57 protein-coding genes (1 of these 57 running past the window's edge) are annotated in these 54899 nt (G+C 72.6%); 21 read left to right on the forward strand and 36 right to left on the reverse strand.

Going from position 1 to position 54899, the window contains the following annotated elements:
* Positions 1–127: 127 nt before the first annotated feature.
* Positions 128–367 (reverse strand): hypothetical protein, encoded by a 240-nt coding sequence (locus AB0K34_RS26280; RefSeq protein ID WP_205719088.1) that lies wholly within the window; start codon positions 365–367, stop codon positions 128–130.
* Positions 368–382: 15 nt separating this feature from the next.
* A complete protein-coding gene (locus tag AB0K34_RS26285; RefSeq protein ID WP_364551436.1) occupies positions 383–2026 on the reverse strand; it encodes an FAD-dependent oxidoreductase in 1644 nt (547 codons plus the stop codon).
* Between the two features lie 77 nt (positions 2027–2103).
* Between AB0K34_RS26285 and AB0K34_RS26290 the strand changes: the two genes are divergently transcribed.
* Positions 2104–2469 (forward strand): metalloregulator ArsR/SmtB family transcription factor, encoded by a 366-nt coding sequence (locus tag AB0K34_RS26290; protein WP_138633904.1) that lies wholly within the window; start codon positions 2104–2106, stop codon positions 2467–2469.
* A gap of 152 nt (positions 2470–2621) precedes the next feature.
* Positions 2622–3839 carry a PP2C family protein-serine/threonine phosphatase gene (locus AB0K34_RS26295; RefSeq protein WP_364551439.1) on the forward strand — a complete coding sequence of 406 codons (1218 nt, stop codon included), beginning with the start codon at positions 2622–2624 and terminating at the stop codon, positions 3837–3839.
* On the opposite strand, the gene AB0K34_RS26300 is transcribed toward AB0K34_RS26295, so the two are convergent.
* The 15 genes from AB0K34_RS26300 to AB0K34_RS26370 form a co-directional block, all read right to left on the reverse strand.
* Entirely contained in the window at positions 3787–4674 is an 888-nt protein-coding gene (locus AB0K34_RS26300) for a cytochrome c oxidase assembly protein (protein ID WP_364551442.1), read from the reverse strand. The genes AB0K34_RS26295 and AB0K34_RS26300 overlap by 53 nt on opposite strands.
* Positions 4674–5228 (reverse strand): DUF2243 domain-containing protein, encoded by a 555-nt coding sequence (locus AB0K34_RS26305; RefSeq protein ID WP_364551444.1) that lies wholly within the window; start codon positions 5226–5228, stop codon positions 4674–4676. The genes AB0K34_RS26300 and AB0K34_RS26305 overlap by 1 nt, the downstream gene beginning before the upstream one ends.
* Before the next feature lie 65 nt (positions 5229–5293).
* Positions 5294–6229 carry a DMT family transporter gene (locus tag AB0K34_RS26310; RefSeq protein WP_364551447.1) on the reverse strand — a complete coding sequence of 312 codons (936 nt, stop codon included), beginning with the start codon at positions 6227–6229 and terminating at the stop codon, positions 5294–5296.
* 6 nt (positions 6230–6235) lie between these two features.
* Positions 6236–7681, reverse strand: coding sequence for an aldehyde dehydrogenase family protein (locus AB0K34_RS26315; protein WP_364551448.1), 1446 nt, complete (start codon positions 7679–7681; stop codon positions 6236–6238).
* A complete protein-coding gene (locus tag AB0K34_RS26320; protein ID WP_138633886.1) occupies positions 7678–8487 on the reverse strand; it encodes an SDR family oxidoreductase in 810 nt (269 codons plus the stop codon). The genes AB0K34_RS26315 and AB0K34_RS26320 overlap by 4 nt, the downstream gene beginning before the upstream one ends.
* A gap of 8 nt (positions 8488–8495) precedes the next feature.
* Positions 8496–10586: an acetate--CoA ligase family protein gene (locus tag AB0K34_RS26325; protein ID WP_301175067.1), complete on the reverse strand. Its 2091-nt coding sequence runs from the start codon at positions 10584–10586 to the stop codon at positions 8496–8498.
* The gene (locus AB0K34_RS26330) at positions 10583–11749 is read right to left on the reverse strand and encodes an acyl-CoA dehydrogenase family protein (protein ID WP_138633880.1); all 1167 of its coding nucleotides are present in this window, start codon (positions 11747–11749) and stop codon (positions 10583–10585) included. Before AB0K34_RS26330 ends, AB0K34_RS26325 begins: the two co-directional genes overlap by 4 nt.
* 162 nt (positions 11750–11911) lie before the next feature.
* Positions 11912–12526, reverse strand: a complete 615-nt coding sequence (locus AB0K34_RS26335) for a TetR family transcriptional regulator C-terminal domain-containing protein (RefSeq protein ID WP_364551452.1) — start codon at positions 12524–12526, stop codon at positions 11912–11914.
* Between the two features lie 51 nt (positions 12527–12577).
* Positions 12578–13567, reverse strand: coding sequence for a C-terminal binding protein (locus AB0K34_RS26340; RefSeq protein ID WP_364551454.1), 990 nt, complete (start codon positions 13565–13567; stop codon positions 12578–12580).
* Positions 13564–15168, reverse strand: coding sequence for a 5-guanidino-2-oxopentanoate decarboxylase (locus AB0K34_RS26345; protein ID WP_364551456.1), 1605 nt, complete (start codon positions 15166–15168; stop codon positions 13564–13566). The genes AB0K34_RS26340 and AB0K34_RS26345 overlap by 4 nt, the downstream gene beginning before the upstream one ends.
* A gap of 19 nt (positions 15169–15187) precedes the next feature.
* On the reverse strand, positions 15188–16288 hold the full coding sequence (locus AB0K34_RS26350; protein ID WP_138633867.1) for an ABC transporter ATP-binding protein: 1101 nt from the start codon (positions 16286–16288) through the stop codon (positions 15188–15190).
* Between the two features lies 1 nt (position 16289).
* The gene (locus AB0K34_RS26355; protein ID WP_138633864.1) at positions 16290–17117 is read right to left on the reverse strand and encodes an ABC transporter permease; all 828 of its coding nucleotides are present in this window, start codon (positions 17115–17117) and stop codon (positions 16290–16292) included.
* Positions 17114–18019, reverse strand: a complete 906-nt coding sequence (locus AB0K34_RS26360) for an ABC transporter permease (RefSeq protein WP_301175073.1) — start codon at positions 18017–18019, stop codon at positions 17114–17116. The genes AB0K34_RS26355 and AB0K34_RS26360 overlap by 4 nt, the downstream gene beginning before the upstream one ends.
* On the reverse strand, positions 18016–19074 hold the full coding sequence (locus tag AB0K34_RS26365; RefSeq protein ID WP_138633858.1) for an ABC transporter substrate-binding protein: 1059 nt from the start codon (positions 19072–19074) through the stop codon (positions 18016–18018). The genes AB0K34_RS26360 and AB0K34_RS26365 overlap by 4 nt, the downstream gene beginning before the upstream one ends.
* Positions 19075–19528: 454 nt before the next feature.
* A complete protein-coding gene (locus AB0K34_RS26370; RefSeq protein ID WP_138633855.1) occupies positions 19529–20890 on the reverse strand; it encodes an MBL fold metallo-hydrolase in 1362 nt (453 codons plus the stop codon).
* Between the two features lie 261 nt (positions 20891–21151).
* Here AB0K34_RS26370 and AB0K34_RS26375 point away from each other — a divergent pair, with 261 nt between their 5' ends.
* On the forward strand, positions 21152–21421 hold the full coding sequence (locus tag AB0K34_RS26375) for a metal-sensitive transcriptional regulator (RefSeq protein ID WP_138633853.1): 270 nt from the start codon (positions 21152–21154) through the stop codon (positions 21419–21421).
* Between the two features lie 45 nt (positions 21422–21466).
* Here AB0K34_RS26375 and AB0K34_RS26380 read toward each other — a convergent pair whose 3' ends face one another.
* On the reverse strand, positions 21467–22573 hold the full coding sequence (locus AB0K34_RS26380; protein ID WP_364551460.1) for an endonuclease/exonuclease/phosphatase family protein: 1107 nt from the start codon (positions 22571–22573) through the stop codon (positions 21467–21469).
* Positions 22574–22676: 103 nt separating this feature from the next.
* On the opposite strand from AB0K34_RS26380, the gene AB0K34_RS26385 reads away from it, so the two are divergent.
* Positions 22677–23372 (forward strand): response regulator transcription factor, encoded by a 696-nt coding sequence (locus AB0K34_RS26385; protein WP_138633850.1) that lies wholly within the window; start codon positions 22677–22679, stop codon positions 23370–23372.
* Positions 23365–24540 (forward strand): HAMP domain-containing sensor histidine kinase, encoded by a 1176-nt coding sequence (locus AB0K34_RS26390; protein WP_364551463.1) that lies wholly within the window; start codon positions 23365–23367, stop codon positions 24538–24540. Before AB0K34_RS26385 ends, AB0K34_RS26390 begins: the two co-directional genes overlap by 8 nt.
* Here the strand turns inward: AB0K34_RS26390 and AB0K34_RS26395 are convergent.
* Together AB0K34_RS26395 and AB0K34_RS26400 are read right to left on the reverse strand one after the other, a co-directional pair.
* The gene (locus tag AB0K34_RS26395; protein WP_364551466.1) at positions 24518–25576 is read right to left on the reverse strand and encodes a hypothetical protein; all 1059 of its coding nucleotides are present in this window, start codon (positions 25574–25576) and stop codon (positions 24518–24520) included. The genes AB0K34_RS26390 and AB0K34_RS26395 overlap by 23 nt on opposite strands.
* A 223-nt stretch (positions 25577–25799) precedes the next feature.
* On the reverse strand, positions 25800–26222 hold the full coding sequence (locus tag AB0K34_RS26400; protein WP_364551469.1) for an STAS domain-containing protein: 423 nt from the start codon (positions 26220–26222) through the stop codon (positions 25800–25802).
* Between the two features lie 263 nt (positions 26223–26485).
* On the opposite strand from AB0K34_RS26400, the gene AB0K34_RS26405 reads away from it, so the two are divergent.
* The 4 genes from AB0K34_RS26405 (at position 26486) to AB0K34_RS26420 (ending at position 31076) form a co-directional block, all read left to right on the forward strand.
* Positions 26486–27493: an ornithine carbamoyltransferase subunit F gene (locus AB0K34_RS26405; protein WP_364551472.1), complete on the forward strand. Its 1008-nt coding sequence runs from the start codon at positions 26486–26488 to the stop codon at positions 27491–27493.
* 147 nt (positions 27494–27640) lie between these two features.
* A complete protein-coding gene (locus tag AB0K34_RS26410; protein ID WP_138633835.1) occupies positions 27641–28192 on the forward strand; it encodes a dihydrofolate reductase family protein in 552 nt (183 codons plus the stop codon).
* 209 nt (positions 28193–28401) lie between these two features.
* Positions 28402–29433, forward strand: coding sequence for an agmatinase (gene speB, locus AB0K34_RS26415; RefSeq protein WP_364551475.1), 1032 nt, complete (start codon positions 28402–28404; stop codon positions 29431–29433).
* Positions 29434–29660: 227 nt separating this feature from the next.
* Complete coding sequence (locus AB0K34_RS26420; protein ID WP_364551478.1) at positions 29661–31076, forward strand: MFS transporter; 1416 nt, start codon at positions 29661–29663, stop codon at positions 31074–31076.
* A 3-nt stretch (positions 31077–31079) separates the two neighbouring features.
* Here AB0K34_RS26420 and AB0K34_RS26425 read toward each other — a convergent pair whose 3' ends face one another.
* Positions 31080–31949 (reverse strand): universal stress protein, encoded by an 870-nt coding sequence (locus AB0K34_RS26425; protein ID WP_138633829.1) that lies wholly within the window; start codon positions 31947–31949, stop codon positions 31080–31082.
* Between the two features lie 117 nt (positions 31950–32066).
* Between AB0K34_RS26425 and AB0K34_RS26430 the strand changes: the two genes are divergently transcribed.
* Positions 32067–33062, forward strand: a complete 996-nt coding sequence (locus tag AB0K34_RS26430) for a DUF72 domain-containing protein (RefSeq protein ID WP_364551481.1) — start codon at positions 32067–32069, stop codon at positions 33060–33062.
* Between the two features lie 21 nt (positions 33063–33083).
* On the opposite strand, the gene AB0K34_RS26435 is transcribed toward AB0K34_RS26430, so the two are convergent.
* Entirely contained in the window at positions 33084–33788 is a 705-nt protein-coding gene (locus tag AB0K34_RS26435) for an FCD domain-containing protein (protein ID WP_138633826.1), read from the reverse strand.
* A 137-nt stretch (positions 33789–33925) separates the two neighbouring features.
* On the opposite strand from AB0K34_RS26435, the gene AB0K34_RS26440 reads away from it, so the two are divergent.
* Positions 33926–35314, forward strand: a complete 1389-nt coding sequence (locus tag AB0K34_RS26440; protein WP_301177280.1) for a gluconate:H+ symporter — start codon at positions 33926–33928, stop codon at positions 35312–35314.
* Between the two features lie 96 nt (positions 35315–35410).
* Positions 35411–36643, forward strand: a complete 1233-nt coding sequence (locus AB0K34_RS26445) for an acetyl-CoA hydrolase/transferase C-terminal domain-containing protein (RefSeq protein ID WP_138633820.1) — start codon at positions 35411–35413, stop codon at positions 36641–36643.
* A gap of 6 nt (positions 36644–36649) precedes the next feature.
* On the opposite strand, the gene AB0K34_RS26450 is transcribed toward AB0K34_RS26445, so the two are convergent.
* The 6 genes from AB0K34_RS26450 to AB0K34_RS26475 all read right to left on the reverse strand — a co-directional run bounded on the left by AB0K34_RS26450 (position 36650) and on the right by AB0K34_RS26475 (position 41788).
* Positions 36650–37243, reverse strand: a complete 594-nt coding sequence (locus AB0K34_RS26450) for an HU family DNA-binding protein (RefSeq protein WP_364551485.1) — start codon at positions 37241–37243, stop codon at positions 36650–36652.
* A gap of 66 nt (positions 37244–37309) precedes the next feature.
* Positions 37310–38281, reverse strand: coding sequence for a glycine betaine ABC transporter substrate-binding protein (locus AB0K34_RS26455; protein ID WP_364551488.1), 972 nt, complete (start codon positions 38279–38281; stop codon positions 37310–37312).
* A 19-nt stretch (positions 38282–38300) separates the two neighbouring features.
* Entirely contained in the window at positions 38301–39068 is a 768-nt protein-coding gene (locus AB0K34_RS26460) for an ABC transporter permease (protein ID WP_364551490.1), read from the reverse strand.
* Positions 39065–40072, reverse strand: a complete 1008-nt coding sequence (locus tag AB0K34_RS26465) for an ABC transporter ATP-binding protein (RefSeq protein WP_364551493.1) — start codon at positions 40070–40072, stop codon at positions 39065–39067. The genes AB0K34_RS26460 and AB0K34_RS26465 overlap by 4 nt, the downstream gene beginning before the upstream one ends.
* Positions 40069–40713, reverse strand: a complete 645-nt coding sequence (locus AB0K34_RS26470) for an ABC transporter permease (protein WP_138633808.1) — start codon at positions 40711–40713, stop codon at positions 40069–40071. Before AB0K34_RS26470 ends, AB0K34_RS26465 begins: the two co-directional genes overlap by 4 nt.
* A gap of 103 nt (positions 40714–40816) precedes the next feature.
* Positions 40817–41788, reverse strand: coding sequence for a helix-turn-helix domain-containing protein (locus AB0K34_RS26475; protein ID WP_364551496.1), 972 nt, complete (start codon positions 41786–41788; stop codon positions 40817–40819).
* 124 nt (positions 41789–41912) lie between these two features.
* Here AB0K34_RS26475 and AB0K34_RS26480 point away from each other — a divergent pair, with 124 nt between their 5' ends.
* Positions 41913–42842: an alpha/beta hydrolase gene (locus AB0K34_RS26480; RefSeq protein WP_138633802.1), complete on the forward strand. Its 930-nt coding sequence runs from the start codon at positions 41913–41915 to the stop codon at positions 42840–42842.
* Here AB0K34_RS26480 and AB0K34_RS26485 read toward each other — a convergent pair.
* Positions 42839–43756, reverse strand: a complete 918-nt coding sequence (locus AB0K34_RS26485) for a PDR/VanB family oxidoreductase (protein WP_364551499.1) — start codon at positions 43754–43756, stop codon at positions 42839–42841. The two genes, AB0K34_RS26480 and AB0K34_RS26485, sit on opposite strands and share 4 nt — an antisense overlap.
* A 183-nt stretch (positions 43757–43939) precedes the next feature.
* Here AB0K34_RS26485 and AB0K34_RS26490 point away from each other — a divergent pair, with 183 nt between their 5' ends.
* Complete coding sequence (locus tag AB0K34_RS26490) at positions 43940–44290, forward strand: MmcQ/YjbR family DNA-binding protein (RefSeq protein ID WP_138642143.1); 351 nt, start codon at positions 43940–43942, stop codon at positions 44288–44290.
* Between the two features lie 107 nt (positions 44291–44397).
* Here the strand turns inward: AB0K34_RS26490 and AB0K34_RS26495 are convergent, their stop codons facing one another.
* Positions 44398–45270, reverse strand: a complete 873-nt coding sequence (locus AB0K34_RS26495; RefSeq protein WP_364551502.1) for a hypothetical protein — start codon at positions 45268–45270, stop codon at positions 44398–44400.
* A gap of 273 nt (positions 45271–45543) precedes the next feature.
* On the opposite strand from AB0K34_RS26495, the gene AB0K34_RS26500 reads away from it, so the two are divergent.
* The 3 genes from AB0K34_RS26500 to AB0K34_RS26510 are packed head-to-tail and all read left to right on the forward strand — an operon-like array spanning position 45544 to position 46714.
* Positions 45544–45990 (forward strand): hypothetical protein, encoded by a 447-nt coding sequence (locus AB0K34_RS26500; RefSeq protein ID WP_138642141.1) that lies wholly within the window; start codon positions 45544–45546, stop codon positions 45988–45990.
* A 22-nt stretch (positions 45991–46012) separates the two neighbouring features.
* Entirely contained in the window at positions 46013–46336 is a 324-nt protein-coding gene (locus AB0K34_RS26505) for a hypothetical protein (protein WP_364551505.1), read from the forward strand.
* Between the two features lie 6 nt (positions 46337–46342).
* Positions 46343–46714 (forward strand): hypothetical protein, encoded by a 372-nt coding sequence (locus AB0K34_RS26510; RefSeq protein ID WP_364551508.1) that lies wholly within the window; start codon positions 46343–46345, stop codon positions 46712–46714.
* Positions 46715–46945: 231 nt separating this feature from the next.
* Here the strand turns inward: AB0K34_RS26510 and AB0K34_RS26515 are convergent, their stop codons facing one another.
* The 3 genes from AB0K34_RS26515 to AB0K34_RS26525 form a co-directional block, all read right to left on the reverse strand.
* Positions 46946–47290 (reverse strand): hypothetical protein, encoded by a 345-nt coding sequence (locus AB0K34_RS26515; RefSeq protein ID WP_364551510.1) that lies wholly within the window; start codon positions 47288–47290, stop codon positions 46946–46948.
* A gap of 374 nt (positions 47291–47664) precedes the next feature.
* Positions 47665–48558 carry a hypothetical protein gene (locus AB0K34_RS26520; protein WP_364551512.1) on the reverse strand — a complete coding sequence of 298 codons (894 nt, stop codon included), beginning with the start codon at positions 48556–48558 and terminating at the stop codon, positions 47665–47667.
* Positions 48559–48618: 60 nt separating this feature from the next.
* Complete coding sequence (locus tag AB0K34_RS26525; RefSeq protein WP_364551515.1) at positions 48619–49965, reverse strand: MFS transporter; 1347 nt, start codon at positions 49963–49965, stop codon at positions 48619–48621.
* Between the two features lie 72 nt (positions 49966–50037).
* On the opposite strand from AB0K34_RS26525, the gene AB0K34_RS26530 reads away from it, so the two are divergent.
* On the forward strand, positions 50038–50703 hold the full coding sequence (locus tag AB0K34_RS26530; protein ID WP_364551517.1) for a TetR/AcrR family transcriptional regulator C-terminal domain-containing protein: 666 nt from the start codon (positions 50038–50040) through the stop codon (positions 50701–50703).
* Here the strand turns inward: AB0K34_RS26530 and AB0K34_RS26535 are convergent.
* Positions 50695–51450, reverse strand: coding sequence for an alpha/beta fold hydrolase (locus AB0K34_RS26535; RefSeq protein WP_364551519.1), 756 nt, complete (start codon positions 51448–51450; stop codon positions 50695–50697). The two genes, AB0K34_RS26530 and AB0K34_RS26535, sit on opposite strands and share 9 nt — an antisense overlap.
* 97 nt (positions 51451–51547) lie before the next feature.
* Between AB0K34_RS26535 and AB0K34_RS26540 the strand changes: the two genes are divergently transcribed.
* Positions 51548–51808, forward strand: a complete 261-nt coding sequence (locus AB0K34_RS26540; protein WP_138635202.1) for a hypothetical protein — start codon at positions 51548–51550, stop codon at positions 51806–51808.
* Between the two features lie 47 nt (positions 51809–51855).
* Positions 51856–52752 (forward strand): LLM class F420-dependent oxidoreductase, encoded by an 897-nt coding sequence (locus AB0K34_RS26545; protein WP_301177264.1) that lies wholly within the window; start codon positions 51856–51858, stop codon positions 52750–52752.
* Here AB0K34_RS26545 and AB0K34_RS26550 read toward each other — a convergent pair.
* The gene (locus tag AB0K34_RS26550) at positions 52730–53116 is read right to left on the reverse strand and encodes a VOC family protein (protein ID WP_138635198.1); all 387 of its coding nucleotides are present in this window, start codon (positions 53114–53116) and stop codon (positions 52730–52732) included. The two genes, AB0K34_RS26545 and AB0K34_RS26550, sit on opposite strands and share 23 nt — an antisense overlap.
* Positions 53113–53757 carry a TetR/AcrR family transcriptional regulator gene (locus AB0K34_RS26555; protein ID WP_364551521.1) on the reverse strand — a complete coding sequence of 215 codons (645 nt, stop codon included), beginning with the start codon at positions 53755–53757 and terminating at the stop codon, positions 53113–53115. The genes AB0K34_RS26550 and AB0K34_RS26555 overlap by 4 nt, the downstream gene beginning before the upstream one ends.
* A gap of 276 nt (positions 53758–54033) precedes the next feature.
* Here AB0K34_RS26555 and AB0K34_RS26560 point away from each other — a divergent pair, with 276 nt between their 5' ends.
* Positions 54034–54899, forward strand: the 5' portion of a protein-coding gene (locus AB0K34_RS26560; RefSeq protein ID WP_240807281.1) for an ABC transporter substrate-binding protein. 64 nt of this gene lie beyond the right edge of the window; 866 of the gene's 930 nt are visible here — the first part of the coding sequence; its start codon is at positions 54034–54036; its stop codon lies off the right edge, out of view.

Raw genomic sequence — 54899 nt, forward strand, 5'->3', positions numbered from 1 at the left:
TTCCTGCGCGGTGCCAGGCGCGGGGCGGGCATGCGTGCTGCCGATGGTGCGGCCGACGGCCGGCGTCCTGTGGTGCGGGCCGTTGCGGTACCGGCTGCGAGTACTGCGGCCAGGGCGGCGACGACGGTCAGCACCAGGAACATGCGGGGGTATCCGCCGAGTCCGGCGGCGATGGGGTGATGGCCGCGGTGGACCAGCCGGTGTCGCGGGTGATGTCCTGCGCGAGCACGGGGAAGGCGTAGTAGAGCACGCCCCAGCTGGTGATCTCGGTGACGCAGAGGGCGAGCAGCGGAACGCGGGACACCGTGCCGGGCCCGGCGGCGGAGGTGTCCGCCGCCGGCCCCGGTGCGGGAGTGCCTTGGCTCATCAGGTCGTCGCCCCGTCACGCACCACTGTGTTCGGCCTCGCCGGAGTAGCCGTGCACGTGCCCGGTCGCGAATCCCAGTCCGGCGGGTGCGCCCATGCCGATGCTGACCGGTTCGGGGGCCGCCGGGCCGCAGCACGACCCGCCACCCGGCCCGGACTGGGCGGCAGGGGCAGGCGTCGCCTCGGTGGAGCACGACGTCCCGCAGCCGTCATCCTGGCCGGCGCTCTGGTTGACGGCGCCCGGTAGCAGGTCGTCGGTGACCAGGCTGGTGGAGCACACGCCGGTCTCCGGGAGGTCGAGGTGGACGGTGTCGGCCGCTTCGCGGTCGCCGGAGAGCGCGGCGACGATGGAGCGGACCTGCTCGTACCCGGTGGCCATCAGGAAGGTGGGGGCGCGGCCGTAGCTCTTCATCCCGGCCAGGTAGAAGCCGGGTTCGGGGTGGGCGAGGTCGCGTTCGCCGTGCGGCGGGACGGTCCCGCAGCTGTGGAAGTTCGGGTCGATCAGCGGGGCGAGCCTGACCGGCGCCTCGGTGGCGGGGTCGAGTTCGACCCGCACCTCGCGCAGCATGTCCAGATCGGGCCGGAACCCCGTCGCGGCGACCACGATGTCGGCCTCCAGGACGCGCGGGCCGTCCGGGGTCTGGCCGTTGACCTGGACGGCTGCGGCTTCATCGCCCGTCGTGGCGACGCCGGTGATGGTGAAGCCGCGGACCAGGTCGATCTCACCGTTGTCCACGGCCGCCTTCAGGCGGGTGCCGAGCGCGCCGCGCGCGGGAAGGCCGTCGGCGTCGCCACCGCCGTAGAGCCGGGCCACCGATGCGCCGCGCACCGCCCAGGTGATGCGGGTGCCGGGCTCGTTCTTGGCGAGTTCGGCCAGCGCCAACAGCGTGTTGGCGGCCGAGTGCCCCATCCCCACCACCAGCGTGCGGCGGCCCGCGAAGCGGGACCGGTCGCGACCCAGCACGTCCGGCAGCGGGCCCGTGATGCGGGCGGCTGCCTGCTCCTCGCCGGGCGCGGGCAGGCCGGAGTGGCCCAGCGGGTTGCTGCGGCCCCAGGTGCCGGACGCGTCGATGACCGCGCGGGCGGCGATGTCGTCCACGGCTCCGTCCGGGCCCACTGCGCGGACCAGCAGCGGACGCTCCGCACGCCCGACCGTGCGGGTCACGTCCACGCCCTGCCGGGTCACGGCCACCACGCGGGTGCCGGTGCGGATCCGACCGGCCAGCGCGGGAACCTGAGCGAGCGGCGCCAGGTAGTCGCGGACGAGTTCGGCACCCGTGGGCAGGGCCTCCGGGTCGGGCAGACGCCATCCGGTCGGCTCCAGAAGCCGCCGGGCGGCGGCGTCGGTGTCGTACCGCCATGGCGAGAACACCCGCACATGCCCCCACTCCGACATCGCCGCGCCCACCTCTCCCCCGGCCTCCAGCACGAGGAAGTCCTGATCGCGTTCGGCCAGATGAGCGGCGGCGGCCAGCCCGACCGGCCCGGCACCGATCACCACGACCGGCAGCCCGTCGAGCGCCCCATCCTCCGCGCAGCCGCAGCCGGCGCCGGTCTTGGCCTGCTGGACGGTGACACCAGGGTCTACGGCCTGCTCGGTGCTGGTGCAGCACGCGCTGACACCGCAGCAGCTCTCCGGTCGTCCGGCCTCGTCATTCACGGCAGCCCCTTGTTTCGATACTCGTCTAAGCAGGAGCCAGTTTGCATCGCTGGATCGATGGATGTCAAATTAGATGCATGTCTAAGTTGCTGGACCTCGAAGACGTGACGGCCCCCGCCTGCTGCGCGCCGCTGAGCGATTCGGCATTGAGCGAGGCGGAGGCCGCCGAACTGGCCAAGGTCTTCAAGGCCCTGTCCGACCCGGTGCGGCTGCGCCTGCTGAACATGATCGCCTCGGTGGACGGCGACGAGGCGTGCGTGTGCGACCTGACCGGCGCGTTCGACCTCACCGCGCCGACCATCTCCCACCACCTGAAGGTGCTGCGCCAGACCGGGCTCATCGAGGGCGAGCGGCGCGGCACGTGGGTGTACTACCGGGTGGTACCGGACAGGCTGACCCGCCTGTCGGGTCTGTTCGCCCTGCCGACCCCGGCCTCGGCCTGACTCCACTGGGGAACGAGAGGGTCGGTTACTGGTCTCGGATTGGGCAAGGAAAGCTCGATCGTGGGTCGGGTGTGCCGGAAGAGGGCAGAGTGTCCGTGTCGCACGACGGCTCGTTGATTCGCCGGGTGCACACCACGACCCAGGGGCATTGCATGGAGGCCGAAGCCGGCCGGGGGCAGGAGAAGACCCTGCTCCTGCTGCTGGAGAAGATGCACTTCGTGTCGCCGGACCGGCTGCCGTCGCTGTTCAACGCGTACGCGGCCGACCTGGGCGTCCGGGCGATCACCATCTATCTGTCCGACCTCCGCCAGAACACCCTGGTCTCGCTGCCGGAGGGGCCCGACCAGCCGTCCCTGCGGCTGGAGGTGGACGCCACCGAGGCCGGCCGGACCTACCGCACCGGCCAGCTGCAGGCGGCCGAGCACCGCTCCGGCGGGCTCCAGTTGTGGCTGCCGATGAACGACGGCATGGACCGCATCGGCGTCCTGGAAGTGCGGACCGACACGCTCGATCAGGCCACCCTGCGGGTCTGCCGGACGCTGGCGTCGCTGCTGGCCCTGGCCGTGATCGGGAAGGGCGGCCACAGCGACGCCTACTCCCGGCTCCAGCGCAGCGCGTCGCTGAAACTGGAAGCGGAGATGGCGTGGGCCTACCTGCCGCCGCGCACGATGGGGACCGAGCAGGTCACCTCGAGCGCCGTCCTGGAGCCCGCCTACGATCTGGGCGGCGACGCCTTCGACCACTCGCTGATCGGCGGGGAACTGCACATCACCGTCCTGGACTCCATGGGCCACGACCTGCTGTCGGGGCTGACCTCCACGGTCGCCATGGCCAGCTGCCGGAACGTGCGCCGCAGCAGCAGCGGGTCCCTGCAGGAGATCGTCACCACCGTCGACCAGAACCTCGACACCTGGTTCCCCGACCGCTACATCACCGGGGTCTTCGCCCATCTCAACCTCGCCAGCGGGGCACTGACCTGGATCAACTGCGGTCACCCGTCCCCGCTGCTGCTGCGCGAGCAGAACCTGCTGCCGGGTGCCCTCGACCGGGAGCCGCAGCTGCCGCTCGGCCCCGCCCGCCAGCTGACCGGCGACTCGGGCGGGCCCGCGTGGCGGGTCGACACCGTCCAGCTCCAGCCGGGTGACCGGGTCCTGCTCTACACCGACGGCGTCACCGAGGCCGAGGCGCCCGACGGCACGCGTTTCGGCCAGGAGCGCTTCACCGACTTCATCATCCGCGCCATCGCCGCCGGAGAGCCCGCCCCGGAGGCGCTCCGCCGCCTGGTCAACAACATCATGGCCTACCAGGACGGCCGTCTCACCGACGACGCCACGATCCTGATGTTCGAATGGCACCCCACTCGGACCTGAGCCGCGACGCCGCCGGGGCGGGCCCGCCGGAAACGCGCCATGGGCGCCGCCGGACGGCGGCGGCACGGCGGGCGGGGCGCCAGGTGGCGACGAGGGCGGCGGCGAGCAGGAGCTCGGCGATGTCTCCGCCGTAGTACATGATCTCCGCGCCGCCGCGGACTTCGGCGATGGGGGCGTGCACGTCGATGAGGAACCCGCCGTACATGAGCTGGGCGATGACGGCGTGCAGGGCGATGGCGGCGCCGAGGACGAGCAGCCGCGCGTTGACCCGGGGCCGTGAAGGCGCGGGATCGGGCCCGGCGATGACCCACGCGAACAGGAACCCCGAGAGCACGAAGTGCGCATGCATCAACCAGTGCAGTGCGGGACGGGTGGTCGTGGCGTTGTACAGCGGGGTGAAGTACAGCACCGCCAGACTGCCGGTACTGAGCATCAGCGCGATGATGGGGTGGGCCAAGACCTTCATCGGCCTGCTGCGCAGTACGCCGGTCAGGTCCCTGGCCCAGTCGGTGGGCAGCGCACGCAAGAGCACGGTGATCGGGGCGCCCAGGACAAGGGCCAGCGGCGCGTACATTCCGAGCAGCATGTGCTGGAGCATGTGACCGCGGAAGTCCTCGTGCGCCCACGGAGCGATCGGCGGTAGGAGCGCCACCGCCACCAGGGTGCATCCGGTCAGGAACATCGCCGTGCGCCACCCGTCTCGGGCGCCGGCCTTCCTACCGGGTCCGCGGTGTGCCAGCAGCACGTAGGCGACCGCGAGGGCGCCCACGCCGGCCACCGCGAGCACGGTGCCCCATCCCCCGCCGTCGTGCGCCGGCGTCGGGTGATGGTGCATCACGGGCTCCACGGCCGGAAGGAGGCATCGGGCTCGGGGTCGAACGGCGTGCCGGTGCGCTGCACCAGCCATCCGACGGCCACCAGCACCGCGCCCAGGAGCAGGAAGCCGACGTCCCACCAGATCTGGAGCGGGCCGCCGTGCACGTGGTGGATGCCGAGGATCTGGTGGTCGACGACGCCTTCGACGATGTTGAACAGGCCCCAGCCGACCAGCACCCATCCCCACAGCACCTGGGAGGTCCACACCCGGCGGCGCCGATGGGTGACCCGTGAGTACAGGATGGACAGCCCGGCGAGCACTGCCAGCCAGCACACCACATGGAACAAGCCGTCCCACAGCGTGTTCATCTCCAGCCCGGAGACCGTGTGGGGGTCGTAGTACCTCACCCCGATCCGGGCGGTGTCGGTGCTGCTGAGCATGTGGTGCCACTGGAGGAGCTGGTGCAGCAGGATGCCGTCGACGAAGCCGCCGAGGCCGACCCCCAGCGTGATACCGGGCAACTGCAGGCTGGCCGGCATGGATGTGGCGCCGGTACGGCCGGTGGCGGTCATGGTCCGTCGTCCCTCCCAGGTGCGGGTGCGGCAGAGCCAAGATCAGGTACCGCCACAGGCGGCTGCTACCCCGCGCCGACCCGAGTATTCGCTGGACGATCCAGGTCGGCCGCGCGTCTTCGCCATCTGGAGCGCCGGACACCGTCGGAGCCGCGCGCGTTGATCACGACCAGTGCGGAGAGGATGAGCATCCCGCCGAGGACGATCCGCGCGTCAAGGCGCTCACCGAAGACGGACAGGCCGATGACGCCGGCCCACACCGGCTCCAGGACCATGGTGATCGAGACCGTCGACGCCGGGAGGTGGGCCTGGGCCCAGGTCTGCCCGAGCAGCGCGATGCCGCCGGCGACGATCGCCAGATAGAGGAAGGCCGGGACGTCCCGGGACTCCGGCAGTTGCACCCCGTCGACGGACGCGACGGCGAGGAAGGCGAACCCCATGGTCGCCAGTTGCACGACGGCGAGCGCGTAGGCGGTTCGCGCCTGCGACCAGCGTCCGAGGGCGAGGATGTGGACGGCGTACAGCAGGGCGGCGAAGAGCGTGAGCATCTCGCCCCAGCCGAGGGAGAAGCCCCGCAGGGACATGGCCGCGACGCCTCCGGTGGCGAGAAGCGTCGCGGCGCTCGTCCGGACGGACGGCGGCTTACGCGCGAACAGGCAGGCCAGGAGCGGCGTGAACACCACGTACATGGACACGACGAAGGCCGACACGGTCGGCGCGGTGTGCTTGAGCCCGACGAACTGCAGGTACTGGCCGGTGAAGTACGCGAGCCCGAGCCCGGCGCCCACGCCGACGACGCGCCAGCCCGCGCGCAGGACCGCCGCCGGGCGCACGAGCCCGACGACGAGCGCGGCCGTGAGGAACCGGAGCGCCAGGAAGTCCGGGACCGGCAGCCGGGTGAGGAGGTCCTTGGAGATGGGGAAGGTCGAGCCCCACACCGCGGTGACGGCCACGAGCACGCCGCCCGCGAGCGTCAGCCGGACGTCACGCCGGGCGGACACGGGCGGTCACAGTTGCAGCGCCTTGGTCTCCAGGAACTCCTCGATCCCCCAGCGGCCCAGCTCGCGGCCGTTGCCGGAACGGCCGTAGCCGCCGAAGGGCGCCGCCGGGTTGAAGGCACCGCCGTTGACGTCGACCTGGCCGGTGCGCAGGCGGCGGGCGACGGCGACGGCCGCGTCCCGGTCCGGCCCCCACACGGCGCCGGCCAGCCCGTAGGGCGTGCCGTTGGCGAGCGTGACCGCCTCCTCGACGCCGTCGTAGGGCTGGACGGTCAGGACGGGTCCGAACACCTCCTCCTGGACGATCTCCGCGTCGGGCGCGACGTCGGTGACGACGGTAGGGCGCACGTAGTGGCCGCGCGGCAGCCCCGCCGGCCGCTCCGCGCCGCCGGTGACGATCCGCGCGCCGGCGGCCTCGGCCCGCTCGATGAAGCCCGCGACGGTCCGCCGCTGGGACGCCGACGCGACCGGCCCGAGGTCGGTCTCGGAACGGGCCGGGTCGCCGACGACGAGCGCGTCGGCGCGCGCGGCGGCGAGGCGCAGCGCGGAGTCGAGGTCCGCGCGCGGCACGAGGAGCCGGGTCCAGGCCGTGCAGGTCTGCCCGGAGTTGAGCATGGCCGCGTCGACGGACGCGCGCACGGCCGTCTCAAGGTCGGCTCCGGGGAGGATGACGCTCGCGGACTTGCCGCCGAGTTCGAGGCTGACGCGTTTGATGCCCGCGGCGGCGACGGCCGCGACGCGGGCGCCGACCTGGGTGGAGCCGGTGAAGGAGATCGCGTCCACGTCCGGGTGGCCCGCGAGGGCCTCCCCGACGACCCGTCCCGGGCCGGGGACGAGGTTGAAGACCCCCGGCGGGACCCCGGCCTCGTCGATCGCGTCGGTGAGCAGGTACGCCGACAGCGGCGTCAGCTCGGCCGGCTTGAGCACGACGGCGGCGCCGGCGACGAGGGCGCCGCCGATCTTGGCGAGGACCTGGTAGAAGGGGTAGTTCCACGGGGTGACGCAGGCGGCGACGCCGATCCCCTCGCGCAGGACGAGCGAGTTCCCGACGCGTTCCTCCCAGACGAGGTCGGCGGCGGCGTCGAGGTAGGCGCGCAGGACGTCCAGCCCCGTGTCGATGTGCGCCTCCCGGGCCACGCGGAGCGGCGCCCCGATCTCGGCGACGGTCGTCTCCACGAGCAGGTCGCGTCGGCGTTCGAGGGCGGTGTGGACGCGTCCGAGCACGGCCAGCCGCTCGCGCGGCGGCATGGCCGACCAGGACGGGAAGGCCGCCGCCGCGGCGGACACCGCGGCATCGGCGTCCTCGGCCCCGGCATTGGCGGCGGTCCCGACCGGCGCCTCGGTCGCCGGGTTCTCGACCTCCGTGGTCCGGCCGCCCGCCGTCTCCCGCCACCGGCCGCCGATGTACACCGCCGACCGCGCCCATTCGGGGCGGCCGGCCTGCCGGGCGCTCACGCCCGTGCCGAGGAGTCGGAGTAGACGGCCTTGCCGAGCCACTGGCCGCCGTCCACCGACAGGACGTCGCCGGTGATGTAGGCGGCGCGCCGGGGGTCGAGCAGGAACGCCGCCGACTCGGCCACCTCCTCCGGGGTGGTGAACCGGTTCGCGGGGACGCTGCCGAGCACGCGGCGGCGGTCCTCCTCGGTCGGCCACAGCGCGGCACCGGCGCCCTCGGTCTCGGTGGGGCCCGGGGAGATGCAGTTGACCCGCACTCCCCGTCCGCCCCACTCGGAGGCGAGGGTGCGCGTCATCGCGAGGACGCCGCCCTTCGCCGCCGCGCTGTGGACGGTCCCGGGGTGCCCGTGCCAGGCGTAGCTGGCGATGACGTTGAGGATCGCGCCCCGGCCCGCGGCGAGCATGTGGCGGCCCGCGGCGCGGGTGCCGTAGAAGGTGCCGTTGAGGACGATGTCGACGACGGCGCGCCAGCCCCCGGGCGAGAGGTCCTCCGCCGGGCACACGAAGTTGCCCGCCGCGTTGTTCACCATCGCGTCGATGCGCCCGTGCTCGGCCGCGACGCCGTCGATCGCGGCCGTGAGCGCGTCGGCGTCGCGCACGTCGCAGGTGACGACCGCGGCCTCGGCGCCGAGGCTCTCGGCCATGCGGGCGGTCTCCGCCAGGGGCTCGGCGCGCCGGCCGATGACGACGACGTTCCCGCCCCCGGCGGCGTAGCGGACGGCGATGGCGCGACCGATGCCCGAACCGCCGCCGGTGACGACGGCGACCTGGCCGGCGAACTCGGCGAGCGGAGACTTCTCGATCATGGCTTCCCTCACTGGTCGGTGGTCGGGGTCGGGGCCGGCGCGGCGGCGAGGACGAGGGCGTCGACGGCGATCGCGCCGCCGGGCCCGGCGCGCAGCGGGTTGACCTCGCATTCGGCGACGCCTGGGTCGTCCGCGATGAGCCGGGACACGGCCGCGACGCTCTCGGCGACCGCGTCGAGGTCGACGGCCGGGCGGCCGCGGAACCCGGTGAGCAGCGGCAGCCCGGCGAGCGACTCCACGAGGCGGCGGGCCTCGGCGGCGCCGACGGGCGCGAGCGCGAGCGCGACGTCCCGGTACACCTCGGCCTGGACGCCGCCGATCCCGACGAGGACGACGGGTCCGAAGGCGTCGTCCCGGCGGGCGCCGACGATGAGTTCGACGGCGTCGGTGCGGGCGTCCATCTCCTCAAGGACGTAGTCGCCCTCGCCCAGCCGGGCGACCATGTCGGTGAGGGCGGCGCCGACGGCGTCCGGGCCGGTCAGGCCGACCGCAACTCCGCCGACCTCCGTCTTGTGCTCCAGCCATCCGGCCTTGAGGACGAACGGACCCGACATGGCCTGCGCCGCCGCGGCGGCGTCCGCCGGGGTCCGGACGGCGGCCGCGCGCGGGTAGGCGAGGCCCGCGGCGGCGAGGAGGTCGCGTCCCGCGAGATAGGGAAGCGCCTCGCCCGCCCCGCCGAGCGGCGCGGTGGGGGCGGCGGGTCCCGCGACGTCCTCCGGCGGTGCGGAGCGGACGAGTTCGACCGCGAGCCCGAGCGACCGCGCCACCGCGTCGATGGTGAACAGCGCGGGGACGGAGCGGGCGCGCAGCTCCCGCACCGCCTCCGAATCGTGGCTCATGCTGTGCGCGAGCACCGGGCGCCCGTGCTCGGCGGCCGACAGCCCGAGCGACGCGGCCACTTCCAGCTCCCGCTCGACGAGCGTCGGGGTGTCGGCGCCGTAGCAGCCGAAGTACCCCGACAGCACGACCGCGTCCACCTCGCCGCTGCGCAGGAGCACGTCGACGATGCGCGCGTAGGTGTCGAGGTCCTGCTCGCCCGCCCCGGCGAGGTCGATGGGGTTGGCGGCTCCGGCGCCCTCGGGCAGCAGGGCGGAGACGGCGGCCCGCGCCGCGTCCGAGAGCCGGGGCACGGTGAGCCGGTGGCGGGCCATCACGTCCGCGGCGAGGGCGCCCTGGCCGCCGCTGTCGCTGACGATCGCGACGCGGTCCCCGGCGGGGAGCGGGCCGCCGGCCAACAGGTGCGCGAGGTCGATGGCCTGCGCGGGGGTGTCCACGAGGACGGCTCCGGCCGCCCGGCAGGCCGCCGCGACGACGTCGGTCGACGCCGTCAGCGCGCCGGTGTGCGACCGGGCCGCGGCCCGGCTCGCGTCGCTGGCGCCCACCGTGAGGACGATGACCCGCTTGCCCGCGGCGCGGAGCCGGGCCATGACGTCCACGAGGTCGCGTCCCGCGCCGAAGCTCTCCAGGTAGAGGACGACGGTCCGGGTCGCCTCGTGCGCCACGAGGTCGGCGAGCAGGTCGGCCGCGGTGACGTCGACCTGGTTGCCGACCGAGACGAACCGGGAGACGCCGAGGCCCGCGTGGGCCGCGAGCCCGGCGATCTCCAGGCCGAGCTGCCCCGACTGCGACACGATCGCGATGCCGCCCGGGACGAACGTGCCCCAGGCGAGCTCCAGCTCGGCGTCCGCGTCGTACAGGCCGAGGCAGTTCGGCCCGACGATCCGGGCGCCGGCCCGGCGGATCCGGTCGGCGAGCCGGCGCTCCAGCCCGGGCTCGCCGTTGGCGAGGTCGATGTGGGCGGTGATCCCGAGGAACCCCTTGACGCCCAGGGCGAGCGCCTCGTCCACGACGGCGGGGATCGTCCGCGCCGGGGTGGTGAGGACGACCAGCTCCGGCACCGACGGCAGCTCGCCGAGCGACCGGGCCGACTGGACGCCCTCGATCGTGGCGCCCTTGGCGTTGACGAGGTGGACGTCCCGCCGGTGGGCGCCGCGGAGGGCCCCGCGGGCGATCCAGTGGCCCCACTTGGCGGGGTCGGGGGAGGCGCCGACGACGGCGACCGACTTCGGGTCGGAGAAGACCGACAGGGCGTCGCTCATCGCCCGGCCACGGCGCGCGAGATGATGAGGCGCTGGATGTCGGAGGTGCCCTCCTCGAGCTCCTCCAGCTTGGCGTCCCGCAGCCATTTCTCGACCATGAACTCCCGCGAGTAGCCCCAGCCGCCGTGCGTCATCAGCCCGGCGTTGGCCACCCACGTCGCGTTCTCCGAGGCGGTCAGCTTCGCGACCGCCGAGGCCGCGGTGACCGGCGCGCCGGCGTCGTACAGCCGGGCGGCCCGCATGGTGACGAGGTGGGAGACGTCGGTCTTCGCGGCCATGTCGGCGAGGCGGAACGCCACGGCCTGGTGCTCGATGATCGGCTTGCCGAACTGGACCCGCTCGCGCGCGTACCGGACGGCGTCCTCCAGCACCGCGCGGGCCAGGCCCGTCGCGGCCGCGCCGATGAGGATCCGGGACGCGTCGAAGGTGTGCATGAGCCCGTAGAAGCCCTTGCCCTCCTCGCCGAGCCGGTTCTCGACCGGGACGCGGACGTCCTCCAGGAAGACCTCGGCGTTCAGGGTGCCGCGCTGACCGTACTTCCGCATGGGCGCGCCGACCGTGAGGCCCTCGCGGTCGCGCTCGACGACGAACGCGGTCACCCCGCGGGAGCGGAGGGCGGGGTCGACGGTGGCGAACACGACGAAGTACTGCGACAGGGGGGCGTTGGAGATCCACGTCTTCGACCCGTTGAGGACGTAGTGGTCGCCGTCGCGGACCGCGCGCGTCTGCAGGGCGGCGGCGTCCGACCCGACGCCGGGCTCGGTGACGGCGACGCTGGTGACCGGCGGCGTGGCGCCGGTGAGCGGGGTGATCCACTTGCGCTTCTGCTCCTCGCTGCCGAGGGACAGGATCGGGTCGGCGAAGAACGAGCTGGAGGTGAGGAAGTTGGCGATGCCGATGTCGCCGTGGCACAGCTCCTCCTGGACGAGGCACTGGGTCACGAGGTCGGTCACGCCGCCGCCGCCGTACTCGGCGGGCAGCATGTAGGCCGCGAGCCCGATCTCGGCGGCCTTGGCCCACAGGTCCATGGGGGCCTCGGTGTCCGCCTCGTCGACGGCGCGCGAGCGGGGGCGGATCTCGTTGCGGGCGAAGTCGCGGGCGAGCGTGACGAACTCGCGCTGTTCGTCGCTCAGCTCGATCCCGTCGGTGAGGTCGTAGGACATGGAGGGGCTCCCGATGAAATTTAACTGACCCGTCAGTTATGTTTGTGTGATCGTGGGGCAGGGCGCAACAGGCTGTCAAGGGGTTTCAGGGGGCGGACCGCACGGCCGCCCGGGCGGAGGGGCGCCCGGGCGCGCGGAGTCCGGAGGAGGGCCGGGGGGCGCTCAGCCGATGGCGGCCTGGGCGGGCTCGGTCGACATCGTCGCGAGCAGATGGTCGCACACGCTCTGCATCCGCTCGATCGTCATGTGCCGGGACCCGACGAGGGCCTGGATCGCGAGGCCGTCGATCATGCTGACCAGGGCGTTCGCGAGCAGCATCCGGTCCCCCTGGACGATCAGACCCTCGGCCTGGCCGACCCTTATGATCTCGGCGATCACGCTGCGCCACTCGCCGTAGATCCGCTCGTTGAGCTCGCGGAGGTCGGGGTCGTGCAGCGCCTCGACCCAGGTCTCGGCCCAGATGCGCCAGGCGGCCGCGGTCTCCTCGTCGTGCGGGAGGTAGGAGTCGACGAACGCGCGCAGCCGGTCCCGGGCGTTGGGATGCCGGTCCAGGATCTGCTTGCGGCGCTCCAGCGAACGGGTGAAGTTGTACTCGAACGCGGCGTGCACGAGGTCGCGCTTCGTCTCGAAGTAGTAGTGGACGGAGCCGGTACTGATCTTGGCGCGCCTGGCCACGTCGGTCACGCGCAGCGCCTTGTAACCCCGCTCGCTGACGACCTCGCAGGCCGCCCTCAGGATCTGGTCGCGACGCTCCGCTACGACGCTCGGTCGTGGCATCCGTTCTCACCTCGTGTGCTGTAAATGGTCAGGTTGTCAGACGGCCGCGGCTCAGTCCAGCGCCGGTCGCGGCCCCGCGCCCGGCCCTCTCCGCCGCCCTTCGAGGACGGCGGAGACGGGCCGGCCGCGGGCGTGCCACTCGACGACGTTCCGGGCCTGTTCGAGCACGTAGTCAAGGGTGCTGGCCGCCGACAGGTACGCGGCGTGCGGTGTGACGAGCACCCGGGGATGGCGGACGAGCGGGTCGCCTGGCTCGGGCGGCTCCTGCGGCAGCACGTCGAGGGCGGCGCCGGACAGGCGGCCCTCGTCCAGGCACCGCAGGAGCGCGCCGTGGTCGACGAGGCCCGCGCGCGACACGTTCACGAGCGCCGCGCCCGCGCGCATCAGGCCGAGCCGCCGGGCGTCCAGCAGGTTCCGGGTGGCATCGGTCAGCGGCAGGTGCAGGCTGACGACGTCGCTGCACGCCAGCAGGGCGTCGAGCTCCATCGACTCGACGCCGTCCACCTCGGCGGCGACGGGGTCGTGCCCGACGACGCGGCCGGCGAGCGGGCGGACGAAGCCGGCATAGCGGCGGCCGATCCGCCCGAGGCCGACGACGCCGACGGTCGTCTCCGAGAGCCGCCGCAGGTCGTGCCGCGTGCCGTCCCACATCCCGGCGCGGACGTCGCGGTCCAGCCGGGGCAGCCCGCGCAGCAGGGCGAGCGTCATGGCGAGCGCGTGGGACGCGACCTCCTCGGTCGCGGCACCCGGAACGTTGGCGACCCAGACACCGCGTTCGCGGCAGGCGTCGAGGTCCACCATGTCGTAGCCGACCGACTGCGTGGCGACCATGCCCACGCCGGGAAGCGCGTCGAGGAGCGACGGGCCGACCTCGGCGTAGCCGAGCAGGAGCGCGTCCGCGTCCGCGGCGGCGGCCACGATGTCCGCGGGCGCGGGCGTGCGGGCGAACCGCACCGCGAACCCGGCCCGCTCCAGCAGCTCCACGCCGGGTGCCGGGTCGGTGTCGACCACGTCGGTGTAGACGGCGACGGGTTTCGTCATGCCATGCCCCTCGCGGCGCGGCTCTCCTCGCGGACGTGGATGAGCGTGGGGCGGTCCGCGTCCAGGGCCGCCTTGATCTCGCCGGTCAGCTCGGCGGCGTCCTCGACCCGGACGCCGCGGCAGCCCAGCGAGCGGGCGAGCGCGGGGAAGTCGGGCCGGCCGAGGGCCACGGCGTGCACCGGCTCGTCCCGGTCCGCCATCTCGTTGCGGATCTCGCCGTAGCCGCCGTTGTCGACGACGACGACGGGCAGCGCGATCCCGAGCTCGGCCGCCCCGGCCAGCTCGGCGACGGTGAACATCGTGCCGCCGTCGCCCTGCAGGACGAGCACGGCGGTGTCCGGGTGGGCGGTCTTGGCGCCGATGCCCGCGGGGAGGCCGAAGCCGAGCGTGCCGCCCCCGGTCGGGTAGAGGAAGGCGCCAGGACGGTGCAGGGGCAGGTTCGACAGCGCGCCGTAGTAGCAGGCCATCGCGCTGTCGGACGCCACGATCGCGTCGCGGGGCAGCGCCTCAGCGATCGCGGACACGATCCGCAGCCAGGGCGCGCCCTCTTCCCGCGCGGCCGCCCGGTGCAGGTCGCGCCATCTCGCGGCCCGCTCCGGAGCGTCCGCCGGCGCCGGGACGTCGAGCCGTTCCAGCAGGGCGCGGAGCGCGAGTGCGGCGTCTCCGACGAGGGACACCGCCGGGATCACGTTGGTCACGATCTGCGCCGGGTCGACGTCGACGCGCAGCACCTTGCCGGACAGGTCGGGCAGCCCGATCCACCAGTCGGACGGGGCGAACTCCGTCCCCACCGCGATGACGAGGTCGCTGTCGTCCATGAGCTCCAGGACGCACCGGTGCTGGAGCCCGGCGCCCACGAAGAGCGGGTGGTCCTCCGGGACGACGCCCTTGCCGTTGGCGGTGGACACGACCGGGGCGCCGACCGCCTCCGCCAGGGAGAGCGCCTCGTCGCCGGCGCGCGCCGCTCCCCCGCCGACGACGAGCACCGGCCGCCGCGCGGCGGCGCACGCCGCCGCTCCGGCCTCGACCGCCTCCGCCGCCGGAGTGCGGGCCGCGGCCGGGACGGGACCGGGCACGGTCACGTCCGCCTGCTCTTCGAGCAGGTCGAGGGGTATCTCCAGATGGACCGGGCGGGGGCGTCCCGAGACCAGGTCGGTCCACGCCTGGGCCACGGCGAGCGGGATCTCCTCGACGCTCGTCACCCGGTGGCTCCGGCCGAGGACGGCCGCCATGGCGGCGCTCTGGTCCTTGACCTCGTGGAGGAGGCCGTTGCCCCGGCCCGGGTGGCGCAGCGGCATCCCGGGGGACACGAAGAGAACCGGCACCGAGTCCGAGTACGCCTGCGCCGCGGCGGCGGCCGCGTTGAGGATCGCCGGGCCGGTCGTGGTCAGGCAGACGCCCGGCCGTCCGGACGACCGCGCGTACCCGTCCGCGGCGTAGCCGGCGCCCTGCTCGTGGCGCGGCGAGACGTGCCGGATCCCGTGCCGCTCCATGGCCGCGTAGACCGTGAGGTTGTGCGTCCCCGGGATCCCGAAGATCGTGTCCACGCCGTGCGCGGCCAGCGCGGCGACGAGTGCCTCGCCGCCCGTCATGCTCGTCATGCTGCTCACTCCTTCCGGGTCAGTCGAGGACGCAGGCATCGCGGACGTCCCAGTACGCGTTCACCCGCGCGCCGGGGGCCACCCCGTCCGGGGTCCGGGGGACCTCGGTGCTGGCCACCAGCCGCCGGCCGGCGTCCGTGCGCAGCTGGACGGTGCGGCTGCTGCCGAGGTAGATGCAGTCCTCCACGATCGCCTCGACGCGGTCCATCGTGTCAGGGACGGGGTCGCCCGCGAGGGCGATGCCGAGACGTTCCGGCCGGATCAGCAGGGACGCGCCGCCCTCGTCCGCGGCCCCGTCGAGCCGGAAGCTGCGGCCGCTGTCCTCGTCGACGAAGCTCCCGCCCCGGACGGTGCCGGTGAAGACGTTGGAGGCCCCGACGAACTCCGCGCTGTAGCGGCTGTTCGGCTCGGCGTAGAGCTGCTCGGGCGTGCCGAGCTGGACGATGCGCCCGTTCCGCAGCAGGGCGATGCGGTCGGACATCGTCAGCGCCTCGTCCTGGTCGTGCGTGACGAAGACGAAGGTGATGCCCATCTCCCGGTGGAGCCGCCGGATCTCCAGCTGCAGCTGCTCGCGGAGCAGCTTGTCGAGCGCGCCGAGGGGCTCGTCCATGAGCAGCACGCGGGGGCGGAAGACGATCGCCCGCGCGAGCGCCACGCGCTGCTGCTGGCCGCCCGACAGCTCGGCCGGGCGGCGGGCGCCGAGGTGGCCGAGCTCGACGAGGTCGAGGGTCTCGGCGACCCGCCGCCGGATCTCCGCCTTGGCGGTCTTCTGCCGTTTGAGGGGGAAGGCGATGTTGTCGGCGACCGACATGTGCGGGAAGAGCGCGTAGTGCTGGAACACCATCCCGAAGCCGCGCTTGTGCGGCGGCAGGGAGGTGATGTCCCGGCCGTCCACCTCGACGGTCCCGGACGTGGGCCGGGTGAAGCCGGCGACGATGTTCAGCAGGGTGGACTTGCCCGAGCCGGACGCGCCGAGCAGGGTCAGGAACTCCCCCGCCCGGACGTCGAGGTCGACGGCCTCCAGCACGGTGTTGTCGCCGTACTCCTTGCTGACTGCGCCGATGGAGATCGGGGCGCCGGTCGACGCCGGGGCGGGCGTCGTCTCTAGGGCTGCGGTCATGTCATGCACCTGTGTTCGTTGCGGGGCGTGCCGTGCGGCGGCGGGCGACCTGCCGGATCAGCCGGGTCAGGCCGAGGACGATGAAGGAGCCGAAGATGACGATCAGCACCAGCGTCGAGAGGGCCGCGACGGTGGGATCGATCTGGACCCGGATGCCGGACCACATCTGGACGGGCAGGGTCGTCATCTCCGGGCCGGAGAGGAAGATCGCGGTGACGACCTCGTCCCAGCTGATGAAGAAGGCGAACAGCCCGCCGGCGAGGACGCTCGGCAGGATGAGCGGGAGGGTCACCTTGAAGAAGGTCGTGACCGGTCCCGCGCCGAGGCTCATCGCGGCCATCTCGAGCCGCCGGTCGACCGAGACCAGCCCCGCCACGACGTTGATCACGACGTAGGGGACGGCCAGGCACGTGTGGACCAGGACGAAGCCGAGCGTCGTCTGCGTGAGCCCGAGTTCCAGGAAGGCGATGTAGGCCGCCAGGCCGACGATGACGTAGGGGACGATCAGCGGCGCCAGCAGCACCGCCATGATCGTGTTGCGGAACGGGAGGCTGCCGCGCACCAGGGCGAGGGCCGCGAGGACGCCGAGGACGACCGCGCAGACCGACGACAGCAGCGCGACGTTGAGGCTCGCCAGGGCCGAGTCGATCCAGACCGGGTCGTCCAGGATGTTGCGGAACCAGCGCAGCGACATCTCGCCGGGCGGGAAGGACAGGAACGAGCTGTCCGAGAACGACATCGGGACGACGATGAGGACCGGCAGGACGAGGTAGACGCCGACGACGGCGGCCAGGGTCACGAGTCCGGCGCGGGTGAGGATCTTTGTCATGGCTGCCGCATCAGGTGTTTCTGGAGGTCGACGAACCGTCCGGCCACCACGAGCAGGAGGAGGGTGGTGAGCAGGAGCATCGTCGCGAGGGCCGCGGCGAAGCCGAAGCGGAGCACGGTGCTGACCTGCTGCACGATCAGCTCGCCGATCATCGTGTTCTTCGGGCCGCCGAGCAGCGCCGGAGTGATGTAGTACCCGAGCGCCTGGACGAACGTGAGCAGCACCGCCGCCGCGACGCCGGGCGCGCTGAGCGGCACGAAGATCCGCCAGAACGCGCCGGCCGGGCGGTCGCCGAGCGACTCCGCCGCCTGGAGCAGCCGCCGGTCGATGCCCTGCATGGTCGCGTAGATCGGCAGCACCGCGAAGGGCAGCGCGACCTGCACCATGCCGAAGACGACGCCGGTGAGCGTGCGGATCAGCGGGATCGGCTGGTCGACGAGGTCGAGCGACTGGAGCGTCGAGTTGAAGGCGCCGGTGTCCCGGAGGAAGAGCACGAGCGCGAAGCTGCGCACCAGGATGCTCGTCCAGAACGGGACGAGGACCAGCCCCAGCATGATCATCCGCCAGCCGGGCCCGACGAGCGTCATCAGGTAGGCGTAGGGGTAGGCGAGCGCGAGCGTCACCACCGTGACGATCGCCGCGATCAGGAACGTGTTGCCGAGGACGCGCGGGTACACGGCGTTCGCGAAGACGTCGCGGTAGTTCTGGAGGCCGATTGTCGGGTCCGTCAGGCTGCGGGACAGCATGACGACGAGCGGCACCACGAACACCAGGACGAGGAAGACCAGCAGCGGCAGGACCAGGACGCCCCAGCCGTCGAAGCGCGTCCAGCGGGGCAGCCGCAGCGGGCGGGGCCGCCCCCGGACCCTGCCCGCCGAGGAGTCAGCGGTGGCCGACGTCACTTGGCGATCCACGCGTTCAGTCGCTCGGTCACACCGTCGTAGTTCTTGGCCCAGTAGGCGTAGTCCACGAGACCCGCGGAGCTCTGCGCGTTGGCGGGGAAGCCCGGCAGCTCCTTGCGGACGTTCTCCGGCACCAGGTCGAGCGCCTTCGCACTGGCCGGGCCGTAGATCGACGCCTCGGCGTCCGCGGCCTGCGCCTTGGGGTTGTCGAGGAACCAGCGCATCCACTCGAAGGCGAGGTCCTTGTTCGGGTAGCCCTTCGGCACCACGATCTGGTCGTAGGAGACCAGGTTCTCCTTCCACTCGTTCGCGACCTTCTCCCCCGCCTGCTGGGCCTGGAAGATCCGGCCGCTCCACGCCTGGACGAGGGGGGCCTCACCGCTGGCCAGCATCTGGGTCATCTGGTCGCCGGTGTCGAAGAAGACGATGTCGCGCTTGATCGAGTCGAGCTTCTTGAAGGCCCGGTCGATGTCGAGCGGGTAGAGCTGGTCGGGCTTGACGCCGTCCGCGAGGAGCGCGGCCTCGAACATGCCGCCGGTCGCGTACTTCCAGAAGCCCCGCTTGCCGGGGAAGCGCTGGGTGTCGAAGAACTCGGCCCACGTCGTCGGGTGCGCGCCCGAGAAGGTCTTGGAGTTGTACGCGATCGTGAAGGAGTACTGCAGGATCGGGATGGCGCACGGACCGATCTGGTTCTCGGCGACGCCCGTCGCCTTGGCCTTGTCGAGGATGTCCTGCGGCAGCTTCTCCAGCAGCCCGCCCTCGCAGGCCGTGTTCGCGAAGTTCGGCTCCACCTCGGTCGGCCCCGAGGTGACCTTGCCCGCCTCCACCTGCGCCTTGATCTTGGCGTAGTCGGTGGGAGAGTCCTGCTTGATCGTGACGCCCTTGGTCTTGGCCCAGGGGGTGAAGTAGGAGTCGACGTGCGCCTTCTGGGCGGCCCCGCCCCACATGGTCACCGTGAGCGACGAATCGGAGGCGCCCGAGCCGCCGCCGCAGGCGCTCAACGCGACGGCCAAGCCCGCCGCCGAGGCGATGGCGAGCAACCTGGTGGTCTTCATCGACCCTCCCGTTCCGGGGGTTGTTTGACTGATGCGTCAGTTAATGTCGTACACCGTGACGTGCGCCACGCTCGGTGTCAAGAGGTCACCGGCAACTTCTCGCCCACCGGACCCCGCACCGTCGCATCACCCTCGGAAACCGCCGTCCGCCTCACCGAAGCGCTGGTCAACGCGCTGCCGCCCCCGGGCGCCTGAGGATTCGGCGCCCGGGGGCGACCGACCGCGAACCCGGGTCGCGGCGCCGCCCGGGCAAGCGCCGCCGGCGGGGCCGCGCGCTCGGGTGAGCGGAACGGCCCCGCCGAATGGGACGAACTGTGCGCGCCGAAATGCACATTCGCCGGGAACGCTGACAGCAGGTCAAAAGTCCGGTTTCATGCGGCGCGCGCGGCGCAGTTGACGCCTGATCTCACTCCCGGTAAAAGCCACCGCGTCCGGAAATGCGGACGCCTGATCGTCAGGCGGCGGCGGTGAGCGGCAGGCCGGCGCGGGCGCTCGCGGCGTACTCGTCGTCGATGGCGACCACGCGCCGTCCGGCGGCGGCCAGCAGCGAGGCGGCGATGGCGGCGCGGTAGCCGCCCGCGCAGTGCACCCACACCTCGCCGCCCGGCACCTCGTCCAGGCGCTTCGGCAGGTCCTGCAGCGGGATGTGCACGGCGCCGTCGATGTGCGACTCGTCCCACTCCAGGGCACGGCGCACGTCGAGGACCACGACCGGGCGGTGGTGCCGGACGGCCGCCAGTTCCTCGAACGACGCCCGCGGGAAGGACGCGAGGTCCTCGGCGCCCGCCCAGCGCTCGGGGCCGCCGGTGGCCGACGCGGCCGGGCGGTCGATCCCGATGCGGACGAGTTCGCGCTGGGCGTCCGCCACGTCCTCGGGCGTCTCCCCCAGCAGCGTCAACGGCGTGCCCCACGGGACGAGCCAGCCGAGGTAGGTCGCGAAACTGCCGTCCAGCCCGAAGTTGAGCGTTCCGGCCATGTGCCCGGCCGCGAACGCCGTCCGGGTCCGCAGGTCGACGACCCACTCCCCGGCCTCGATGCGGCGGCGCAGTTCGGCGGCGTCCGCGCGGCGCGCCTCCGACAGATCGGGCGCCTCCGGCCCGGCGGTGTTGGCCGGCTCCATGTGGGCGTAGTAGGCGGGCCAGGCGTCCAGGCCGGCCAGCAGCCCCTCGACGTACTCCTTCTCGTCCAGGGTGAGCGCGGGATTGCCGCGCTTCTCCCGCCCGATCGTCGACGCCTCGGCCTCGGACTGGGTGGCCGAGCAGAAGCTGCCGAACCCGTGGGTGGGGAAGATCTCGGCGTCGTCGGGCAACTCGCGCGCCAGCCGCCGCACCGAGCCGTACTGGGCGGTCGCGAGGTCGAGGGTGTGGGACGGCCCGAGCAGGTCCGGCCGTCCGGTGGACCCGTACAGCAGCGACCCGCCGCTGAACACCGCGGGCGGCCGGCCCTCGGCCTCCAGGACGTAGGCCAGGTGCGTGAACGTGTGGCCCGGAGTCGCCAGGACCCGCACCCGCATCCGGGAGCCGACCTCGATCACGTCGCCCTCGGCCACCGCGTGGTGCTCGAAGGCCACGGGGTCGGCGGCGTTGAGGTGGTAGGCGGCACCGGTCGCCCGGGCCAGCGCCAGTCCGCCGGTCACGTAGTCGTTGTGGACGTGGGTCTCGAAGACGTCGACGACCGCCACCCGCCGGGCCTCGGCCAGGGCGAGCACCCGGTCGATGTCGCGCTGCGGGTCGATCACGAGCGCGACCTCGCCGTCGGTGACGAAGTAGCTGCGGTCCCCCAGCGTGGGAGTGTCGATCGGAACGATCTCGATCACTGGCCTGCCTCGCTCTCCGTTGTCCGCGATCTGTCGCTCATATACCCCTGGGGGTATCTTTCCTCGCACGTTAGCCGATGGACGAAGCCGGATGCAAATACCCCCTGGGGTATCCTGGAGAGCGCCAGGGGGTGCGGGCAGGCATCGCCCGGGAGGCGCGGCGGCCACCTGGCGAGGGCCACGGTGCCCGCATGCCGCTCCCGTCCGGCCCGGTCGAAACCGTCCCGCGCCGTATACCCTGGCGGGTATTAGGAGGTCAACGTGAGATTCGAGGCTGACTCGCTGGCCGACGTCCTCGTGCGCCTGCGCCGTGCGCAGGGGCAGCTCGGCGGCGTCATCCAGATGATCGAGAACGAGCGGGACTGCAAGGACGTGATCGCCCAGCTGGCGGCGGTCTCCCGGGCGCTGGACCGCGCCGGGTTCAAGATCATCGCAACGGGCCTGGAGAAGTGCGTCCAGGAGGGCGCGGATCCCGAGCAGGCCGCGGTGGACCGCGCCCAGCTGGAGAAGCTCTTCATGAGCCTCGCCTGACCGGTCGGACTTCCCCGCGGCCGGGCGGGAACGAGGGCCGCCGCGTCACCAGCTGATCGCGGCCGCCACCGGCAGGTGGTCGCTGCCGGTGGACGGCAGCGACCACGCCCTCTCCGGCTTCACGCCCCTGACCAGGACCTGGTCGATCCGGACCATCGGGAACCCCGCCGGCCAGGTGAAGCCGAAGCCGTCCCCGGCCGCGTCCTGGGCCGAGCGCATCCGCGACGTGAGGGTGTCGAACGCGCGGTCGTCCATGGTGCCGTTCAGGTCGCCGAGCAGCACCACCCGCTCGTTCTTCTCCGAGGCCACGGCCTCGGCGAGCGCCTGCGTGCCCCTGTCCCGATGGGTCGTCCAGAAGCCCGCCCTGGGATTCACCCGTACGGACCCCAGGTGGGCGACGTACACCGCCAGCGGCCCGTGGTCCGTAGCCACTGTGGTGCGGAATGCCCGGTTGTAGGTCATCTTTTCGTCGGTCGGCTTGGTCTCCCCCAGCGGGCCGTAGTCCATCTTGATGTCGATCGGCCGGGTGTCCGACAGGGGCAGCTTGCTCCACAGCCCGACCGTGCCCTGCACCGTGTGGTGCGGGTACGCCTTCGCCAGTTCCCGCTCGAACATTCCCAGGGCCTGCGAGGTCAGTTCCTGCAGAGCCAGGACGTCCGCCCCGGAGGCGGCCAGGTCGCGGGCGGCACCGACCGGGTCGGGGTTGGCGGCGCCGACGTTGTGGCTGGCCACGGTGAGGTCGCCGCCCGGACCGGACCTGTCGCCGAGCAGCCCGCCGAAGAGGTTCAGCCACACCGCGACCGGCAGCAGCAGCGCGAGCGTCGCGGTGGCGGAGCGGCGCAAGAGCGCGGCGACCAGCAGCACCGGGATGAGCAGGCCGAGCCACGGGAGGACGGTCTCCAGCAGGCTGCCGAGGTGCATGCCACGGTTCGGGACCTCGGCGTGCAGCAGCATGAGCATGGCCAGCAACAGAGCCGGCGCCGCAAGGACCAGGCCACGCTTCCACGGGCCGGGCCGGGAGCCGAGGCGGACCGCGCGGCCGACGGCCGCGCGCCAGGCCCCGGAGCCGGTATCCGGGCCGCCGGTACCGGCCGAGCCGGTCTCCGCCGTGTCCACCTGCGTCATCGTCTGGCCTCGCTCACTGCCGGTCACCCCTGCATCCTGCATGCCGCCCAGTCAACGCGGCGCGATGTTGCCGTCGCGTATGCGGTTTTACATACGCCGGCGATATGCGCCCGTTCGTAGCATCGAGCGCATGCGCGTGCTGATCGTCGAGGACGAGCCCTACATGGCGGAGGCGATCCGCGATGGCCTCCGCCTGGAGGCGATCGCGGCCGACATCGCGGGGGACGGCGACACCGCGCTGGAGCTGCTCGCCGTCAACGCCTACGACATCGCCGTCCTGGACCGCGACGTCCCCGGGCCGTCCGGCGACGAGATCGCCGAGCGCATCGTCGCCTCCGGGAGCGGCATGCCGATCATGATGCTCACCGCGGCCGACCGCCTCGACGACAAGGCCACCGGGTTCGGGCTCGGCGCCGACGACTATCTCACGAAGCCGTTCGAACTGCGCGAACTCGTGCTCAGGCTGCGGGCCCTCGACCGCAGGCGGGCCCACAGCCGGCCCCCGGTGCGGGAGATCGCGGGCCTGCGGCTGGACCCGTTCCGCCGGGAGGTGTTCCGGGACGGCCGCTACGTCGCGCTGACCCGGAAGCAGTTCGCGGTGCTCGAAGTGCTCATCGCCGCCGAAGGCGGCGTCGTCAGCGCCGAGGAACTGCTGGAGCGCGCATGGGACGAGAACGCCGACCCGTTCACCAACGCCGTCCGCATCACCGTCTCGGCGCTGCGCAAACGGCTCGGCGAGCCCTGGGTCATCGCGACCGTGCCGGGCGTCGGCTACCGCATCTCCACCGGGCCGGGAGCCGGAGGTGAGGGCGGCGGGCATGGATAGGGGCCCGGGTCTGAGCGCCCGCCTCCAGCTCACGCTCAGCTACGCCGCGTTCCTCATGCTCGCGGGTGCGCTGCTGCTCGCGGCGGTGTGGGTGTTCCTCCTGCGCTACGTCCCCGACCGCGCGCTCATCGTGCCCTCCGGCACCACCAATACGGGCGTCTTCCCCATCCGGTCGAACCTGCTGCGCGTCTTCGCCCCGCGGGCGGCGGCCGTCCTGGCCTTCCTGCTGGTCTTCGGCCTGGTGGGAGGGTGGATCCTCGCCGGCCGCATGCTCGCCCCGCTGACCCGCATCACCGGCGCCGCCCGGCTGGCCACGGAGGGGTCGCTCTCCCACCGGATCCGGCTGCCCGGCCGCCGGGACGAGTTCCGCGAACTCGCCGACGCCTTCGACGCGATGCTCGCGCGGCTCGAGGCGCACGTCGCCGAGCAGCAGCGGTTCGCGGCCAACGCCTCCCACGAGCTGCGGACCCCGCTGGCGATCTCGAAGACGCTGCTGGACGTGGCCCGCGGCGATCCGGCCCGTGACACCGGCGAGATCATCGACCGCCTCCACGCCGTCAACGGCCGGGCCATCGACCTCACCGAAGCCCTTCTGGTGCTCAGCCGCGCCGACCAGCGTGCCTTCACCCGAGAGCACGTCGACCTCTCCCTCGTGGCGGAGGAGGCCACCGAAGCGCTCCTGCCCCTGGCGGAAAAGCACGGCATCACCATCGAGACCTCGGGCGACATCGCTCCCACCGTCGGCTCACACGCGCTGCTTCTGCAGCTGACCACGAACCTCGTGCAGAACGCGATCGTCCACAACCTGCCCGAACGGGGCACCGCTCGGGTCACGACCAGCGTCCGTCCCGAAACGGTGGTGCTCACCGTTGAGAACACCGGCGAGAACCTCACGGCCCAGCGAGTGTCGACGCTCACCGAGCCGTTCCAGCGCGGGACCGAACGCGTCCACACCGATCACGCGGGCGTCGGCCCCGGCCTGGCGATCGTCAAGTCCATCGCCCACGCACACGGCGGAGCGCTCACCCTCGTCCCGCGCCCCGCCGGCGGGCTCCGCATCACCGTGGAACTCCCGCGGCATTCCCTCGCACCGCTGAACGAAGCACCGGGAAACCGCTCGCGGTGCCCGGTCGGCGAACGGCCGGTCAGCGAACGGAGCGCAGGGTGAGTCTCCGGATCAGGTGCACGTCGGTGTGCGGGCCCGTGGAGGCGGCGAAGCCGAACTTGACGGTGTCGGGCAGGGGCTCGGGAGCCGGGAACCGCAGCACCCGCTGGAAGCCCTTGCCGTCCCGGAAGTCGATGTCCACCGTCACCATCGGGTCGGACCCGGGCGGCACCACGACGCGGACGACCCGCTTCACCGGTTCGAGAAGGGCCTCGGCCCGCTTCGGCTTGACTCGGGCGGGCATCTCCTTCAGAGAGCCGTGGAGTCGGCCGGGAAGCGCGGACGGCCACGGGCCGGTGTCCTTCTTGTTGGCCGTCGTGGCGTCGAGAACGCAGTAACCCTCGGTGCCGTCCCCCGGGCCGCGCGCGGTCACGATGTTGGGCCCGGGAGGAGGCGCCTGGAACCTCGTCCCGGCCGGGGAACGCCGCTCGCAGCCGTTCCCGCGCTGCTCTCCATCGCCGAAGTAGTCGCCCAGCACGTCCAGGCCGATACCGAGGTATCCGCCTTCGACACCCGGGATGAGCCGGCCTTCGGTGCTGCCGTCCGGCAGTTTCTGGGCGTAGCCGAGGCTTCCGCCGAAGGCGCCGGGCGTGGTGAGCCCTTTCTCGCCGTCGGTGAGGAAGAAGGAGATCCCGTCCGCCGGGGTCCGCGTGGTGTTGCCGTACTGCCACTGCTCGAAGGTCACCTCCAGGCCGTCCTCCGCCTGGACCGGCGAGTCGAACAGCACGGCGCCGGTCTCCTCGAAGTGGGCGTCGGTGAGCTGGAGGTAGCCGTGCGGCGCCGCGCCGACCGGCGGAACGGGACCGGCCGGGTCCGGGTGGCAGCCGCCGAGCGGGTGGTTCGCGGCCTCCGCCACCCGGCCCCCGCGGCGCGCGCCCGTCAGGCACGCGGCCCCGTACCCGATGAAGCGCGAGTCGGTGACGGCTCCGGTGAACGACTCCGCGACCAGGACCGCCCTCGGACGCTGCCGCGCCGCCTGGGCGGGACCGGCCGACGCGGCGGCCGCGGCGACTCCGATCAGCGCGACGACACGAAGCATCCCACGTCTCATGCTGGACTCTTCCATTCGAATTCGAAGTGATCTCCCCTGCCGGTTTCATATGACCATGGACTCACGACGAGCTCCAGCAATTGCCGTGCCCGCAGCGGCATTCACACCAATTCATTACGGAAATGCGCGGCATCCCATCAGGCGGTCATGCCTTTCCCATGGCCGGGCTTTCCGCCGCGCGGCGCGGCCCGCCTCCGCTCGCGCTGACAGGTCACGGCATCGCTCCTTCCTCGGCGGGCATCTCCCAGCCGAGCAGGCGCATGGCCTTGCGGGCGACGGGCGGAGCGCCGTACACGCGCAGCCGCCGTCCTTGGCGGATCAGGACCTGCTCGGCCCGGTGCAGGAGAGCCAGGCAGCCGACGTCGATGAAGTCGAGGCGCGTCAGGTCCACGTGCAGGTCCGAGGTACCGGGAGCCGTCATGGTGCGCAAGGTGGCGGCGAGGAGGTCCCGGTTGGACAGGTCGGCCTCGCCTTCGAGCCGAAGCAGCAGGGGGTGGGGGGCGGTGACGACCTTCAGTAGTCCGTCCCGGGTCTCGGTGACGCCCGGACGCGGACTGGGCGGGCTCAGCGTCCCGTGAAGGACGGGCTGAGCGAGCGAGATCGGAGGAGTGGACAGCTCAGCGTAGGGAGTCATGCGCACAGCCTGCTCGCCGCACCACGAGATCGCGCCTGGGGATGTCACTGGCCGATACCCAGGTCCTCCCGGGCCCACGCAAGGCACCAGTGCATCGGCCAGGGTCTTCCCCGGCGCGGTCCAAGGCCATGGGGAGCAAGCCTGGAGACACGTCTTGCGCAGGTCCTCCTTCGGAGCCCCGATCCGGCAGAGCCCGCGCACCTACTCCCCCTGGTAGGGCCGTCGGCCCCGGTCGGTTGGGAGATGCCTGTGAAGGAGCCCGCATGACCACCTCTCTCAACGAACTCGCAATCACCGGGCCGCTGCTCACCGGCCTCGATCTGGACGGCGGCCGGCTCCGGGAACTGCTGTCGCTCGCGGCCCGGCTGAAGGACGGAGCGGTCGGCGAACCGGCCGCGGAGCCGCTGCGGGGCAAGAGCATCGCGCTGGTCCTCCAGCGGCCCGCGCCCCGCTCCCGCGCCGCGGTCGAGACCGCCGCCGCGGAGCTGGGCGCCGGCACCACCGTCCTGTCCGCGGCGTCCCTCCGGAAGCCGCCCGCCGCCACCGCCAGGGCGCTGAGCAGGGACTTCGACGGCATCGCCTACGCCGGCACCGACCACGACGCCCTCGTCCGGCTCGCGCGGGCGGCGACCGTGCCGGTCTGGAACCTCGGCACGGACTCCTGGCGTCCCGTCCAGGCCGTCGCCGACATCCTCACCATGCGGGAGCTGGACGGCGGCGACCTCGCCGGCATCGCCTTCTGCTTCACCGGCGACGCCCGCGCCCCCATCGCCGCGTCGCTGCTCACCACCGGCGCGAGCCTCGGCATGGACGTGCGGATCGCCGCCCCCGTCCACATGCGCCCGCCCGCCGGCGTCCTCAGCCGCGTCCACGACCTCGCGCGCCGCAGCGGCGCCCGCGTCCTCATCACCACCGACGCCCGCGACGCCGTCGCCGGGGCGGGCTTCGTGCACACCGCCGCGTGGGTCACGACCGACCTGCCGTTCCACAGCCTGCTCGCACGCGTGCAGGCCCTCGTCCCGTACCGCGTCACCGGGCAGCTCCTGCGGGCCACCGGCCGGACGGACGCGCGGTTCATGCACGGCCTGCCGGCGGTCCACGACGCCGAGTCCCCGGTCGGCCGCCGCCTCTACCGGCAGTTCGGGCTCACCGGCGCCGAAGTCACCGAGGCGGTGTACGGATCGCCGCAGTCCGTCGTCGTCCAGCAAGCCGCCAACCGCGTACCGGCCGCCAAGGCGCTGCTGCTCAGCGCCTTGGCGCCAGCACGATGAACACCTGAGGGCCCTCCTCGCGCCCGGTTCGGGTCGGCGATCCAAGGAAAAGTTCGACGGCTTGTCGATCCACCGGACCGCCGTTCGACCTCTGGGTGACGGTCCCCTCCACGGGGCCGGCCCGGACGCGTTCAAGGGAGCATTCCGATGGGATTCATCAAGTCCAGCCTCTTCATCTCGCTCGACGGTGTGATCGAGGCGCCGGAGACCTGGCACTTCCCCTACTTCGACGACCAGATGGGCGCCGTGGTCGGTGAACTGATGAACGAGGCCGAGGCGACCCTCCTCGGCCGGACGACCTACGACGGGTTCGCCGCCTACTGGCCCGACGCCGACCCCGCGGACCCGATGACCAAGGCCATGAACAGCGCCCGCAAGTACGTCGTGTCCACCACGCTGACCGAGGCCACCTGGGAGAACTCGACGCTGATCAACGGGGATGTCGCGGCGCGGCTGGCCGAGCTCAAGGCCGGCACCCGGCTCGGCACGACGGGCAGCGCCGCCCTGGTGCGCTGGATGCTCGGGCAGGGCCTGGTCGACGAGCTGCACCTGCTCCTGCACCCGATCGTCGTCGGGCATGGCGACAAGCTCTTCACCGACGGCGAGACGGTGCCTTTGAAGCTGGTGTCCTCCACCACCTTCGAGGGCACCGGCGTGGTTCACCTCGTCTACGCCAACGCCGACTCGTCCACCGGCTGAACCCGCGAGCCTCATCATCGCGCGCCCCGACGAATTGCCTCCGGGCGCGGCGCTTTTGGCGATCCGAATACCGGGTGCCGTTACCGCTTTCTCTGCGCGTAACCGAGGCATTGCGCGGCTATACGGTGCATTGAACGCGAGGCACGTAGGCTCCTTGGCATGCGTGCCGCCCCGCGCCGGGGCGGCACATTCCAGCCGGGGGAACGACCTTGCCGGAACGGTACGGCCCGCAGTTCGGGCCCGACATCACCTTTCTGGGCGTGCCCCGATGCACCTGGTCGGAGCCGTCCACCTACGCCGACGCCGATGTGGTCATCCTCGGGGCGCCGTTCGACGGCGGCACGTCCCACCGGCCGGGGACCCGGTTCGGGCCGCAGTACATCCGCAAGACCTGCTACCTGCCCCAGATGGGCTCGCGGCCGTCGCTGGCCCTGCGGGTGGACGGCCTCCACGGCGACCTCACGGTCTACGACGCCGGCGACGTCGAGATGTACTCCGGCGACGCCGAGCGCTCCGTCCGCGATCTGCAGAAGGCCGTCTCCACCGTCGCCCGCACGGGGACTATCCCGCTCATCCTGGGCGGCGACCACACGATCGCGTGGCCCGACGCCGCGGGCGTCGCCGAGCACGTCGGCGCGGGCCGCGTCTCGATGGTCCACTTCGACGCGCACGCCGACACCGGGGACGTGGCGTTCGGCTCGCTGATCGGGCACGGGCAGCCGATGCGGCGGCTGATCGAGTCCGGCGCGGTGCGCGGCGACCGGTTCCTGCAGCTCGGCCTGCGCGGGTACTGGCCGGGGCCGGAGACCCTCGACTGGATGGCCGGGCAGGGCATGCGCTCCTACGAGATGACCGAGATCGTCGCGCGCGGCCTGGACGCGTGCCTGACCGAGGCGTTCCAGATCGCCACCGACGAGTGCGACGCGGTGTTCCTGTCGGTCGACATCGACGTGTGCGACCCCGGCCACGCCCCCGGCACCGGCACGCCCGAGCCCGGCGGGCTGACCGCGCGGCAACTCCTGGACGCGGTCCGCCGCGTCACCTACGAGCTGCCGGTCGCCGGCGTCGACGTGGTCGAGGTGTCCCCGCCCTACGACCACGCCGACATCACCTCGGCGCTGGCCAACCGCGTGGTGCTGGAGGCGCTGTCGGGCATCGCCCGGCGCCGCCGCGACGCCCGCGACGGCACCTCCTGGGACCCGCGCCGCCCCCTCCTCGACGGCCGTTCCACCGACGGCTGACGACGGCGAGCGGTCCGCGGGCCCCGGCCGCGGGGACGACGCCGTCCGATAGCATCTGCGCCATGTCTGCCGCTTCGTGCGCGGCCGCCTGCGCCGCGGTGACGAGGACGCTCCGCTAGCGGCGGGGCGTTCCTCCACCACCTGACAGAACGTCCGGCCGCTTCGCCGTTCAGCCGAAGCGGCACATTCGTGCTGCTCGGAACCTCTTCTGAGCAACGGAGCACTCGGTGTTCTCAGGCATTCTCTCCGCGCGCCGGGACGCATCGTCCCCGGCGCGCGCGTGGCTGGTGCTGTGCAGCCTGGCCATGCTGCAGTTCTTCATCGCCGTCGACGTGACCGTGGTCAACGTCGCGCTGCCCTCGATCGGCGCCGCCCTCGGCGCGGACGGCCACGCGCTGACCTGGGTCGTGGTCGGCTACACGATCACCGGTGGCGGGCTGCTGATGCTCGGCGGCCGGCTCGGCGACACGCTCGGCAGGCGCCGCGTCCTGCTGCTCGGCACGGCGCTCTTCGGTGCGGCGTCGCTGCTGGCCGGGCTCGCGCCGTCCTTCCCCGCGCTGGTCGCGGCCCGGCTGCTGCAGGGGGCCGGCGAGGCGCTCGCGCTGCCGGCGGCGATGGCGGTGATCGTCCTGCTGTTCCCCGAGGGGCCGCGCAGGTCGCGGGCGCTGAGCGTGTGGGCGGCCGTCGCGAGCTGCGGGCTCGTCCTCGGGTTCGTGGTCTCCGGGGCCGTCACCGAGCTGCTCGGCTGGCGGTGGATCTTCCTGATCTCCGTCCCGTTCATCCTGGCCGTGCTCGCCGCCGCGGTGCTGCTCGTGCCGGGCGAGCGGCCCGCCGGGCGCGCCCCGCTGGACCTGCCCGGCGCGTTCCTGCTGACCGCGGCGCCGCTGCTGTTCACCCTCGGGGTCGTCGAGGCCGGCGCGGCGGGCGGCACGCCGCCCTGGCTGCCGCCGGTCGCGCTGGCCGGGGCGGTGGCGGCCGGGGCCGGGTTCGTCCGGGCCGAGCGCCGCGCGCCGGACCCGCTCGTGCCGCCGCGGTTCTTCCGCAACCGGACGCGCGTCCTGGCCAACCTCGCCACGGCCCTGCTGAGCGCGGCGCTGTCCGCCTCGTTCCTGCTGTTCAGCTACTACCTGCAGGACCGGGCCGGTGCCGGCCCGCTGCGGGCCGGCCTGACGATGCTGCCGCTGGCGGTGTCGCTGATCGCGGCGTCCGTCCTGGTCCCCCGGCTGCTCGGACGGTGGGGCGCGCGGCGCTGCGTCCTCGCCGGGATCGGCTTCACCGCGCTGGCGATGGCCTCCATCGCGCTGGTCGCCCGCACCGGGGCCGCCGGCCCGGCGCTGGTCCCGGCCATGGTGCTCATCGCCGCCGGGATGGGGTTCGGGATCGTCGGGCTGCAGTACGTCGCGGTGACCGGCGTGACCGAGTACGACGCGGGCATCGCCTCCGGCGTCCAGCGGGCCGCCGACCAGCTCGGCGGCTCCACCGGGGTCACCCTGTACGTCGGCGTCGGGTTCGCGCCCGCCCTGGACGGCGCCGACCCGTTCCTGGTCGCCGCCGCGGCGGCCATCGCCGGGCTCGGCGCGGCGGCGCTCGTCGTCCGGCGGATCTCCGCGCCCGCCGGGGCGCTGGAGGAGGCCGTCGAGTGACGGCTACCCGGTCCCGCCGGCCCCGTGGACCACCGCCACCGGGCAGGGCGCGTGCTGGACGAGCGCGTGGCTGACCGACCCCATCAGCAGGCCCCGGAAGCCGCCCAGGCCCCGGGACCCGACGACGAGCAGGCGGGCGCCGCCGGCGGCGTCCAGCAGGACGCCGCGCGGCGGCCCGGTGACGACGGAGATCCGGACGTCCACGCCGGGATGCAGCTCGCGCAGCGGGATCATCAGCTGGGCGAGCCGCTTCTCCGCCGCGTCCCGCATGCCGGCCTCGTCCACCAGCGGCGGCAGGTCCCCGGGCGGCGGCGCGGCCCAGGCGGTCACCGCGTGCACGGACGCCCCGTGCAGTCCGGCCTCGGCGAAGCCCATGGCGAGCGCGGCCCGGGACGCCGGTGAGCCGTCCACGCCGACGACCACGCAGTCCTGGCCGGTCCGGGGGCCGCGCTCACCGCGGGCGATCACCACCGGGCAGGCGGCGTGCGCGACGACCTGGGCGCCGACCGATCCCAGCACCAGCCCGGCGAAGCCGCCGAGGCCCCGCGGGCCCAGCACGATCAGGTCGGCGCTCCGCCCGGCCTCGATCAGCCGCTCGGCGGCCGGTCCCTGGACGAGCAGCCCGCGGACCGGCAGGCCGGGGGCGGTCTCGCGGACGTGCGCGACGCCGCCGTCCAGGGTCTCCTGGGCCAGGGCCCGCAGGTCCACGGCCGGCACCGCGACGGGGCCGCCGAGGAAGGCGTCCCACACGTGGATCACCGTGAGCGGCAGCTCCCGGACGCGGGCCTCCTCGGCGGCCCAGTCCAGGGCCAGGATCCCGTTCTCGGAGCCGTCGTAGCCCGCGACGATCCCGGTGATCGGCTGTGCGTTCATGCGGCCCCCCGTGCCTTGCGCCTCCATGAGTCCGTCACCTCCAGACTCACCGGCAAACCGCCTCCCCGGGAGAGCCGTCCGTCCGAGCGAGAGGGGACCTTCGCCCGCGACCAGGACATGGCCGGGGACGCGGGCATGGAGCGGCTGCTGGAGCAGATCCACGACATCACCGGCCTCCGGGTGGCGACCGGCGCCGGGCGACTTCGCCGCCGCGCTGCTCGACTTCGTCCGGAAGGCGGCGGTTCGGTAGCGTCGGGCGGCATGCGGGTTCATGTGGGGTGCGCGATGTGGGCGCACGCGCGGTGGCAGGGCCGGTTCCTGCCGCCGGCGCTGCCTCCGGCCGAGCGGCTGCGCGCCTATGCGAGCTGGTGCGACGCGGTGGAGGGCAACACCACCTTCTACGCGACGCCGGCGCGGAGCGCGGTGGAGTCGTGGGCGGAGCAGACCCCGCCGGACTTCCGGTTCCTGCTGAAGCTGCCGAAGACGATCACGCATGAGCGGCGGCTCGCGGACGCCGGCGAGGAGCTCCGCGCGTTCCTATGGGCGATGGAGCCGCTGGGGCCGCGGACGCACGCGCTCTGGGTGCAGCTCCCGGGCTCGTTCGGCCCCGGTGACCTCGGCGCGCTGGCCGGTTTCCTGCGCGGGCTCCCCGCCGCCCACCGGTACGCCGTCGAGGTGCGGCACCGGGCCTTCTTCGAGGACGACCGGAGCGCCCGCGACCTGGAGCGGGTGCTCGGCCGGGCCGGCGCCGAATGGGTGCCGTTCGACACCACCGCGTTCTTCACCAGCCCGCCGACCAGCGACGCCGAACGGGACGCGTGGACGAAGAAGCCGCGCGTGCCGCGCCGGTCGGCGGCGCTCACCGACCGGCCGATCGTCCGCTACCTCGGCCGGGACGACACCGAGCGCACCGTCGAGGGCTGGCGGTTCTGGGTGGAGAAGGCCGCCGCATGGGCGCGCGAGGGGCGCTCGCCGACCGTGTTCGTCCACACCCCCGACAACGCCGACGCCCTGGAGCTGGCCCGCCGCTTCCACGACGAGGTGCGGGCCCTGGCGCCGGAGGTGGAGCCGCTGCCGGAGCCGGTCCCGGCGGAGCCGCCCACCCTCTTCTAGGACGTCACGCGCGTCCGGGCGTCACTCGCCCGCGTCCAGCATCGCCCGCGTGGCCTCGTCGACGATGTCGCGCATGGCGCGTTCGGCGGCGTCGGCGTCGCCCGCCTGGACGGCCTGCGCCACCTCCGCGTGCCAGCGGATCGCGGCCGGCTCGGGGCGGGCGGGCATCAGGTGGTGGTGGGTGCGGCCGGCGAGGACGGCGGCGACCAGGCCGCTGAGCGCGGCCATCATCTCGTTGCCGGACGCCTCCAGCAGCGTCCGGTGGAAGAGGACGTCCGCGGTGAGGTAGGACTCCAGGTCGCCGGACCGGCCGTGCACCGCCATGTCCATCACCGCGCCGGTCAGCGTGCCGCACTGGGCGGGGGTGGCGCGGCGGGCGGCGAGCGCGGCGGCGGCCGGCTCCAGCCCGCGGCGCAGCTCGCCGAGCGAGCGCAGCTGCTCGTCGCGGCCCGCGCCGTCCAGCCGCCAGCCGATGATCTGCGGGTGGAAGACGTTCCACCGCATCCGCTCGGCGACCGTGACGCCGACGCGGCGGCGGCTGGTGACCATGCCCATCGACTCCAGGACGCGGATCGCCTCCCGCACCACCGACCGGGACACCCCGAACCGGGACTCCAGCTCCTCGATCCGCAGCACCGCGCCCGCGCCGAGCTCGCCGGACGTGATCAGCATGCCCAGGCGGTCCAGGACGCTGCCGTGCAACCCGGCCTGCGGGATGTCCATCATGGCCCAATCATCACACGAAGCTCGGCATTACTCGCACAAAGATATGATTTTTAGCCCTGATCTCTTGTAAAAAGCAGGTCATTGCGGTCACACTCGGGCGGACCGTCCACCCCTCCTCGCTCCCCGGAGGATGAGAAATGCACACGATCGTGCTGGCCGCGGCGCCGGCCACCGACGGCGGGCGGCTCGTGCCGGCGGCGCTCGCCGGCATCGCGCTGATCGTCGTCCTGATCACCTACTTCAAGGTCCACCCCTTCCTCAGCCTGACGCTCGGCTCGCTGCTGGTCGGCGCCATCGCCGGTCTTCCCATGGCGGACACGTTCGACGCCTTCGGCCAGGGCTTCGGCAAGACCACCGCCGACGTCGGCGCGCTCATCGCGCTCGGCGCCATGTTCGGCAAGCTGCTCGCCGACTCCGGGGGCGCCGACCAGATCGTCGACACCATCGTCGGGCGGTCCAGGCGCGCCTTCCTGCCGTGGGCGATGGCGCTCGTCGGCGCGCTCATCGGCCTGCCGATGTTCTTCGAGATCGGCCTCGTGCTGCTGATGCCGGTCATCTTCCTGGTCGCGCGCCGCTCGGGGCTGTCGCTCATCGCGGTCGGCATCCCGGCGCTGGCCGGGCTGTCGGCGATGCACGGGCTCGTCCCGCCGCACCCCGGGCCGCTCGCCGCCATCGGCGCCCTCAAGGCCGACCTCGGCCTCACGCTGGGCCTCGGCGTGCTCGTCGCGATCCCGACGGTCGCCCTGTCCGGCCCGCTGTTCGCCCGGTTCGCGGCCCGCTGGGTGGACGTCATGCCCCCGCAGCTCTACGTCGACCCCGGCGAAGAGGAGGAGACGAGCCTGGCGAAGGAGGGCCGCAAGCGCCCGTCGTTCGCCGTCACGCTCGCCACCGTGCTGCTCCCCGTCGTGCTGATGCTGGGCAAGGCCGTCGCCGACATCACGCTGGACGAGGGCGGGACCCTCCGCACCGTCCTGGACGACCTCGGCACGCCGCTGATCGCGCTGCTCATCGCCGTCGTCGTCGCGATGTTCACCCTCGGCCTCGGCTCCGGCATGGACCGCCGGGCCGTCTCGTCGTCCACCGCGGAGTCGCTGCCGCCCATCGCCGGGATCCTGCTGATCGTCGCCGCCGGCGGCGGGTTCAAGCAGACGCTGATCGCGACCGGGATCGGGGACCTCGTCGCGGACTGGGTCAAGGACAGCGGGTTCTCCGTGCTGCTGCTCGCCTGGCTGGTCGCCGTCCTCATCCGGCTGGCCACCGGGTCCGCGACCGTCGCCACCGTCACCGCCGCCGGCATCTTCGTCCCGCTGGTCGGCGCCCTCGACAGCGGCGAGACCTCGCTGCTCGTGCTCGCGATCGGCGCCGGCTCGCTGTTCTTCTCGCACGTCAACGACGCGGGCTTCTGGCTGGTCAAGGAGTACTTCGGGCTCAGCGTCGGGCAGAACATCAAGACGTGGTCGCTCATGGAGACCGTCATCTCGGTGTCCGGCCTGGTGTTCGTGCTGCTGCTGAACCTGGTCGTCTAGCGGGGGCGCGGGCCCGGGGCGTCCCCGCCTTGGGCCCGCGCCCACCGATACCCGATCATGGAAGACGGAACACCCACCCACGGGCGGAGCGAGACGATGCGCGTCATTTCGGAATCACACCTCGGAACCGTCCTCGCGGGCCTGCCGGGGCGGCCGCGGGTCGTGGCGGGCGGCAACTTCGCCACCCCGCGCCGGGCCCTCGCCGTCCTGGACGCGGCCGCGGCCGAGTACCGGCTGTTCATGCTCAACGCCCAGGGCGACCTGCCCGACCGCGACGGCGTGGACCTGGAGACGCCGTTCGTCGGGGCGGGCATGCGCGGGCACGCGCGCCTGCGCTACTTCCCGTCGCGGCTGTCGCTCGTCCCGAACCTGCTGAAGGGGTCGCTGCCGCCCGACGTCGTCATCCTGCAGACGTCCACGCCGCGCGACGGGACGGTGTCGCTCGGCATCGAGGTCAACATCCTGCCCGCCGCCGTGGAGGCCGTCCGCGCCCGCGGCGGGCTCGTCATCGCCCAGCTCAACCCGCGCATGCCCTACACCTTCGGGGACGCGGTCATGGCGGTGGACGAGATCGACTACGCGATCGAGTCGGACGAGCCGCTCGCGAACCCGGTGCCCCGGCCGCCCGGCGACACCGCCCGCGAGATCGGCGGCCGGGTGGCGGCCCTCGTCCCCGAGCGGGCGACGCTGCAGCTCGGCATCGGCGCCGTCCCGGACGCCGTGCTCGCCTCACTGCTCGGCCGCCGCGGCCTCGGCATCTGGTCGGAGATGTTCAGCGACGGGGTCCTCGCGCTGGAGAAGGCGGGCACGCTCGACCCGGACACGCCGATCACCGCGTCGTTCGCGTTCGGCGGCGAGGAGCTCTACGACTGGGCCGACCGCAACGAGCGCGTCCGGATGCTGCGCACCGAGAAGACCAACGACCCGAGCCTGATCGCGCGCCGTCCCCGGCTGGTGTCGGTGAACTCGGCGCTCCAGGTCGACCTGTACGCGCAGGCCAACGCCAGCCGGGTGCGCGGCGTGGTCTACTCGGGGTTCGGCGGGCAGACCGACTTCGTCGTGGGGGCGCTGCACTCCCCCGGCGGCCGGGCGATCATCGCGCTGCCGTCCTGGCACCCGCGCGCCGACGTGTCCACGGTCATCCCGCGGCTGGCCGGACCCGTCACCTCCTTCCAGCACAGCTTCATCGTCAGCGAGCAGGGCACCGCCACGATCTGGGGCCACGACTCGCTGTCGCAGGCGCAGCAGCTCGTGGACGAGGTGGCGCACCCGGACGCCCGCGACGGCCTGCGCGAGCAGGGCCGCGAGCTCGGCTTCCCGCTGCGCTGACCCCGGTCAGGAGGCGGCCTTCGCCCGCGCCTTCCCCTTGCCCGCCTTCTTCTTCGCGCTCTTGCCGCCCTTGCCGTTCTTCGCGTTCTTGTCGGCCTTGTCGTTCTTCGCCTCGGCCTTCTTCGGCGCGGCCTTCTTCGGCGCGGCCTCGGCGGGCCGCTTCTTCGCCCCGGCGTCCTTCTTGGCCTCCTTGCCCTCGGCCTTGGCCTCGGCGTTCTTCTTCGGCTTCTTGCCGTTCTTGGACGGCTTCGGCGCGGGGGCCTCGACCGGCGCGGCAACCGCCACGGCGGCCTCCGTCTCCGCCGCAGGGACGGCGGCGGGGGCGTCCCCGGCGACCCGGGTGCGGAACGTCTGCCCGGACCGGAACCGCGGCACCTGCGCGGCGGGGACCTCGACCGGCAGCCCGGTGCGCGGGTTGCGGGCGCTGCGGGCGGGCCGGGCGAAGCTGTCGAACGTCCCGAACCCGGTCACGGTGACGCGCTCCCCGGCGGACACCCGCTCCATCACGGTGTCGAACACGGCGTCCACGTGCCGGCGGGCGGCGGCCTCGTCGCTCCCCGCGCGCTCCGCCACCATCTTGACCAGTTCACTCCGGTTCATGCGCCATGCCCTTCACTGTGGCGATATGTGCTGCTCAGCGTAATGGGGCGCGGCCGTCCGGGCCCCTCACTTGCCGATGAACCCCCGGGACTGCAGCCAGGTCTCGGCGACCTCCGCCGGCTCCTTGCCCTCGATGTCGACCTCGCCGTTCAGCTCCCGCAGGACGGAGTCCGTCAGCGCCGCCGCGATCGGGTCCGCGATCTTCCCGATCGCCGGGTGGTCCTGGTAGACGGAGTCGCGGACGGTGAGGGCGGGGTTGTAGACGGGGAAGAACCTCTTGTCGTCCGGGACGGGCGTGAGGCCCAGCGCCTTGATGCGCCCGTCGGTCGTCGCGACCTCGCCGAAGGCGCAAGGCTCGCCCTTGCCGATGGCGTCGTAGATGGCGCCCTCGGCCAGCGTCGCGACCGACGACTTCGGCAGCGTGAACCCGTAGGACTTCTGCAGGCCGGGCCAGCCGTCGCTGCGTCCGGCGAACTCGCTCGCGACGCACGTGGACGCCTTGGCCGGGTCGCTCTTCGCCAGCGCGGCGTAGTCCGACAGGTTCTTGATCCCGAGCTGCTGCATCGTCGTCGTCTTCACCGCTATGGCGTAGGTGTTGTTCGCGGGCGCCGCCGCGAGCCACTTCACCTTGTTCTTGGCGAGGTCCTGCTCCGCGACCGCCTTGTACTGCGCGGCCGGGTCGCCGATCGGCTCGGTCTCCTTCAGGTAGTTGATCCAGGCCGTCCCCGTGTACTCCCAGTACATGTCGATGCTGCTGGACGTCAGCGCCGCGCGCGTGGTGTTGCTGCCCTGGAGCCCGCACTTCTCGCGGACGGTCGCGCCCGCCGAGCGGAGCGCGAGCGCGGTGACCTGGCACAGGACGAGCTGCTCGGTGAACTCCTTGGACCCGACGGTGAGCGTGGCGCCGTCCAGCGAGTTGCCCTCCGCCAGGCTGCCCGCCTTGGCGTCGGTGCCGCCGGAGCTGAAGCATCCCGCGGTGAGGGCGACGGCGGCCAGGGAGACGGCGACGGGTGATCGTCGGATGGTGGGCAGGCGCATGGTGACTCTCCTCTGGGGTTCAGACGCCGCGGGGGCGGACGACGTGCTCGACGAGTCCGATGAGCCAGTCGGCGGCCATGGCGAGCACGGCCGTCAGGACGCTGCCGGTCAGCAGGATCGGGGTCCGGTTCAGCGCGATGCCGGTGTTGATGAGCTCGCCGAGCCCGCCCGCGTTGGTGAAGGCCGCGAGCGTCGCGCTGCCCACGTTGAGGATCACCGCGACGCGGACGCTGGCCAGGATCACCGGCACCGCGAGCGGCAGCTCGACGCGGAACAGCACCGCCGTCCGGGACATCCCGATGCCGCGCCCGGCGTCGATGAGCGACAGGTCGACGCCCTGGAGGCCGACCATGGTGTTGCGCAGCACCGGCAGCGCCGACACGAGGATGAGGGCGATCACCGCCTTCTGGAAGCCGATGCCGACCGTGACCGCGAGCAGGACCAGCACCCCGATGGACGGGACGGCCTGCCCCACGTTCGCGAGCGCGAGGAACGGCGCGGACAGCCGGCGCAGCCGCGGCCGGGTCAGCAGCACCCCCAGCGGGATCGCGATCGCGAGGACCAGCGCCGTGGACACCGCGACCAGGCCGACGTGCTCGCCGAACTGCCGGACGATCTCGTCCCGGTCGATGGCGCGGCGCTCGATCGGGTCGAGGTCGAGCCCGCGCACGTAGAGGTAGAGCGCCGCGCACACCAGCAGCAGGAAGACGGGAGTGACGAGGAGGCCGGCGCGGCCCCGCGCCTCCTCCCCCGCGGCCGTCCGCTCCGGGACGGCGGTGACGGTCATCGCCCACCGCCCGCCGCCGGGGTCTCCCTGACGATCGCCGACCAGGAGACCGAGCCGGCGGGCCGTCCGTCCTCGTCCAGGACGGTCGCGGTCTCCGCGCCGGCCCGCAGCATCGCGTCGAGCGCCTCGTACAGCGACTGGTCGGCCCGGACGGTCGCGCCGCTCGCGCTCCCCTCCGTAGCGGCGGGCAGCGCGATCGAGCCGACCTCGACGAGCCGGAGCCTGCGCATCGCCGCGCCCGTCCCGACGAACGACGCGACGAACTCGTCGGCGGGCTGGGCGAGGATCTGCGCGGGCGTGTCGTACTGGACGAGCCTCGCCCGCCGCCCGAGCATCGCGATCCGGTCGCCGAGCTTCAGCGCCTCGGTCAGATCGTGCGTGACCAGCACGATCGTCTTGCGGATCCGGCCCTGCAGGTCCAGGAACGCGTCCTGGAGCCGCTCCCGCGTGATGGGGTCGATGGCGCCGAACGGCTCGTCCATCAGCATCGCGGGCGGGTCCGCGGCGAGTGCGCGGGCGACCCCGACGCGCTGCTGCTCGCCGCCCGACAGCTCCTTCGGGTACCGGCCCCGGTACGTGCCGGGGTCGAGGCCGACCATGTCGAGCAGCTCGTCGACGCGGTCCCGCACGCGCCGCTTCGGCCAGCCGAGCGTGCGCGGGATGACCCCGATGTTCGCGGCGATCGTCATGTGCGGGAACAGCCCGACCTGCTGGATGACGTACCCGATGCGGCGGCGCAGCTCGTCGGGGTCGGCGCGGGTGACGTCCTCGCCGCCGAGCAGGATCCGGCCCGCGGTCGGCTCGATCAGCCGGTTGATCAGCCGCAGCGTGGTGGTCTTCCCGCAGCCGGACGGCCCGAGCAGCACGACGATCTCCCCGTCCCGGACGCCGAGCGTCAGGTCCTCGACCGCCGGGGCGTCCTGGCCCGGGTACCGCTTGCTCACCCCCTCCAGCCGGATCATCTCCCGGACGGCGGTGGTCTCGGTGACGGCGGCTTCGGTCATCGCAGCCCCCTGGCGGTGGTGAGGCGGGACAGCACGACGAACAGCAGGTCGAGGACGAGCGCCAGCACGGCGACGCCGAGCGTCCCGGCGAGGGTGTCGTTCAGCGCGTTCGCCCCGCCGATCCGGGCCAGCCCGCCGAAGATCAGCTCGCCGAGGCCGGGCCCCGCGACCGCGGCGGCGATCGCCGCGATCGCGACCGTCATGATCGTGGCCACCCGGATGCCGGTGAGCACCACCGGCCAGGCCAGCGGCAGCCTGATCCGCAGCAGCCGGCTCAGCGGGCTCATGCCCATGCCGCGCGCCGCCTCCTCCACCGCGCCCGGCACGCCGTCCAGCCCGGTGATGGTGTTGCGCAGGATCGGGAACACCGCGTACAGCACCAGCGCGGTGATCGTCGGTGCGAGGCCCAGCCCGAACAGCGGGATGAGCAGGCCGAACAGCGCCAGCGACGGGACGGTCAGCAGGGTGCCCGCGACGCCGAGCGCGAGGGCCCGCGCCCGCGGGCGGTCCTCGACGGCGATCCCGAGCCCGATCCCGACGACCGCCGCGACGGCGACGGCGATCAGCACGACCTCGGCGTGCTCGGCGGCGAGCCGGGCGATCGTGGGCCAGCGTTCGGAGAGGTAGTCGGAGAAGCTCATCGCCGCCTCCCGGCGGCGGGAGCCCGGGCGAGGAGGGTACGGCTCGCGTCTCCCATACCTCAGAGGCTGCCTACGGATGATCAGTTGTGCAATGGCCGATCGGTCATCCCGGAGTGTCGCGCAGGTGCCGCAGCAGCAGGGCCAGGTCGAGCCGGCGCCGGCCGCCGGGCGCGGAGAACGCGAAGCCGAGCCGCGCCTCGGCGTGCGCGAGCCGCGCGGCGATCGTGCTGTGGTGCCGGTGCACCTTCGCCGCGGCCCGGCGGGCGGAACCCGTCGCGCAGAACGCGGCGAGGACGGCGATGAGCCCGGCGCCGTTCGGTTCCCGGGCGAGCTCGTCCAGCACGGCGACGTCCGCGACCTCGGCGATGTCCTCGTCCCGCATCCGCGCGGCGACCACCGCGAGGGCGCCGAGCCCGTCGTGGTGGACGACGTCGGAGCCGAGCCCGGCGAACCGCAGCGCGGTCCGCGCGCGCCGCCACGACACGGGCGCCTCGATCGCGGGCAGGGCGGGACCGACCCCGACCCGCACGCCTTCCGGCACCCGCTCGGGCAGCGCGCCGCCGAGAACCGCGCGAACGCGCCCGACCGGCACCGCGTGCCCGCCCACCGCGACGTCCCCGTCAACGGCGAGGACCCGCATGACGGCCCCCGGTTCGATCCGGAGCATCCGCAGGGCCCTGGCGCGTTCGAGTTCCCCGGCCTCGCTCGAAAGGGCCACCTCGGCGAGGCCCTCGCCGCTATTCCTCGGCGCGGGCTCCAGCAGGAACCGGGCCGCGATCGCGAACCGGTCGAGGATGATGTCGTCCAGCGGCAGGGGCGCGTCCCGTCCGAGCCACACGTGCCCGCTCTCCGAGAACTCCCTGACCTGCCGGCGCCCGCCCGGCGGCTCCCCCGCCGCCAGCGACAGGCCGGCGTCGACGAGCCCGGCCGGGCATTCGGCGAGCCGCGCGGTCTCCTGGACGAGGACCCGCGCGCTCGCCCCGGCCGCCATCAGCCCGTCGAAGAAACTGATCACCCGCACCGCGGTCTCCGCGTCGGCGTCCAGCGCCGAAAGCCGCAGGATCAGGCCCTTCATGACGGCAGGGTACGGCACCCGACGACCGGCGGTCAGCGGGCCGTTTTTCCCGGCGGCCGTCGGCTGGGCACGGCGGCCCCGGCGTCCGACACTGAGGACGCCGGCCGCGTGAGAGGAGCCCGTGGTGACCTACGCCTACGACCCGGAACTCGCCCCCTGGATCTCGATGATCCCGCACCTGACGATCGCCGACGTGGAGAAGGTCCGCCGTGAAGAGGCGGAGATGTTCGGGGACAAGCCCGCGTACGAACCTCCCGTCCCGGTCGAGACCCGCGACGTCACCGTGCCGCCGGGCGTGCCCGTCCGCGTCTTCCGGCCGGCGGAGCACGACGGCCCCCTGCCCGGCCTCGTCTACATCCACGGCGGCGGGTTCGTCCTCGGCTCCGTCGACCTCTACCAGGACGACACGACCGCGATCGCCGCCGAGGTCGGCGCCGTCGTCGTCTCGGTCGAGTACCGCCTCGCCCCCGAGCACCCCTTCCCCACCGGCCTGGAGGACTGCTACGCCGCCCTCACCTGGACCGCCGAGCACGCCGGCGAACTCGGCATCGACCCGGCGCGCCTGGCGGTCGGCGGCGAGAGCGCGGGCGGCGGCCTGTCCGCGGCGGTCGCGCTCCTGGCCCGCGACCGCGGCGGCCCCGCCCTGTGCTTCCAGCTCCTCGGCGTCCCCGAACTGGACGACCGGCTCGACACCCCGTCCATGCGCGCCTTCACCGACACGCCGATCTGGCACCGCCCCAACGCGGAACTGAGCTGGGACTACTACCTCGGCGAAGGCGTCCGCGGCACCGCCGGCGTCTCCCCGTACGCGGCGCCGGCCCGCGCCGAGGACCTGTCCGGGCTGCCGCCCGCCTACGTCACCACCTGCGAATTCGACCCGCTGCGCGACGAGGGCCTGACCTACGCGATGCGGCTGGTCCAGTCAGGCGTGCCGACCGAGATCCACCACTATCCGGGCACCTTCCACGGCTCGACCCTCGTCCCGCAGGCGGCCGTGACGAAGCGGATGAACGCCGACCGCCTCGGCGCCCTCCGCCGCGCCCTGCACCCCTAGAGCTCCAGCACGAGGCGGGGCCCGCGGGCCCGGGACACGCAGATCATCATGAACCCCCCGTCCGCGCGCTCCGCCTCGCTCAGCACCGAATCCCGATGGTCGGGCTCACCGTCGAGGACCACGGTCTCGCACGTCCCACAAGTGCCCTCCCGACAGGACGACAGGACACTCACACCCGCCTTCTCCACGGTCTCCAAAATCGAGCAATCAGCCTCGACCCGCAGCGTCCGCCCACTCAGCGCCAACTCAACATCGAACGCCTCAACAGGCCCGGAGACCGCCTTCGGCGAGAACCGCTCCGTACGCAGCACACCCGCCCCACACCGCTCCTCAACCGCCGCGAGCATCGCCTCAGGCCCGCAGCAGTAGACGAGCGCGCCCTCCACCTCTCCCAAGACCACATCAAGATCGAGCAGCCCCCGCTCGTCCTGCGGCCAAACGTCAACGCGCTCCCCGAACCGCGACAGCTCCTCAAGAAACGCCATGGAGGAGCGCCGCCGCCCGCCGTAATACAACCGCCAATCAGCCCCCGCCGCCTCGGCCGCGGCCACCATCGGCAGGATCGGCGTAATCCCGATCCCACCCGCAAGAAACACGTAACGAGGCGCGTCCTCCAGCACAAAGTGATTCCGAGGCCCGCGCACGACAAGCCGATCCCCCACCCGCACGCGCTCATGAACGACGGTGGACCCCGGCCCCTCCTTCAACACCCCGATCCGCCACACCCGCAGATCACCCGGATCCCCGCACAACGAGTACTGCCGGACGAGCCCCTCCCCCAAGACCACATCAACATGCGCCCCAGGCCCCCAAGCCGGCAACTCCCCGCCGTCCACCGCACGCAGCGCCAACCCCACGACGCCGTCGGCGAGGACCACCCGCTCACCCACAACGACCTCAGTCTCCGCAGCCAAGACCCCTCCATGCAGCGAACCGACCAACCGCCCCCGACCCTCACCCCAACCACCACCCCCCACCAGCCCCCCTTCCACCCGACGGAAGAACCCACCCGTCCGGCGCCGCCCTGCGGCGGACGCGCTGAATGTCCGACGCCCCACCTACGATTGCGCGGAAGGGCATGACCGAGAGGACTGCAGGTGAGCGACGTGGACCCGTCGGCGAGGATTCGGGAGATCTGCCTGGCGCTGCCGGAGGCGGCGGAGAAGCCGTTCGGCGGCCACACCGCGCCGTCCTACCGCGTCCGCGACAAGCTGTTCGTGATGACCTCCGAGGACGGCCTCTCCATGACGTTCAAGGCCGGCCCCGGCGTACAGGAGGCACTCGTGGCAGAGGACCCCGAGCGCTTCTTCGTCCCGAAGTACGTCGGCCCCAAGGGCTGGGTCGGCGCCCGCCTCGACGTCGACCACGACTGGGACGAAATGGCCGAACTCATCGAAGACAGCTACCGCCTGATCGCCCCGAAACGCCTGATCGAACTCCTCGAATGACCCCGCCCGCCAACTCCCAGGGCGCGAGCGAGGCATTCCGATGAATCTGTCCCCGGCCGGACGGCCCCGGCCTCCCACTGCCGCGCGGCCCGGCGATCGCCCCAAGGTCACAGGGATGACTCTGGGGGCAGAGCCCGGGCGTGTACTGCTTCCGATGCAGGCTCGGACGGTGGGAGGAGAGCCGGGGGCAGCGTGGTCAGGCACAGATCGGTGAAGACGGCCTGGATGTGATGGCCCGCGCCGTAGTTGGCCGAGCCACCCCAGTGCAGGCCGATGACACGGGACGGCGCGTCGCCCGCCTCCAAATAGAGGGCGCCCGAGTCGCCCGTCGAGGAGAAGTCGGCGGTTCCTCCGTCGATCCACAGGTCGGTGTGCGAGCCGTGGTGGCCGCAGTCGAACTCGATGAGGTCAACGGTTCCGCGGGTGAGTCCGGTGGTCTGACCGGTCTTCAGCACGGGCATGTCGATGGCGGCCTCGGTGATCGCGAAGACCGCCGGGCCGGCGGACACGATGGTGGGGCTGACGACGGCCGGGGCCACCGGCGCCGCGATGGCCGCGTCGAGCGTGCCGGCCCTCAGGACCCGGGCGATCTGGTCTTCCGGCGGCGCGCCGCCGTCGCGGAGGGAGGGCTGCGTGACGGGGGCGCCCGGAGTGGAACCGAAGACGTGCTCGTTCGACAGGGCCACGATCTGGTCGGTGAGGGTGTCCCACACCCAGCCGCCCAGGGTTCCGGTGCCGACGCTGTAGCCGCCGGCGACCGGGCGGACCCGCGCGGAGAGGTCCGGGCCCTCGGGAACGGGGGGCGCGTGCTCCTGCACGTCGACGCGGACCCGGACATCGCGTCCGTCGCGGGTGGTGTAGCGGACGTGAGTCGGCAGCAGCCTCGACCGGGGCACGCGGTCCCGGGGGACTTTTCTGGCGAGGTGCAGGACGATCGCGTACTCGTCGATCTTTTCTCCCGATCTTCTGCGGCGTCCCACGCCGGCAGCGTGCACATCGGGATTCGCCAGCAAGCGACCGCCCAGTGCCTTTTTCACCTCGCGCACGATTTCGAGGTCTTCTTCGTTCATGGCCGTCCCCGTCTTTGCCCGGAGATGCTACTCGGCCGGAAAGATCCATTAGTGTCCACATGCGGACCGTCGCACGTACTTCACTTCCCGTAAGCATCCTGGAACTGTTGCTCCCGTGGGGCTCCCGCACAGCGGGACACGCGACAACGGGGAAGAATCATGGGCACAATTGCTCAGCGCGAAGTGACCGTCCTCACCGACGACGAACTCCGGAAACTAGCGCTTCCCGAACCGCCGACTCCGGAAAGCATGGGCCGGCTGAGCGCGAAGCTCGCCGGCGATCCGATGCTGGGGCTGCGGGTCATGAAGTCATTGATCGAAAAGCCCGGAAGCTGGGCCGTCCTCTTCACTCTGACGCCCGAGCAGGAAGCCGGGCTGTCCGATACGAGCACCGATGTGAGCGGCTTCGTCCAGGCCATCGACAACGTTCCGCTGCTCGGGCCCGTCGGGCAGGTCACCTTCCGGCTGACCGGTCCGGACAGCGGCATCCCCACCCAGGAGGGCGAGTCGGACAATCCGTGGTACGTCCCCGACAAAGTCACGATCAAGGTCGAGGGCGAGGTCCAGAGCACCCCGCAGGGGAACTCGGGCCACGTCGGCGGCTCGGTCGCGGTCGAGTGGCATTTCTAGCCGGCCGCCGCGGGAGGCAGCAGTGAACAAAGAAAAAGGGACAATACCGGCGAAATGGACGATCGATCTGGGCATCGCGCTTTCGCCCGCCGCCCACGATCGGATCACCGCGGCGATACAGCGGGCCGTCCTGACGGAGATCGCCGGAATCGACGAGGCGGGCGCCCTCTCCATCCGCCTCATCGGCCCCGGGAAACGCGGGCGCATTCCCATGCCGAAGCCCGAAGGCGAGGGGTGGCCGTCCAATGAGGACAGCGACGAATTCCCCGAACCATGGTGGAAGCCCGGAGGGCCGATCGGCATAATGCCGATCGAGCCCGAGCGCGATCCACTGGACGGGATCTAGCCGGAAATGGACGCGGACGAGGACCGCGCCTGCCCCAGCGGCCGTTGCCGGGAGGGCGCGGTACTCCTCGGGATCATGAAGGCCGATGGGACTCTCGGCTATCTGTCGCCGGTACTGCCCGTCGACCGCGAGTTCGTCGCCCGCGCCGAGGAGGGCCGCGCTCCGGACGCACGGTTCCGCTTCGCCGAACCGTGCATCCGCGGCGGCTGCGGATACTGGACCGGGTCCGCGTGCTCCCTGATCGACAGCCTCCTGGAGGAGACCACCGACGGCGAGGACCGGCTGCCCCGATGCGGCATCCGCCGCGCCTGCCGCTGGTTTCACCAGCGAGGACCGCAGGCGTGCCAGATCTGCCCCCTGGTGACCCGAACAAGCTAACGCCGCCGACCCTCACCCGAGGACGGCGGCGTTGATGATGAACCGAGCCCCAGGCGGACGCTCCCACCCGGCCAACGCGCCACCACATCCGGACCACGCGCCGGCCGCATGTCAGGCCGTGATGGTGTCGGTCATCGATGTCCAACGGTCCAAGCACCCGTCGAGGTCGGCCACGGCGGGGCATCGGTGCGGTGGTGAGGTCGGTGGTCGGGTGAGGCGCGGTGGTTTCGTTCATGCGGTGTCGGCGAGGCGGCAGGTGGGGCAGGGGCAGGTCACGAGGAGGTCGCCGCCGGTGCGCCGGTCGGCGGGCCAGCGTGCGTCGATTTCGGTGGCCTCGGTCTGGCATGCGGGGCAGGCGTCGGTGCGGTCGGGCCGCCACTGCGGGCCCTGTTCGACCAGGTCACCGGTGTTCAGTCCGCACAGGGTCAGGCCCCAGTGCCCCGAGGCGTGGTAGCGCCGCGGCGACCCGTCGGGGACCGGGTCGGCGCACATGTCCCAGCGCATGTCGGGCGGGGCGTACCAAGGCCGGGTCGGGGTGGGGACGTGACCGGATGGGCCGGTGTGGAAGACCTCCATGCTCGCCCGGCACCACACGCACGCATACGAGGTAGCCGTCTCGCCGCGCGACTGCCAAGTGCTGCAGCGTTTGGTCGCCTGTCCGCAGATCGGGCACGGGCCCAGGTCGACTGGCGGGTACGGAGGCGCTGCCCAGTCCGGCCAGTCGCCGGTCTGTGCCGGCGGGTCGTCGTGGAGGTAAGAGTGGTGCCGCCATCCGCCGTCGTCGGCCACTACGCCGCCCTTCTGGTCTGCCGGGACCCTATCGGTGTTCGGCCCCGTCGATGAGAAGGCTCTGGGCGTTGCGGGACGCCGAAGGGGCGGGCGTTGCCAACTGGATGTTCGTTCTCTGGTCACAGGTGCGAAAACGTCCGCGTGGGCAGGGGACGGTGTGGTCAGTGGGGGCGGCGTTTCAGGGTTGCCAGGCGGGTTTCCACTTTGGCCATGGTCTCGTTGTCGGGGTTCCAGCCTCGGTGGAGTAGGGCGGTCAGGAGGGCCTCCAAGTAGGGGGCCGGGGTGATGAGGAAGTCCTTGGTGACCGGGATGATCTCCCAGTGCATCTGCTTGGCCAGCCAGCGTCGGCGGGCCTTGTCGTGGGCGGGGGCCCCGGGGCCGGTGTGGTGGCGTTCACCGTCGTATTCGAGGCCCACGCGGAAGTCCGGGTAGCCGAGGTCGACGTAGAGGCGGCGGGCTTGGGGGCCCATGACCGGAACCTGGGTCTCAGGGCGGGGCAGGCCCGTGGTCACGATGGCGACGCGGGTCCAGGTTTCGCCGGGAGAGGCCGCGCCTCGGTCGGAGAGGCGGACGACCTCGCGGAGCTTCTTGTTGCCTCGATAGCCGGGGAGCGTCCGGGCCATTGTTGTTACGGCTTCGGTGCTGACGCCTTTTCTCAGGAATTGGTCTAGGGCGGCTACTGCTTCCAGGCGGGGAAGCCAGCGGGCGCAGTCGAGTGCCGTGCGGATGGGTGTCGTCAGGCGGATACCCGATTTCTCTATGGCGTGGTCGGGTGGGACCTCGACTGTGTCGGGGGTGGGGGGAGTCGAGGGTTCGGGGGTGATGAGGTCTACGGGCCAGTCGGTCTCGTCCATGCCCGGGGGCAGAACGTCCAGGCCCCATATCCAGGCGGCGGTGCGGCGGGCGATGACGGCTTCCGGTGGGAGGAGGCCGCTCAGGACGGTGGCTCTGGCGGTGAGGGATGCACCCTTGGCGGGGGCGAAATAGACGCCGGGGCCGACGGGGACGATCGTGTTGGCGGGCGTCCGCTTCCAGGTGAGGGTCATCCCGTTCATGTGGGGATCGTGGCAGGGACGGTCGGGGCGGTGAGTGCCGGTCGCGGACTTGTGGATAACTCACCTGCGCATCAGGAGTGCGGTGATGGCGGCTCCTGTGAGGGCGGTCGCGGCGCCGATGAGGAAGAGGGTGTCTTGGCTTACCACTGCGCCGTAGGCGGCTATACCTACGGAGAAGCCGATCTGTAGGACGGTGTTGTTCACTCCGGACGCCATTCCGAGATGCCGTTCGTCTGGGATGTCCACGGCGAGGCTGCCCAGGGTCGGGAGTGCTATGCCGCAGGCCAAGCCGGCTAGCAGCATTCCGGGGGCCAAATCCGTCCAGGATGTGGAGCCGCGCATGAGGAGTATCGCGGCGGCCAGGAGGGCCAGGGAGGCGGAGACCAGGAGGCCCTTGGGGAGGCGGTCCATGATGGCTCCTGCCAGTGGGCCCGCGAGGAGTATGGGGAGTACCAGCGGCAGGAAGCACAGGCCCGTTTTCAGTGCCGTGTAGTGCAAGCCGTCCTGGAACCACAGGGACACGTAGATGAGCATTGCGAAGATGCTCGCCTGGACGGTGAACGATCCGATCTGGGTGCCGGTGAAGACGCGGTCGCGGAAGAGGGAAAGGTCCAGCATCGGGTCTCGGCGGCGGTGTTCCACGGCGATGAAGAGGACGAGGGCCGCGAGGGCGGCGATGGAGGTCGTCAGGGTTCGTGCGCTTCCCCAGCCCTGTTCTTGACCGCGGAGAAGGGTGAAGACCAGCGCGGTCAGGGCCACGGCCAGGAGGGACGGGCCCAGGACGTCGATGCGGCGCGGGGTGCGGGCAGGGTCGTGGCGGGGCAGGGCGGCGGCGCCGATGGCGAGGGTGAGGGCTCCGGCGGGGACGTTGACCAGGAAGATCCACCGCCAGCCGAGTCCGGAGACCAGCGCGCCGCCGGCGACCGGGCCGAGCACGACGGCTAAGCCCGCGGCCATGCCGCGTACGCCGAACGCCAGGCCGCGGCGGCGGCCCGTGTAGCACTGGGCGATCAGGGCGAGGGTCGTCGCGAACATGAGGGCGCCGGCGAGTCCCTGGACGACGCGCATGGCGATGAGCACGGCCGCGTTCGGGGCCAGGCCGCAGGCGAGCGACGCCGCGGTGAACAGCGCGACGCCGGTGAGGAACGAGCGGCGGCGGCCCCAGCGGTCGGCCAGCGCGCCGGCGGTGAGTTGGAACGCGGCCATCGCCATCGTGTAGCCGTTCATCACCCATTGGAGGTCGCCGAGGCCGGCGTGCAGGTCGTCGCGCATCCGGGACAGGGCGACGGTCACCACGGTCGCGTCCAGCATGAGCATGAAGACCGCGGCGACGATCGCGGTCAGTGGCCACCAGGTGGGCGGACGGAGGGCTTCGCGGGTCGGCGCGGACGGGATCGGGTCGATCATGGGCTCTCCCTAGCAGTGATAGAGAGAATCTAGCAGTGTTAGGGATTCCCTTGCAGTGTTAGGTTTGCGGGCATGGGTGGATTTCCGCGCGGGCAGGAGACGGCGGCGGCGCCGCGGCTGGATCGCGGCGAGATCGTCCGGGCGGCCCTCGAACTGCTGGACCGGGACGGCTTCGACGCGTTCAGCATGCGCAAGCTCGCCGCGGAGCTCGACGTCAAGTCACCGTCGCTCTACTGGCATGTGCGCGGGAAGGACGAACTCTTCGAGCTGCTCATCGACACGGTGATCGGGAAGTGCCCGTTGCCGGACGCGGAGGGCGGCCCCTGGCAGGAGCGGCTGTCCCGGTTGGGGCTGGATCTCCGGCAGGTGCTGTTGTCGCATCCGGCCGCCACGCGGCTGCTGCCGGGGCGGCTGCCGTTCGGTCCGCACGGGCTGCGGCTGGCCGACCGGGTGATCGGCATCCTGCGGCGCTCCGGGTTCGACGACCGGATGGCGGGCTACGGCTACCTGATCCTGGTGTTCTACGTGGTCGGCTTCGCGGTGCAGGAGATCGCCTTCGGCAAGGGCGCCGACGGCGGTGCGCGGCTCGCCGAGGTCGGCGGCTACCTGGCCGGGCTGCCGGTGGAGCAGTATCCCGATCTCGTCGCGGTGGCGGACGGGCTGCTGGCCCCGGGGCTGACCGACCGGTTCGAGTTCGGGCTGCGGAACCTCATCGACGGGCTCGCGCAGTCAGGCTGAGACCGCGTCCGTCGACCACTTGGCGATGCGGTTGATCAGGTCTGGGGTGGCGGCCACCTCGGCGTGGCCGAAGGCCGGTTCGATCCACAGTTCCTTCGGGTCGGACGCCGCCTCGTACAGCTGGTGCGCGTGGTCGAGCGGGAAGAACGCGTCCGCGTCGCCGTGGACGACGAGGAAGGGGACGGGCGCGATCCGTCCGGCCAGCTGGTGGGGCGCCTCGGGCACCGGGTCCCAGCCCTTCGGCGCGATGCGGGTGCCGCGTGCCATGCGGACGGCCAGGCGGCCGAGGCGCCGTTCGATGACCCAGTGCACGCGCCGCATCGGCACCGTCCCGCGGTAGTACCAGCGGGCGGGCGCGCTGACCGACACGACCGCGTCGACGCCGCCGTGCAGCGCGGCGTGGCGGACGACCACCGCGCCGCCCATGGAGAACCCGGTGACCGCGACGCGCCGGTATCCCCGGCGGCGTGCCGCCGCGACCGCGGCGGCGACGTCGAGGATCTCGCGGTCGCCGACCGTGGAGTGCCCGCCGGACCTCCCGTGGCCGCGGAAGTCGAACGCGAGGACGCCGCCGTGCCGGCCGAGGGCGCCGGCGATCCGGCGCAGCGCGGGCTGCCGCCACGAGCAGGTGAACCCGTGCGCCAGGACGAAGCACACCTCGTCGGCGCCCCGCAGGTGGCCCGCGTCGATCCGCACGCCGTCCGCGGTGTAGAGCCTGAGTGGTTCCGGATCTGCCACGTCCTCCATGATCCGTCATCGCGGAGCGGGGCTGAACGACCGGGTGGCTGGGTAGATAGGGGAACGTGGCTGGAGGGTTGGTTGATCGGTGCACGGGCCGGCGGATATGGACAGCGAAGACCACGCGCTCGGTGTGAGGGCGTGCGGGGGCCGGCACGAGGGTGACGAGTACCCGTGCCAGGCGATGGCGTCCTCGGCGAGCGCGCACGAGCGGGCGGCGGCGCTGCTGGAGCGGATGGCCGCCGCGCATCCCGAGGAGGCCGACCTGCATCTGCAGTCGGCCGCCCGGCATCGCAGGTGGGCGGCGAACGACCGGGAGCTGGCGCAGAAGTACGCGCCCCGGGACGGCGGTCCGGACGGTGTGTAAGGATCGCCTTACACAGTTCTAGGGAGGTCCTTGTGCGTATTGGGGTCATGCTGAGCGAGCGGGGCGGGGCGGACGCGCTGGGCAGGCTGGCGGACGACGTGCGGCGCGCGGCCGACGACGGGTTCCCCTCCGCGTGGCTCTCGCAGATCTTCGGGGTGGAGGCGATCACCGCGCTGTCCGTGGCGGGACGCGGCGTCCCGGACATCGAGCTCGGCACCGCGGTCGTCCCGACGTATCCGCGGCACCCGGCCGTGATGGCGCAGCAGGCGCGGACGGCGGCCCTGGCCCTGGACGGGCGGTTCACGCTCGGCATCGGCCTGTCCCACCAGGTCGTCATCGAGGGCGTGTACGGGTACGACTTCGGCCGTCCCGTCCGGCACATGGACGAGTACCTGTCGGTGCTGGTGCCGTTGCTGAACGGCGAGAACGTGTCGTTCGAGGGCGAGACGCTGAAGGGCTCCATCGGGCTGAGCGTCGGCAACGAGGCGCGGGTCCCGCTGCTGCTGGCGGCGCTGGGGCCGAAGATGCTGAAGCTCGCGGCGGAGCGCGCGGACGGGACGGTGCTGTGGATGACCGGGCCCGCCACCGTCCGGGAGCACATCGCGCCGACCATCACGGCGGCGGCCAAGGCGGCGGGACGCGACGAGCCGAGGATCGTGTGCGCGCTGCCGACGTGCGTCACGAGCGACCCCGAGCGCGCGAGGGAGCAGGCCGCCCAGACGTTCGCGATGTACGGTGACCTGCCGTCCTACCGGGCGATGATGGACCGGGAGGGCGTGGCCGGCCCCGCCGACCTGGCCCTCGTCGGGGACGAGGACACCGTCGCCGCCAGGCTGGAGGAGCTGGCCGCGGCCGGCGTCACCGACTTCGTCGCCGCCCAGTTCATGCCGGACGACGAGCAGGGCCGGACCCGGCGGTTCCTCAAGGCCGCGGTGGCGCGATGAGCTCGTAGAGGTTGCCGCTGGAGTCGGAGAAGTAGAGGCCGCGCCCGCCGAGCGGGTGCGCCTCGTCGACGCGGCCGCTGTCGGCGTGCGCGGGTTCGTCGCCGTAGGGGATCTCGCGCGCGTCGAGGCGGTCGAGGACGGCCTCGAACGTGCCGGCGTCCACGTCGAAGGCCAGGTGGTGGCCCTGCGGGTGCGCGACCGTCAGGAAGTCGAGGGTGAGGCCCTCGTTGACCCGGATCGGGACGAAGTGCCGCGCGTGCGGGTGCGGGCCCGTGTACGGCAGGCCCATGACGCCGGCGAAGAAGCGGGCGGCCTCGTCGTTGTCGGCGGCGGTCACGATCGTGTGGTTCAGGCTGATCGTCATTCGGCGGTCTCCTCCATCAGGGCGCCGTGCAGGAAGACGTCCAGGTACTCCGCCATGGACGGACTGGGCGCCGCCGGCCCGGCGGGGGGACGGGCGCGGGTGAAGGCCATGCCCATGAACAGGCTCGCGAGCTGCTCGGGGGGCAGGCGGAGCCGGTCGCGCTCCGGCTCGAACAGCTCGGCGACGGCGTCGCGGGTGCGGGTCATGGAGGCGTCGCGGTCGGGCGCGGGCCCGGTCGGCCCCTCCCCTTCGTCCGGACGGGGCGGGACGCGGCGGTTCCCGGCGCGCCCGGTGGCGTGCAGGGCGCCGACGACCATGCCCATGCGGCCGAGGTAGGCCTCGATCGCGTCGCTCGCCTCGGCGAGCCGCGCGGCCAGCGGCTGGTCGAGCGGGACGGCCTCGATCTCGGCGAGGACGTGGTCGGGGCGCAGCGCCTCGGCGACGCAGGCGTCCAGCAACTCGTCCTTGTCGGCGAACACCCGGAAGATCGTCGCCTCGCCGATGCCGGCGGCGCGGGCGATCTGGCCGGTGGTCACGGCGGTGCCGTGCTCGGCGACGAGCGGCAGCGCGGTGCGCACGATCATCTCCCGGCGCTCCCGCGGGCTCATTCCCGGCGCCCGGCGCCGGTTCTCGCGCTCCATGCCGCCCACGGTACGGAGTGAGTACTCACTCCGTCAACACCGAAGTGAGTGCTCACTCCGACCACCCGGACAAACCCGGATACGGCGGCTGATACCGTTGCGGTGCTGCGCGCCCAGGAGCGAAGTCCGGTGTGAACCCGGCGCTGTCCCGCAACTGTGGTGCCCCTCTCCGAGTGGCCGAGCCAGGTCGCCTCCTCGCGCGCTGACGACTATCGACCTCGTGGAAGGGCGATCCGTCATGAGCGGGCCGCGGCTTCCCCCAGCCTGGAGGCTCCTGTGAGACCCGTACGTACCCTCGGCGCGGTGATGGCGATCGGTGTCGCCCTGGTCACGGCCGCCTGCGGCGGCGCCGGCGACGGCGCCAAGGACGGGACGGGCGGCGCGGCGTCCGTCACCGTGCAGGCCGCGAACGGCGCGGTGACCGTCCCCGCCCGCCCGAAGCGCATCGTGTCGCTGTCCCCCACCCACACCGAGACGCTGTTCGCCATCGGCGCCGGCCCGCAGGTGGTCGCGGTCAGCGACTTCTCCAACTACCCGGCCGAGGCGCCGCGCACCAAGCTGTCCGGCTTCAAGCCGAACGCCGAGGCGGTCATCGCCTACAAGCCGGACCTCGTCGTCGTGTCCGACGACCTGAACGGCATCGTGAAGTCGCTGGAGAAGGTGAAGATCCCCGTCCTGCTGGAGCCCGCGGCGGCGAAGCTGGACGACGCCTACGACGAGATCAACGACCTCGGCCTGGCCACCGGCCACGCCGCCGAGGCCAAGAAGCTCACCGACGGCATGCGGGCGGAGATCCAGCGGACGGTCGAGGCGGCGTCCGCGTCCGCCAAGGGCAAGGGCCTGACGTACTACCACGAGCTCGACAACGAGCTGCACTCGGTGACGTCCAAGACGTTCGTCGGCCAGGTGTACGGCATGTTCGGGCTGCGGAACGTCGCCGACGCCGCCGACAAGGCGACCGGCGGGTACCCGCAGCTGTCCCGCGAGTACCTGCTCAAGCAGGACCCCGACCTCATCTTCCTGGCCGACACCAAGTGCTGCGGTCAGAACACCGCCGCGCTGGGCGAGCGTCCCGGCTGGTCCGGTCTGGGCGCGGTGAAGAACAAGAACGTGGTCGAGCTCGACGACGACATCGCCTCCCG

Source organism: Actinomadura sp. NPDC049382 (assembly GCF_040677125.1).
GTDB lineage: Bacteria > Actinomycetota > Actinomycetes > Streptosporangiales > Streptosporangiaceae > Spirillospora > Spirillospora geliboluensis.

Excerpts from the sequence above, each read along its gene's own strand:
- AB0K34_RS26280 (WP_205719088.1), bottom strand. The coding sequence starts at position 367 with ATGAGCCAAGGCACTCCCGCACCGGGGCCGGCGGCGGACACCTCCGCC.
- AB0K34_RS26290 (WP_138633904.1), top strand. The coding sequence starts at position 2,104 with ATGTCTAAGTTGCTGGACCTCGAAGACGTGACGGCCCCCGCCTGCTGC.
- AB0K34_RS26295 (WP_364551439.1), top strand. The coding sequence starts at position 2,622 with ATGGAGGCCGAAGCCGGCCGGGGGCAGGAGAAGACCCTGCTCCTGCTG.
- AB0K34_RS26300 (WP_364551442.1), bottom strand. The coding sequence starts at position 4,674 with ATGCACCATCACCCGACGCCGGCGCACGACGGCGGGGGATGGGGCACC.
- AB0K34_RS26305 (WP_364551444.1), bottom strand. The coding sequence starts at position 5,228 with ATGACCGCCACCGGCCGTACCGGCGCCACATCCATGCCGGCCAGCCTG.
- AB0K34_RS26320 (WP_138633886.1), bottom strand. The coding sequence starts at position 8,487 with ATGATCGAGAAGTCTCCGCTCGCCGAGTTCGCCGGCCAGGTCGCCGTC.
- AB0K34_RS26325 (WP_301175067.1), bottom strand. The coding sequence starts at position 10,586 with ATGAGCGACGCCCTGTCGGTCTTCTCCGACCCGAAGTCGGTCGCCGTC.
- AB0K34_RS26330 (WP_138633880.1), bottom strand. The coding sequence starts at position 11,749 with ATGTCCTACGACCTCACCGACGGGATCGAGCTGAGCGACGAACAGCGC.
- AB0K34_RS26335 (WP_364551452.1), bottom strand. The coding sequence starts at position 12,526 with ATGCCACGACCGAGCGTCGTAGCGGAGCGTCGCGACCAGATCCTGAGG.
- AB0K34_RS26340 (WP_364551454.1), bottom strand. The coding sequence starts at position 13,567 with ATGACGAAACCCGTCGCCGTCTACACCGACGTGGTCGACACCGACCCG.
- AB0K34_RS26345 (WP_364551456.1), bottom strand. The coding sequence starts at position 15,168 with ATGACGAGCATGACGGGCGGCGAGGCACTCGTCGCCGCGCTGGCCGCG.
- AB0K34_RS26350 (WP_138633867.1), bottom strand. The coding sequence starts at position 16,288 with ATGACCGCAGCCCTAGAGACGACGCCCGCCCCGGCGTCGACCGGCGCC.
- AB0K34_RS26355 (WP_138633864.1), bottom strand. The coding sequence starts at position 17,117 with ATGACAAAGATCCTCACCCGCGCCGGACTCGTGACCCTGGCCGCCGTC.
- AB0K34_RS26365 (WP_138633858.1), bottom strand. The coding sequence starts at position 19,074 with ATGAAGACCACCAGGTTGCTCGCCATCGCCTCGGCGGCGGGCTTGGCC.
- AB0K34_RS26385 (WP_138633850.1), top strand. The coding sequence starts at position 22,677 with ATGCGCGTGCTGATCGTCGAGGACGAGCCCTACATGGCGGAGGCGATC.
- AB0K34_RS26390 (WP_364551463.1), top strand. The coding sequence starts at position 23,365 with ATGGATAGGGGCCCGGGTCTGAGCGCCCGCCTCCAGCTCACGCTCAGC.
- AB0K34_RS26395 (WP_364551466.1), bottom strand. The coding sequence starts at position 25,576 with ATGCTTCGTGTCGTCGCGCTGATCGGAGTCGCCGCGGCCGCCGCGTCG.
- AB0K34_RS26400 (WP_364551469.1), bottom strand. The coding sequence starts at position 26,222 with ATGACTCCCTACGCTGAGCTGTCCACTCCTCCGATCTCGCTCGCTCAG.
- AB0K34_RS26405 (WP_364551472.1), top strand. The coding sequence starts at position 26,486 with ATGACCACCTCTCTCAACGAACTCGCAATCACCGGGCCGCTGCTCACC.
- AB0K34_RS26410 (WP_138633835.1), top strand. The coding sequence starts at position 27,641 with ATGGGATTCATCAAGTCCAGCCTCTTCATCTCGCTCGACGGTGTGATC.
- AB0K34_RS26425 (WP_138633829.1), bottom strand. The coding sequence starts at position 31,949 with ATGAACGCACAGCCGATCACCGGGATCGTCGCGGGCTACGACGGCTCC.
- AB0K34_RS26430 (WP_364551481.1), top strand. The coding sequence starts at position 32,067 with ATGGCCGGGGACGCGGGCATGGAGCGGCTGCTGGAGCAGATCCACGAC.
- AB0K34_RS26435 (WP_138633826.1), bottom strand. The coding sequence starts at position 33,788 with ATGATGGACATCCCGCAGGCCGGGTTGCACGGCAGCGTCCTGGACCGC.
- AB0K34_RS26440 (WP_301177280.1), top strand. The coding sequence starts at position 33,926 with ATGCACACGATCGTGCTGGCCGCGGCGCCGGCCACCGACGGCGGGCGG.
- AB0K34_RS26445 (WP_138633820.1), top strand. The coding sequence starts at position 35,411 with ATGCGCGTCATTTCGGAATCACACCTCGGAACCGTCCTCGCGGGCCTG.
- AB0K34_RS26450 (WP_364551485.1), bottom strand. The coding sequence starts at position 37,243 with ATGAACCGGAGTGAACTGGTCAAGATGGTGGCGGAGCGCGCGGGGAGC.
- AB0K34_RS26455 (WP_364551488.1), bottom strand. The coding sequence starts at position 38,281 with ATGCGCCTGCCCACCATCCGACGATCACCCGTCGCCGTCTCCCTGGCC.
- AB0K34_RS26460 (WP_364551490.1), bottom strand. The coding sequence starts at position 39,068 with ATGACCGTCACCGCCGTCCCGGAGCGGACGGCCGCGGGGGAGGAGGCG.
- AB0K34_RS26465 (WP_364551493.1), bottom strand. The coding sequence starts at position 40,072 with ATGACCGAAGCCGCCGTCACCGAGACCACCGCCGTCCGGGAGATGATC.
- AB0K34_RS26470 (WP_138633808.1), bottom strand. The coding sequence starts at position 40,713 with ATGAGCTTCTCCGACTACCTCTCCGAACGCTGGCCCACGATCGCCCGG.
- AB0K34_RS26475 (WP_364551496.1), bottom strand. The coding sequence starts at position 41,788 with ATGAAGGGCCTGATCCTGCGGCTTTCGGCGCTGGACGCCGACGCGGAG.
- AB0K34_RS26510 (WP_364551508.1), top strand. The coding sequence starts at position 46,343 with ATGGACGCGGACGAGGACCGCGCCTGCCCCAGCGGCCGTTGCCGGGAG.
- AB0K34_RS26515 (WP_364551510.1), bottom strand. The coding sequence starts at position 47,290 with ATGGAGGTCTTCCACACCGGCCCATCCGGTCACGTCCCCACCCCGACC.
- AB0K34_RS26520 (WP_364551512.1), bottom strand. The coding sequence starts at position 48,558 with ATGAACGGGATGACCCTCACCTGGAAGCGGACGCCCGCCAACACGATC.
- AB0K34_RS26525 (WP_364551515.1), bottom strand. The coding sequence starts at position 49,965 with ATGATCGACCCGATCCCGTCCGCGCCGACCCGCGAAGCCCTCCGTCCG.
- AB0K34_RS26530 (WP_364551517.1), top strand. The coding sequence starts at position 50,038 with ATGGGTGGATTTCCGCGCGGGCAGGAGACGGCGGCGGCGCCGCGGCTG.
- AB0K34_RS26535 (WP_364551519.1), bottom strand. The coding sequence starts at position 51,450 with ATGGAGGACGTGGCAGATCCGGAACCACTCAGGCTCTACACCGCGGAC.
- AB0K34_RS26540 (WP_138635202.1), top strand. The coding sequence starts at position 51,548 with ATGGACAGCGAAGACCACGCGCTCGGTGTGAGGGCGTGCGGGGGCCGG.
- AB0K34_RS26545 (WP_301177264.1), top strand. The coding sequence starts at position 51,856 with ATGCTGAGCGAGCGGGGCGGGGCGGACGCGCTGGGCAGGCTGGCGGAC.
- AB0K34_RS26550 (WP_138635198.1), bottom strand. The coding sequence starts at position 53,116 with ATGACGATCAGCCTGAACCACACGATCGTGACCGCCGCCGACAACGAC.
- AB0K34_RS26555 (WP_364551521.1), bottom strand. The coding sequence starts at position 53,757 with ATGGAGCGCGAGAACCGGCGCCGGGCGCCGGGAATGAGCCCGCGGGAG.